The organism is Streptomyces sp. NPDC050161, from assembly GCF_044460025.1.
Classification (GTDB): Bacteria; Actinomycetota; Actinomycetes; order Streptomycetales; family Streptomycetaceae; genus Streptomyces.
The window spans coordinates 226,417-283,362 of record NZ_JBITJM010000001.1 but is presented as its reverse complement, the minus strand read 5'-3'; the positions used below and the strand labels follow the sequence as shown (position 1 = coordinate 283,362).

Annotated in this window: 47 protein-coding genes, 2 tRNA genes and 1 pseudogene (2 of these 50 cut by a window edge); 15 read left to right on the top strand and 35 right to left on the bottom strand. The window is 72.4% G+C overall.

The features are described from left to right. From ACIBK8_RS01260 to ACIBK8_RS01250, 3 genes and pseudogenes are all read right to left on the bottom strand, one after another. A pseudogene (locus ACIBK8_RS01260) lies at positions 1–927 on the bottom strand (HD-GYP domain-containing protein); its annotated part reaches 438 nt to the left of the window's first position; the annotation flags it as partial. 160 nt (positions 928–1,087) lie between these two features. Next, the gene (rsrA, locus tag ACIBK8_RS01255; RefSeq protein ID WP_399039431.1) at positions 1,088–1,528 is read right to left on the bottom strand and encodes a mycothiol system anti-sigma-R factor; all 441 of its coding nucleotides are present in this window, start codon (positions 1,526–1,528) and stop codon (positions 1,088–1,090) included. Beyond that, a complete protein-coding gene (locus ACIBK8_RS01250; RefSeq protein WP_227047275.1) occupies positions 1,525–2,217 on the bottom strand; it encodes a sigma-70 family RNA polymerase sigma factor in 693 nt (230 codons plus the stop codon). Before ACIBK8_RS01250 ends, rsrA begins: the two co-directional genes overlap by 4 nt. 413 nt (positions 2,218–2,630) lie before the next feature. On the opposite strand from ACIBK8_RS01250, the gene ACIBK8_RS01245 reads away from it, so the two are divergent. Continuing rightward, positions 2,631–3,218, top strand: coding sequence for a helix-turn-helix domain-containing protein (locus ACIBK8_RS01245; protein ID WP_399039430.1), 588 nt, complete (start codon positions 2,631–2,633; stop codon positions 3,216–3,218). A 13-nt stretch (positions 3,219–3,231) separates the two neighbouring features. Here ACIBK8_RS01245 and ACIBK8_RS01240 read toward each other — a convergent pair whose 3' ends face one another. Both ACIBK8_RS01240 and ACIBK8_RS01235 read right to left on the bottom strand, forming a co-directional pair. After that, positions 3,232–3,879 carry an alpha/beta family hydrolase gene (locus ACIBK8_RS01240; protein WP_399039429.1) on the bottom strand — a complete coding sequence of 216 codons (648 nt, stop codon included), beginning with the start codon at positions 3,877–3,879 and terminating at the stop codon, positions 3,232–3,234. Between the two features lie 45 nt (positions 3,880–3,924). Further along, positions 3,925–4,758, bottom strand: coding sequence for an SOS response-associated peptidase (locus ACIBK8_RS01235; RefSeq protein WP_399039428.1), 834 nt, complete (start codon positions 4,756–4,758; stop codon positions 3,925–3,927). 35 nt (positions 4,759–4,793) lie between these two features. Here ACIBK8_RS01235 and ACIBK8_RS01230 point away from each other — a divergent pair, with 35 nt between their 5' ends. The 4 genes from ACIBK8_RS01230 to ACIBK8_RS01215 all read left to right on the top strand — a co-directional run bounded on the left by ACIBK8_RS01230 (position 4,794) and on the right by ACIBK8_RS01215 (position 8,537). Continuing rightward, positions 4,794–5,552, top strand: coding sequence for a M50 family metallopeptidase (locus tag ACIBK8_RS01230; RefSeq protein WP_399039427.1), 759 nt, complete (start codon positions 4,794–4,796; stop codon positions 5,550–5,552). Positions 5,553–5,734: 182 nt separating this feature from the next. Beyond that, complete coding sequence (gene aroA / locus ACIBK8_RS01225; protein WP_399039426.1) at positions 5,735–7,102, top strand: 3-phosphoshikimate 1-carboxyvinyltransferase; 1,368 nt, start codon at positions 5,735–5,737, stop codon at positions 7,100–7,102. A 14-nt stretch (positions 7,103–7,116) separates the two neighbouring features. After that, positions 7,117–8,124, top strand: coding sequence for a ribosome small subunit-dependent GTPase A (rsgA, locus tag ACIBK8_RS01220; RefSeq protein ID WP_399039425.1), 1,008 nt, complete (start codon positions 7,117–7,119; stop codon positions 8,122–8,124). A gap of 89 nt (positions 8,125–8,213) precedes the next feature. Beyond that, the gene (locus ACIBK8_RS01215) at positions 8,214–8,537 is read left to right on the top strand and encodes a DMT family transporter (protein WP_393682631.1); all 324 of its coding nucleotides are present in this window, start codon (positions 8,214–8,216) and stop codon (positions 8,535–8,537) included. A gap of 78 nt (positions 8,538–8,615) precedes the next feature. Here ACIBK8_RS01215 and ACIBK8_RS01210 read toward each other — a convergent pair whose 3' ends face one another. Then, complete coding sequence (locus ACIBK8_RS01210; protein ID WP_399039424.1) at positions 8,616–9,377, bottom strand: TetR/AcrR family transcriptional regulator; 762 nt, start codon at positions 9,375–9,377, stop codon at positions 8,616–8,618. Positions 9,378–9,541: 164 nt separating this feature from the next. On the opposite strand from ACIBK8_RS01210, the gene hisN reads away from it, so the two are divergent. Both hisN and ACIBK8_RS01200 read left to right on the top strand, forming a co-directional pair. After that, positions 9,542–10,348: a histidinol-phosphatase gene (gene hisN, locus ACIBK8_RS01205; protein ID WP_399039423.1), complete on the top strand. Its 807-nt coding sequence runs from the start codon at positions 9,542–9,544 to the stop codon at positions 10,346–10,348. A 152-nt stretch (positions 10,349–10,500) separates the two neighbouring features. Beyond that, a complete protein-coding gene (locus ACIBK8_RS01200) occupies positions 10,501–10,902 on the top strand; it encodes a cyclic nucleotide-binding/CBS domain-containing protein (RefSeq protein ID WP_393683041.1) in 402 nt (133 codons plus the stop codon). Positions 10,903–11,041: 139 nt separating this feature from the next. Here ACIBK8_RS01200 and ACIBK8_RS01195 read toward each other — a convergent pair whose 3' ends face one another. Continuing rightward, on the bottom strand, positions 11,042–12,505 hold the full coding sequence (locus ACIBK8_RS01195) for a catalase (RefSeq protein ID WP_399039422.1): 1,464 nt from the start codon (positions 12,503–12,505) through the stop codon (positions 11,042–11,044). Between the two features lie 158 nt (positions 12,506–12,663). Here ACIBK8_RS01195 and ACIBK8_RS01190 point away from each other — a divergent pair, with 158 nt between their 5' ends. After that, on the top strand, positions 12,664–13,083 hold the full coding sequence (locus ACIBK8_RS01190; protein ID WP_399039420.1) for a Fur family transcriptional regulator: 420 nt from the start codon (positions 12,664–12,666) through the stop codon (positions 13,081–13,083). 263 nt (positions 13,084–13,346) lie between these two features. Here ACIBK8_RS01190 and ACIBK8_RS01185 read toward each other — a convergent pair. From ACIBK8_RS01185 to ACIBK8_RS01170, 4 genes are all read right to left on the bottom strand, one after another. Continuing rightward, positions 13,347–13,420 (bottom strand) — tRNA-Met (locus ACIBK8_RS01185). A 116-nt stretch (positions 13,421–13,536) separates the two neighbouring features. Further along, positions 13,537–15,390 carry a sel1 repeat family protein gene (locus tag ACIBK8_RS01180; protein WP_399039419.1) on the bottom strand — a complete coding sequence of 618 codons (1,854 nt, stop codon included), beginning with the start codon at positions 15,388–15,390 and terminating at the stop codon, positions 13,537–13,539. A gap of 223 nt (positions 15,391–15,613) precedes the next feature. After that, a tRNA-Met gene (locus ACIBK8_RS01175) sits at positions 15,614–15,687 on the bottom strand. Positions 15,688–15,793: 106 nt separating this feature from the next. Further along, positions 15,794–18,610: a UPF0182 family protein gene (locus ACIBK8_RS01170; RefSeq protein WP_399039418.1), complete on the bottom strand. Its 2,817-nt coding sequence runs from the start codon at positions 18,608–18,610 to the stop codon at positions 15,794–15,796. A 214-nt stretch (positions 18,611–18,824) separates the two neighbouring features. On the opposite strand from ACIBK8_RS01170, the gene ACIBK8_RS01165 reads away from it, so the two are divergent. Then, on the top strand, positions 18,825–19,379 hold the full coding sequence (locus tag ACIBK8_RS01165) for a PPA1309 family protein (protein WP_393682644.1): 555 nt from the start codon (positions 18,825–18,827) through the stop codon (positions 19,377–19,379). 98 nt (positions 19,380–19,477) lie between these two features. Here the strand turns inward: ACIBK8_RS01165 and ACIBK8_RS01160 are convergent, their stop codons facing one another. The 4 genes from ACIBK8_RS01160 to ACIBK8_RS01145 all read right to left on the bottom strand — a co-directional run bounded on the left by ACIBK8_RS01160 (position 19,478) and on the right by ACIBK8_RS01145 (position 22,755). Then, positions 19,478–20,563 carry a PDZ domain-containing protein gene (locus ACIBK8_RS01160; protein WP_399039417.1) on the bottom strand — a complete coding sequence of 362 codons (1,086 nt, stop codon included), beginning with the start codon at positions 20,561–20,563 and terminating at the stop codon, positions 19,478–19,480. A gap of 84 nt (positions 20,564–20,647) precedes the next feature. Beyond that, a complete protein-coding gene (locus tag ACIBK8_RS01155) occupies positions 20,648–20,818 on the bottom strand; it encodes a hypothetical protein (protein WP_393682647.1) in 171 nt (56 codons plus the stop codon). Positions 20,819–21,008: 190 nt separating this feature from the next. Continuing rightward, entirely contained in the window at positions 21,009–21,491 is a 483-nt protein-coding gene (locus tag ACIBK8_RS01150) for a molybdenum cofactor biosynthesis protein MoaE (protein WP_399039416.1), read from the bottom strand. Between the two features lie 112 nt (positions 21,492–21,603). Continuing rightward, a complete protein-coding gene (locus ACIBK8_RS01145) occupies positions 21,604–22,755 on the bottom strand; it encodes an SDR family oxidoreductase (RefSeq protein ID WP_399039415.1) in 1,152 nt (383 codons plus the stop codon). Between the two features lie 191 nt (positions 22,756–22,946). Here ACIBK8_RS01145 and ACIBK8_RS01140 point away from each other — a divergent pair, with 191 nt between their 5' ends. Together ACIBK8_RS01140 and ACIBK8_RS01135 are read left to right on the top strand one after the other, a co-directional pair. Continuing rightward, positions 22,947–24,449 carry a zinc-dependent metalloprotease gene (locus tag ACIBK8_RS01140; RefSeq protein WP_399039414.1) on the top strand — a complete coding sequence of 501 codons (1,503 nt, stop codon included), beginning with the start codon at positions 22,947–22,949 and terminating at the stop codon, positions 24,447–24,449. After that, positions 24,446–24,976, top strand: coding sequence for an NUDIX hydrolase (locus ACIBK8_RS01135; RefSeq protein WP_393682655.1), 531 nt, complete (start codon positions 24,446–24,448; stop codon positions 24,974–24,976). Before ACIBK8_RS01140 ends, ACIBK8_RS01135 begins: the two co-directional genes overlap by 4 nt. 42 nt (positions 24,977–25,018) lie before the next feature. Here the strand turns inward: ACIBK8_RS01135 and ACIBK8_RS01130 are convergent, their stop codons facing one another. The 4 genes from ACIBK8_RS01130 to ACIBK8_RS01115 form a co-directional block, all read right to left on the bottom strand. Then, on the bottom strand, positions 25,019–25,777 hold the full coding sequence (locus ACIBK8_RS01130) for an AIM24 family protein (protein ID WP_399039413.1): 759 nt from the start codon (positions 25,775–25,777) through the stop codon (positions 25,019–25,021). Between the two features lie 20 nt (positions 25,778–25,797). Next, positions 25,798–26,481, bottom strand: a complete 684-nt coding sequence (locus ACIBK8_RS01125; RefSeq protein ID WP_399039411.1) for an AIM24 family protein — start codon at positions 26,479–26,481, stop codon at positions 25,798–25,800. 13 nt (positions 26,482–26,494) lie between these two features. After that, a complete protein-coding gene (locus ACIBK8_RS01120; protein WP_399039410.1) occupies positions 26,495–28,171 on the bottom strand; it encodes a TerD family protein in 1,677 nt (558 codons plus the stop codon). A gap of 112 nt (positions 28,172–28,283) precedes the next feature. Beyond that, on the bottom strand, positions 28,284–28,910 hold the full coding sequence (locus ACIBK8_RS01115; RefSeq protein ID WP_399039408.1) for a M48 family metallopeptidase: 627 nt from the start codon (positions 28,908–28,910) through the stop codon (positions 28,284–28,286). 221 nt (positions 28,911–29,131) lie between these two features. Between ACIBK8_RS01115 and ACIBK8_RS01110 the strand changes: the two genes are divergently transcribed. After that, positions 29,132–30,268, top strand: coding sequence for a ThiF family adenylyltransferase (locus ACIBK8_RS01110; protein ID WP_399039407.1), 1,137 nt, complete (start codon positions 29,132–29,134; stop codon positions 30,266–30,268). Positions 30,269–30,302: 34 nt separating this feature from the next. Next, complete coding sequence (locus tag ACIBK8_RS01105; RefSeq protein ID WP_399039406.1) at positions 30,303–31,679, top strand: ABC1 kinase family protein; 1,377 nt, start codon at positions 30,303–30,305, stop codon at positions 31,677–31,679. An 80-nt stretch (positions 31,680–31,759) separates the two neighbouring features. Here the strand turns inward: ACIBK8_RS01105 and ACIBK8_RS01100 are convergent, their stop codons facing one another. The 5 genes from ACIBK8_RS01100 to ACIBK8_RS01080 all read right to left on the bottom strand — a co-directional run bounded on the left by ACIBK8_RS01100 (position 31,760) and on the right by ACIBK8_RS01080 (position 35,564). Beyond that, positions 31,760–31,969, bottom strand: a complete 210-nt coding sequence (locus ACIBK8_RS01100; RefSeq protein WP_393682668.1) for a hypothetical protein — start codon at positions 31,967–31,969, stop codon at positions 31,760–31,762. Between the two features lie 102 nt (positions 31,970–32,071). Beyond that, complete coding sequence (locus ACIBK8_RS01095; RefSeq protein WP_399039404.1) at positions 32,072–32,389, bottom strand: hypothetical protein; 318 nt, start codon at positions 32,387–32,389, stop codon at positions 32,072–32,074. Further along, on the bottom strand, positions 32,386–32,739 hold the full coding sequence (locus tag ACIBK8_RS01090) for a WhiB family transcriptional regulator (protein WP_399039403.1): 354 nt from the start codon (positions 32,737–32,739) through the stop codon (positions 32,386–32,388). Before ACIBK8_RS01090 ends, ACIBK8_RS01095 begins: the two co-directional genes overlap by 4 nt. Before the next feature lie 120 nt (positions 32,740–32,859). Then, positions 32,860–33,180, bottom strand: coding sequence for a hypothetical protein (locus ACIBK8_RS01085; protein ID WP_399039401.1), 321 nt, complete (start codon positions 33,178–33,180; stop codon positions 32,860–32,862). 143 nt (positions 33,181–33,323) lie between these two features. Next, positions 33,324–35,564: an ATP-dependent DNA helicase UvrD2 gene (locus tag ACIBK8_RS01080; protein WP_399039400.1), complete on the bottom strand. Its 2,241-nt coding sequence runs from the start codon at positions 35,562–35,564 to the stop codon at positions 33,324–33,326. A gap of 484 nt (positions 35,565–36,048) precedes the next feature. Between ACIBK8_RS01080 and ACIBK8_RS01075 the strand changes: the two genes are divergently transcribed. Further along, entirely contained in the window at positions 36,049–36,306 is a 258-nt protein-coding gene (locus ACIBK8_RS01075; RefSeq protein ID WP_399039399.1) for a glutaredoxin family protein, read from the top strand. A gap of 95 nt (positions 36,307–36,401) precedes the next feature. On the opposite strand, the gene nudC is transcribed toward ACIBK8_RS01075, so the two are convergent. The 5 genes from nudC to ACIBK8_RS01050 all read right to left on the bottom strand — a co-directional run bounded on the left by nudC (position 36,402) and on the right by ACIBK8_RS01050 (position 46,810). After that, a complete protein-coding gene (gene nudC, locus ACIBK8_RS01070) occupies positions 36,402–37,337 on the bottom strand; it encodes an NAD(+) diphosphatase (RefSeq protein ID WP_393682676.1) in 936 nt (311 codons plus the stop codon). 77 nt (positions 37,338–37,414) lie between these two features. Next, positions 37,415–38,815, bottom strand: coding sequence for a dipeptidase (locus tag ACIBK8_RS01065; protein ID WP_399039398.1), 1,401 nt, complete (start codon positions 38,813–38,815; stop codon positions 37,415–37,417). Positions 38,816–38,825: 10 nt separating this feature from the next. Next, on the bottom strand, positions 38,826–42,485 hold the full coding sequence (locus ACIBK8_RS01060; RefSeq protein WP_399039397.1) for a UvrD-helicase domain-containing protein: 3,660 nt from the start codon (positions 42,483–42,485) through the stop codon (positions 38,826–38,828). 99 nt (positions 42,486–42,584) lie between these two features. Continuing rightward, positions 42,585–45,977, bottom strand: a complete 3,393-nt coding sequence (locus ACIBK8_RS01055; RefSeq protein ID WP_399039396.1) for an ATP-dependent helicase — start codon at positions 45,975–45,977, stop codon at positions 42,585–42,587. 290 nt (positions 45,978–46,267) lie between these two features. Next, positions 46,268–46,810: an MGMT family protein gene (locus ACIBK8_RS01050; protein ID WP_399039395.1), complete on the bottom strand. Its 543-nt coding sequence runs from the start codon at positions 46,808–46,810 to the stop codon at positions 46,268–46,270. 407 nt (positions 46,811–47,217) lie between these two features. Between ACIBK8_RS01050 and ACIBK8_RS01045 the strand changes: the two genes are divergently transcribed. Then, on the top strand, positions 47,218–50,049 hold the full coding sequence (locus ACIBK8_RS01045) for a lysylphosphatidylglycerol synthase domain-containing protein (RefSeq protein ID WP_399039777.1): 2,832 nt from the start codon (positions 47,218–47,220) through the stop codon (positions 50,047–50,049). A 118-nt stretch (positions 50,050–50,167) separates the two neighbouring features. On the opposite strand, the gene moeZ is transcribed toward ACIBK8_RS01045, so the two are convergent. The 6 genes from moeZ to ACIBK8_RS01015 form a co-directional block, all read right to left on the bottom strand. After that, the gene (gene moeZ, locus ACIBK8_RS01040) at positions 50,168–51,346 is read right to left on the bottom strand and encodes an adenylyltransferase/sulfurtransferase MoeZ (RefSeq protein WP_399039394.1); all 1,179 of its coding nucleotides are present in this window, start codon (positions 51,344–51,346) and stop codon (positions 50,168–50,170) included. A 73-nt stretch (positions 51,347–51,419) separates the two neighbouring features. Beyond that, positions 51,420–52,214, bottom strand: coding sequence for a spherulation-specific family 4 protein (locus ACIBK8_RS01035; protein WP_399039393.1), 795 nt, complete (start codon positions 52,212–52,214; stop codon positions 51,420–51,422). Further along, positions 52,202–53,152, bottom strand: coding sequence for an NAD(P)-dependent oxidoreductase (locus ACIBK8_RS01030; protein ID WP_227050743.1), 951 nt, complete (start codon positions 53,150–53,152; stop codon positions 52,202–52,204). The genes ACIBK8_RS01035 and ACIBK8_RS01030 overlap by 13 nt, the downstream gene beginning before the upstream one ends. A gap of 445 nt (positions 53,153–53,597) precedes the next feature. Continuing rightward, positions 53,598–54,800, bottom strand: coding sequence for a hypothetical protein (locus ACIBK8_RS01025; RefSeq protein ID WP_399039392.1), 1,203 nt, complete (start codon positions 54,798–54,800; stop codon positions 53,598–53,600). Further along, on the bottom strand, positions 54,797–56,551 hold the full coding sequence (locus tag ACIBK8_RS01020; RefSeq protein WP_399039391.1) for a DUF3492 domain-containing protein: 1,755 nt from the start codon (positions 56,549–56,551) through the stop codon (positions 54,797–54,799). The genes ACIBK8_RS01025 and ACIBK8_RS01020 overlap by 4 nt, the downstream gene beginning before the upstream one ends. Before the next feature lie 241 nt (positions 56,552–56,792). Then, positions 56,793–56,946 carry the final stretch of a dipeptide ABC transporter ATP-binding protein gene (locus ACIBK8_RS01015; RefSeq protein WP_399039390.1) on the bottom strand. The gene runs 1,574 nt beyond the window's last position, so 154 of the gene's 1,728 nt are visible here — the last part of the coding sequence; the start codon falls outside the window, past its right edge; its stop codon occupies positions 56,793–56,795.

Genomic DNA, 56,946 nt, shown 5'->3' with positions numbered 1-56,946 from the left:
GCGCTCCTCCGGCGTCAGCGGCCCGTCCTTGCGCAACAGCCGGGTGGGCACGCCGAGTTTGCCGACGTCGTGGAGGATGCCGGCGAACCGCAGCACCTCGACCCGGTCCTCCGCCATGCCCAGTTCCCGCGCGATCATCACCGAGGCCCGGCCGACCCGTTCGCTGTGCCCGCGGGTGTAGCGGTCCTTGATGTCCACGGCCTGCACCAGCGCCCTGATCGTCGCCCGGTGGGCGGCCCGCTCCCGGTGGTACCGGGCGAGGACCCAGCAGGAGAGGTACATCGGCAGCAGCACCAGCAGCGCGGCGGGCGGCCCGTACGGGCTGCGCCACAGGACCGCCATCATCAGCCCGGCCAGGCCGTGCACCAGGTACGGCGGCAGGGAACGGGCCGGTCCGCCGCGCCAGGCGGTGCGCGGCGGGTGCCGTTCGGCGGCGACCAGCACCCCGCCGTCCAGCACGGCGATCACTCCGCAGAACGCGGCTGCGGTGGCCGCGGCGGGCAGCAGCAGGGCGGGGAACTGCGGTGCGGACAGCGGGTGATGGCCCGTCGCCTGGCAGATGTGTGCGGAAACCCAGCAGGCCAGGGCCAGTTCGGCGGCGTGCCAGAGCCTGCGGGCGGCGGCGGACCGCGCCTCGGCGGGGGCGGTCAGCCCGCCCGGTACGGCGGCCAGCGCGGCGAGCGGCGGCGGCAGCAGGAAGACCCCGGCCAGCAGCACGGGGAAGAACGCGGTGCCGCCGATCGGCTCGCGGCGGCCCTGCACCGGGCAGTGGCGCGCCCGCTCGCACACCGCGTAGAGGGTGGCGAGGGCGGCGGCGTCGCCCCAGGGCGCGTCGGCGCCGAGTCCTGCGGCGGGGGCCGCGCACAGCGCCGCGGCAAGCACGGCGCAGCCGATGAACCCCTGCGCGGCCACCGGAAGTTCCCGCATCGCGCCCTCCTCCCCGAAGCCACAGCGTGTCCCCGCACAGGGGTGTCCCGTGCACGGGGGTTCGGTGAGGATAAAGGGGCCGAGAGGCGCGCGACGGCGCATCGGCGGATCGGGCGGGACGAATCGCCCCGCCCCTCACCCCTTAGGGTGACGCGGCGCCTTATTCGGCGCGTGCGGCCTCGGTACGTGCTGCGGCGGACCCGTCCTGGCCGGCGGCGGCCGGTGCGTCCGCGTCGCCGCAGGCAGCCGGGGTGTCGCCGCTGTCCGCGCCCGGGGCGGCGGCGCGGTTCCGCTGTGCCTGTTCGTGCTTGGCCTGGTCGAGGACGCTGACCTCGGGGACGGTCTCGCCCGCCCTGATCAGGTCGATCCTGCCCATGACCTTCGAGCGCAGGTCGGTGGGCACGTCGTCGTGGCCGCAGCAGCGCTTGACCAGCTTCTTGACGGCCTGTTCGAGTCCGTACTTCTCCAGGCACGGCGAGCACTCGTCGATGTGCACCTGGAATTTCTCGCACTCGCCCGCGGGCATCTCACGGTCGAGATACTCGTAGAGGTGGTCGAGAACCTCGGAGCAGTCCTTGTCGTGCGGATCTCCGCAGCTCATGATCCCGAGCCTTTCCGGTCGTGCGGCTGCGGTGCCTCCGCCGCAGCCCCTGCCCCGGCCGGGACCAGCCCGCGCTCACGGGCGTAATCCTCCAGCATGCCGCGCAGTTGGCGTCGGCCTCGGTGCAGGCGGGACATCACCGTGCCGATGGGTGTCCCCATGATGTCGGCGATCTCCTTGTACGCAAACCCCTCGACGTCCGCGAGATACACCGCGATACGGAATTCCTCGGGAATGGCCTGGAGCGCGGCCTTCACATCCGAATCGGGCAGGTGGTCGAGCGCCTGCGACTCGGCGGAGCGCAGCCCCGTCGACATGTGCGACTCGGCGCGCGCGAGCTGCCAGTCCTCGATCTCCTCGGCGGCACTGCGCTGCGGCTCCCGCTGCTTCTTGCGGTAGGAGTTGATGAAGGTGTTGGTGAGGATGCGGTACAGCCACGCCTTGAGGTTGGTGCCCTCCCGGAACTGGTGGAAGGACGCATACGCCTTTGCGTACGTCTCCTGCACCAGGTCCTCCGCGTCGGCCGGATTGCGCGTCATGCGCAGCGCGGCGGAGTACATCTGGTCCAGGAAGGTGAGGGCGTCACGCTCGAAGCGGGCGTTGCGCTCGGCGTCGCTCTCCTTCCGGGCCCCGGCGTGCTCCTCAGCCGTGCCGTCGGTCCCTGCGTCGGTCCCAGTGACCGGACCCACCTCCTCCACCACCGTGACGGATCCGGATGCGGACCCACTCGATTCGGAGAATAGACGACGATCCGGTGCCACCGCCGCTCCAGCCAGAGCGGGCTGCGATACCTGCACCTGCGACCACTGTAGATCGGCGGCCGGACGGGCCGGGCAAGCGATTCCCATGCGGCGGGCTCCCATTCCTCACGATGCGCTGGATGTACTCGGGCGTCTTACGCCTTGGTCAACAGCCGGACCGACGCGGCCATTCCCGCACCGCCGCCCCCGTTCCGCCGGGGCCGGACAGTGGGCGCACCGGCCGTCGGAACCGCCGCGTACGCCCTCTCGACAACGGCCGCACCCGGCCCTTCATTCCCGCCCCGCCCTCCGCTCCGCCCCCAGGGCTTGACAAAACGCATTGCCGCTTCAGCAATGGAGGGGTGACGGACAACGCATACGAACAGGTGCTCTCCGAGGTCGGACCGCGGCTGCGCCGCCTGCGCCAGGAACGGTCGGTGACGCTGGCCTCGCTCTCGGAAGCCACCGGCATCTCGGTCAGCACCCTCTCCCGGCTGGAATCCGGCGGGCGCCGGGCCACCCTCGAACTGCTGCTGCCGCTGGCACAGGCCCATCAGGTGCCGCTGGACGAGCTGGTGGGCGCGCCGGAGGTCGGCGATCCGCGGGTGCGCGCGGTGCCGCAGCGGCGCGAGCACATGACGTTCGTGCCGCTGACCCGCCAGCCGGGTGCCCTCCAGGCGTTCAAACTCGTCATCGACCCGGTCAAGAGCCAGCCCGAGCAGCGCACCCACGAGGGCTACGAATGGCTCTACGTACTGTCCGGCCGGCTGCGGCTGCTGCTGGCCGACCGCGATGTCCTGCTGAAGGCCGGCGAGGCGGCGGAGTTCGACACCCGGCTGCCGCACTGGTTCGGCCCGGCGGACGACGAGCCGGTGGAGCTGCTCAGCCTCTTCGGCAGGCAGGGCGAGCGGATGCACGTACGCGCCCGGCCACGCGGCCGGACGGAGTGAGGCCCGCCGGGGATCAGCCGAAGAGCCCGTCCAGCCACTCCACCACCACGGCGGTGAGCCGGTCCATCGACTCCGCCTCCGTCACCCCCGCCTTCTTGGGCACCGCGAAACCGTGGTCCCCGTGTGCCACCTCGCGCAGTTCCGTGCCGCCAGGGAACTCGCCAGGCCCGCCGAACGGATCCCGGCCGCCCTGGACGACCAGCGTCGGCACCCCCGCACCGGCCAGTTCGCCGGCCCGTGACTTCTCGGGCCTGCCCGGCGGGTGCAGCGGGAAGCTGAGGGCGAGGACGGCGTGCGCGCCCAGTTCACGTGCGGTGCGGCAGGCCACCCTGGCGCCCGCGCTGCGGCCACCCGCGACGACCGGCAGCCCCGGCTTCTCCAGCGCGGGCCACAGCGCCGTCCATGCCACGTCCAGGGTCTTGGGCGCGGGCGCCACCTTCTTGCCCGCGACCCGCCACGGCTGCTCGACCAGTGCCACGGTGTAGCCGCGTCCCGGCAGCGCGGCGGCCAGGGCCCGCAGGTCGCGCGCCTCGATCCCGCCGCCTGCGCCGTGCCCGACGGCCACCACGGCCCGCGCCGGCACCGGCGCCCGGTACCAGCTGATCCGCGCGTCCCCTGCCGGTGTCGCCACCGTCTCGCTCTCGTTCGCCCCTGTGCTCATGCCCCCATCCTGCCGGGCGGGCCCGCGAGGGGCGGGCGCGCCGCTTCAGAAGAGGGTGGCGACCTCGGGCCCTTCGAGTTCGGTGAGCAGCTCGGGTCCGTTGTTGCGGACGTTGCTGACGTCCGTCGGGACGGGGTAGGCGCGCATCAGCCCCGGGGGCGGCGGCGTGAGGAGTCCGCGCAGCCGGTCGAGTCCTGCGGGCGCCGGGTCGAGCCAGGCGTCCCAGCGGTCCGGGGGCATGACCAGCGGCATCCGGGGGTGGATCTCGGACAGCGACTGCGGTCCTTCGCCGCCTTCGGCTCCGGCCAGCGGCGTGGTCTCGGCCTCGGTCGTGAGGACCGTGCAGGTCACCCACCACGCCTGCGGGTGGTCGCCGGGCAGGGTGGTGTCCCGCCAGAACTCGTAGAGCCCGGCCATCGCCATCACGGAGCCGTCGGCAGGCGTCACGAAGTACGGCTGCTTCCGCGCCCGCTTCTTCCTGCCGCGCTCCTCCAGCTCCCGCTCCTCCGGTGCGGTCACCCACTCGTAATAGCCGTCCCCGGGGAGCAGGCAGCGGCGGGTGGCGAACGCCTGCTTGAAGGACGGCTTCTCGTGCACCGTCTCGGACCGCGCGTTGATCATCTTCGCGGCGCCTTCGGGTGACTTCGACCACGACGGCACCAGGCCCCACTTCAGCGTCCGCAACTGGCGCACCGGCGCTCCCGGGGGGAACGCGGCAGCCGCCTCGCCCTTCAGGGGACGTTCGAGCACCGCGTGCACGTTGACCGTCGGGGCGATGTTGAAGTCGGGCGCCAGGGTCTCCTCCGGATCCCAGCGCCGGACCCCGAAAATCTCCACCAGTTCCTCGGGCCTGCGACTCGCTGCATACCTTCCGCACATGCGTGCCACACTGCCATGCCACACGAAGGGACGACATGGACACCGATCACCTCACGGACGTATGGAGCCGCGTCTTCGGGATCCAGCCCGATCCGCCGGCCTGGCTGGTGATCGTCACGGCGGTCGTCGCGCTGGCCGCGGTCGCCCCGCACCCCGCCTGGCGCCTGTCCCGCAACGCCGTCACCATCGCGCACGAGGGCGGCCACGGCCTGCTCGCGCTGGTCACCGGGCGCCGCCTGGAGGGCATCCGGCTGCACTCGGACACCTCCGGGCTGACCGTCTCGCGCGGCAAGCCGACCGGCATCGGCATGATCCTCACCGCGGCGGCCGGCTACATCACGCCGTCCCTGCTGGGGCTCGCGGGCGCCGCCCTGCTGGCGGCCGGGCACATCACGGCCCTGCTCTGGGGCGCGACGGTGCTGCTGATCGCGATGCTGGTGATGATCCGCAACGCCTACGGCGTGCTCACCGTCGTCCTGGCGGGCGCCGCGTTCGTCCTCGTCTCCTGGCTGACCACACCGGACGTCCAGGCCGCGTTCGCGTACGTGGTGGTGTGGTTCCTGCTGCTGGGCGGCGTACGGCCGCCGTTCGAGCTGCAGCGCAAACGGCGGCGGATGGCCCGCCCCGCCTTCGTGAGCCCCTCCGGGATGATGGCCGAGCGGCGGGATGGCGACTCCGACCCCGACCAGCTGGCGCGGCTGACGCACGTCCCCGCGGTCGTCTGGCTGGGCCTGTTCCACGTCGTGACGCTCTGCTCGCTGATCGGCGGCGGACGCTGGCTGCTGGGGATCTGAGGGGCGGGGCGGCCCGCCTCCGGGACGCCCGGAACACCGGCCCGCCCCTTGGCCCTGTCCCCCGAACGGGCAAGCCACGCACCGGATTCGGGCCCACACGCCCTATCAGCGTCATGTTTCGTGAGAGTTGCACCGTTTTTGATCAAGATCGGCACCCTTGCCCAGCGATTAAAGTGAGGGGCATGACCGAGCGCCCAGCACTTCCCGCCCTCTGGCCCGCCCCCGTCGCCTCCGGGGCGGTCGATGCGACCGTCACCGTGCCAGGCTCCAAATCGGTCACCAACCGCGGACTGGTGCTGGCCGCCCTCTCCTCCGAGCCCGGCTGGCTCCGCCGCCCGCTGCGCTCCCGGGACACCCTGCTGATGGCCGAGGCGCTGCGCACCCTGGGCGTCGGCATCGAGGAGACCGCGTCCTCCAGCTCCGCGGGCGGGCAGCCGCCGGCCGGCGGCGGCGAGGCATGGCGGATCATCCCGGCCGGACTGCGCGGCCCGGCCACCGTCGACGTCGGCAACGCCGGCACGGTCATGCGCTTCCTCCCCCCGGTCGCGGCCCTCGCCGACGGCCCGATCCGCTTCGACGGCGACCCGCGCTCCTACGAGCGTCCGCTGGGCGGCGTGATCGAGGGGCTGCGCGCCCTCGGCGCCCGGATCGAGGACGACGGCCGCGGCGCCCTCCCGATGACGGTGCACGGCAGCGGCGCCCTGGACGGCGGCCCGGTCGAGATCGACGCCTCCTCGTCCTCCCAGTTCGTCAGCGCCCTGCTGCTGTCGGCCCCGCGCTTCAACCAGGGTGTCGAGGTCCGGCACACCGGCTCGGCGCTGCCGTCCATGCCGCACATCCGGATGACCGTCGACATGCTGCGCAGCGCCGGTGCCCAGGTGGACACCCCCGAGTCGGGCGGCGAGCCGAACGTCTGGCGGGTCACCCCTGGCGCCCTGCTCGGCCGCGACCTGGTCGTCGAGCCCGACCTCTCCAACGCCCAGCCGTTCCTGGCCGCCGCCCTGGTGACCGGCGGCCGGGTCACCATCCCGGACTGGCCCGAGCACACCACCCAGCCCGGTGACGCGCTGCGCGAGATCTTCACCGCCATGGGCGGCTCCTGCGAGCTGACCGACAGCGGCCTGACCTTCACCGGCGGCGGCGCGGTGCACGGCATCGACGTCGACCTCAGCGAGGTCGGCGAGCTGACCCCCGGCATCGCCGCCGTCGCGGCGCTCGCCGACTCGCCTTCCACCCTGCGCGGCGTCGCCCACCTGCGGCTGCACGAAACGGACCGGCTGGCCGCGCTCACCAAGGAGCTGAACGGCCTGGGCGGCGACGTCACCGAGACCGCCGACGGCCTGCACATCCGGCCGCGCCCGCTGCACGGCGGCGTCTTCCACACGTACGAGGACCACCGCCTGGCGACCGCCGCCGCCCTCATCGGTCTGGCCGTCGAGGGCGTCGAGGTGGAGAACGTCGCCACCACCGCCAAGACGCTGCCCGACTTCCCCGCGCTGTGGACGGACATGCTCACCCCCGCGTCCGGCCCCGCCGCCCGGAGAGCCTGAGGGTTTCCGCCGCCATGCGCCGCTACGGCAAGAACCCCGACGAGGACGACATCCGTGTCCGCCCCAACCGCAAGGGCAACCGTCCCCGCACCAACATCCGCCCCAAGCACGAGGACGCGTCCGAGGGCCTGGTCCTGACCGTCGACCGGGGCCGCCTCACCGTCCTCATCGACGACCGCACGGTCACCGCGATGAAGGCCCGCGAACTGGGCCGCAAGAGCGCGGTCGTCGGCGACCGCGTCGCCGTGGTCGGCGATCTGAGCGGCGCCAAGGACACCCTGGCGCGCATCGTCCGGGTCGAGCCGCGCACCTCCACGCTGCGCCGTACGGCCGATGACGACGACCCGTACGAGCGGGTCGTCGTCGCCAACGCCGACCAGCTCGCCATCGTCACCGCGCTCGCCGACCCCGAGCCGCGCCCCCGGCTGATCGACCGCTGTCTGGTCGCCGCCTACGACGCGGGCCTCGACCCGCTGCTGGTGCTGACCAAGTCCGACCTGGCGTCGGCCGACAGCCTCCTGGAGTCCTACGGCGCGCTGGGCGTCCCCTATCTGGTCACCAACCGCGACGAACTCGCCGACGGCGCCGCCGCCGACCGGGTGCGCGAGCGGCTGACGGGACGCATGACGGCCTTCGTCGGCCACTCGGGCGTCGGCAAGACCACCCTGGTCAACTCCCTGGTGCCGGACCGCCGTCGGGCGACCGGACACGTCAACGCGCACACCGGCCGCGGCCGGCACACCACCACATCCGCGCTGGCCCTGCCGCTGCCCGGCGACTCGGGCTGGGTCATCGACACCCCTGGCGTACGGTCCTTCGGACTGCACCACGTCGATCCGTCGCGGGTCATCCTGGCCTTCCCCGACCTGGTGCCCGGCACCGCCGAGTGCCCGCGCGCGTGCAGCCACGACGAGCAGGACTGCGCGCTGGACGCCTGGGTCGCCGACGGCCACGCCGACCCGGCCCGGCTGTATTCGCTGCGGCGCCTCCTGTCGACCCGTGAGCGACGCGAGGGCGACTGATCACCGGAGTTCGCCCTCCGCCGCCCGAGGTAAAGGCATAATCACACCAAGGCAGGCGGAGCGGTCAGGATCTGACGGAGGCATGGGATATGGCGTGGCTGCTCGTCGTGGTGGCAGGTCTCCTGGAGACCGGCTTCGCGGTCTGCCTCAAGCTGTCGCACGGCTTCACCCGCCTGTTCCCGACCGTCGCCTTCGCCGCCTTCGCACTGGCCAGCTTCGGCCTGCTGACGCTGTCCCTGCGCAAGCTCGACGTCGGCCCCGCGTACGCGGTCTGGACCGGCATCGGCGCGGCCGGCACGGCGATCTACGGCATGGTCTTCCTCGGCGACGTGGTCTCCACGCTGAAGCTGGTGTCCATCACCCTCGTGATCATCGGTGTCGTCGGGCTGCAGCTGTCGGGATCGGCCCACTGACGGACCGGCCGCGGGAGACCGCGGGCACCCGCCGCCCCGCGGCGAACACGTCCCGCCGCACCCAGCGGTGACCGCCCTTCAGCCCGCGGCCCGGCCCCCGCCGGACACCGCGCTGCCGGACGCCCCACGGGCCTCGGGCAGGTGGGCGAACGCCCCGCGCACCAGCCGCGCCACCGCCTCGGTCTCCGCGTCCCGCCGCCCTCCGGCCCCGGAGGGTGCCGCGCCGGGTCTCTGCGCTCCCCGCCGCCCCGGGGCCCGTACGGGCGGACCGGCCTCGGGGGCGACGACGCAGGACAGGGTCAGCCGGGCGGCGGCCTCGCAGGCGGTGCCCAGGGCGGGCAGTTCCTCGACGGGCCAGTCCGGCTCCAGGGCGGCCACCGCGCGGTCGCAGAACCTGCCGACCCATTCGGCGGGCCCCGGCAGCGGTGCGTCACCGGCCGACCGACGCGGCGCGGGGACACCTGACCGCGCACCACGGACCGGCGGCGGGGCCGGCAGCCGGTCGCTCCAGCAGCCCGTCAACGCGGCCCGCACCAGGGGGTTGGCGCGGGCGGTGCGCAGCGTCCAGGCGGCAGCCGCGACGACCCGGCCCGCCGCGTCGTCCCCGGTGCGCGCGGGCCGGCCGTCGGCCAGGGCCCGTTCGACACCCGCGAGATAGCTGTCGGTCTCGCGGCGCACGAGCGCGCGGGCGAGCCCTTCCTTGCTGCCGAACTCGTTGTAGAGGGTCTGCCGCGAGACCCCGGCGCGGGCCGCCACGTCCACCATCCTGACCGCCGTCCAGGGGCGGCTCGCCAGCGCCGTGTACGCGGCATCGAGCAAGGAATCACGCGCTGCAGGCATCGTCGCCTCCCCGGCCCACCGGCCCAAATGACCGGCGTGCGGACAGAATTGACGCGGCGCCAGGGACTGTCAAGGGTCGCCGCACGGCGGGCCTGAACCGTCGTACACGCCCGGCGGACCATGGCCGTGTGGCTCCTGCGTATACCAGTCGATACTGTTCGCACATGCCCGACTATCACGATGATCTCCGTCTCGGCCACGTCCTGGCGGATGCCGCTGACGCCGCCACCATGGACCGGTTCAAGGCACTCGACCTGAAGGTCGAGACCAAACCGGACATGACCCCGGTGAGCGAGGCGGACAAGGCCGCCGAGGAGCTGATCCGCGGCCATCTCCAGCGGGCAAGGCCACGCGACTCGGTGCTCGGCGAGGAGTTCGGCAGCACCGAGGGCGCAGGACCGCGCCGCTGGATCATCGACCCGATCGACGGCACGAAGAACTACGTCCGCGGGGTGCCGGTCTGGGCCACCCTGATCGCGCTGATGGAGCGCGGCGAGGGCGGCGACCGCCCGGTGGTCGGCATCGTCTCGGCCCCGGCGCTCAACCGCAGGTGGTGGGCGGCCGAGGGTCTTGGCGCCTTCACGGGGCGGAGCCTGACCTCCGCCAGCCGGCTGCACGTCTCGGAGGTCGGCAGCATCCGGGACGCCTCGTTCGCGTACTCGTCGCTGGCCGGCTGGGAGGAGCGCGACAAGCTGTCCGGCTTCCTGGAGCTGGGCCGGGACTGCTGGCGCACCCGGGCCTACGGCGACTTCTGGCCGTACATGATGGTCGCCGAGGGCTCGGTGGACATCTGCGCGGAGCCGGAACTCTCCCTGTGGGACATGGCGGCCTGCGCCGTCGTGGTGCAGGAGGCCGGCGGCCGGTTCACCGGCCTGGACGGCAAGCCGGGCCCGCACAGCGGAAACGCCGCGGCCTCCAACGGCCTGCTCCACGACGACCTGCTGACGTACGTCGGGGACGCACGGCACTGACCTGCGTGGTGACGGGGGCCGGGCAGACGTCCGGCCCCTGACTCTTGTGACCCCGCCGGAGAGCATGTGAACATGAGAATCCCCACGTTTGTGAACTTGTGAATCCCTTCTCCAGTTCACATCCGCCAAGGAGGTGGCTCTCTTCCATGCCCCTGCTCGTCAAGGACGCCATGAGCACGCTGGTCCTCACCATCGGGCCCGCGCACACCCTCCGTCAGGCCGCCCAGCTGATGGCGGCCCGCCGCGTCGGCGCGGCGGTCGTACTCGACACCGACACCAGCGGCCTCGGGATCCTCACCGAGCGCGACATCCTCAACTCCCTGGGCGCGGGCGAGAATCCGGACCGGGAGACCGCCCAGACCCACACCACGTCCGATGTGGTCTTCGCCGCACCGGACTGGACCCTGGACGACGCCGCGGACGCCATGGTGCGCGGCGGCTTCCGGCATCTGATCGTCCTCGACGACCGCGAGCCGGTCGGCGTCGTATCGGTCCGCGACATCATCCGCTGCCGCTCGGCCGCCATCGTGAGGACCGACGCGGTACCCGCCTGAGGCCGCAGGCACGAAGAGGCCGGAGCCCCATGGCATCCGGCCTCTTCGGCTGGTACGGCAAGCAGCCGTCGCGCGCCGCCCCCGGCCGGGCCACCGCCGCCGCGCGGGCGGTGGCGGTCCGGCCGGGGGAAACCGCTCGTCAGCCGCGCAGGGCCTGGACCGCGGCTTCCAGCCGCTTGCCGTAGTCCGCGTCCGCCTTGCGGAAGTTCTCGATCGCCCGCTGGCGGATGTCCTCGCGGGACACCTCGGAGATGGTGCCCGCCAGGTTGTTGATCAGACGCTCCTTCGCGTCCTCCGGCATCAGCCGGTAGAGGTTCCCCGCCTGCACGAAGTCGTCGTCCTCGGCGTGCGAGGGCGCCGCGCTCTCGCCGCTGGCGCCGGACACCTCGACCGACTGCCACAGCGCCCGGCCGGTCTCGACCGGACCGCCGAAGCTGTTCGGCTCGTAGTTCTTCCGGCCCGCGTGCCGGCCGTCGTAGAGGAAGCCGTCCCGCCCGTAGGTGCGGGCCTCGGTGGCCCGGGGGCGGTTGACCGGCAGGTGGTCGGCGTTGATGCCGACGCGGTAGCGGTGCGCGTCCGCATAGGCGAAGAGCCGGCCCTGGAGCATCTTGTCGGGGGACGGGCCGATGCCCGGCACGAAGTGGTGCGGGGAGAAGGCCGACTGCTCGACCTCGGCGAAGATGTCCTGCGGGTTGCGGTTCAGCTCCAGCTTGCCGATCTCGATCGGCGGGTAGTCCTCGTGCGGCCAGACCTTGGTCAGGTCGAACGGGTTGAAGCGGTAGTTCGCCGCCTCGGCCGCGGGCATGATCTGCACCTGCACGGTCCAGCTGGGGAAGTCGCCCCGCTCGATGGCCGTCCGCAGGTCACGCTGGTGACTGTCGGCGTCCTCACCGGCGACCTTGTCCGCCTCGGCCTGGGTGAGGGTCTTGATGCCCTGGTCGGTCTTGAAGTGGTACTTGACCCAGAAGACCTCGCCGGCCTCGTTGTTCCACTGGAAGGTGTGCGAGCCGAAGCCGTCCATGTGGCGCCACGAGGCCGGGATGCCACGGTCGCCGAACAACCAGGTCACCTGGTGGGTGGTCTCCGGCGAAAGGCCGAAGAAGTCCCAGACGTTCTCCGCCTCCTGCGAGCCGGTGTACGGGTCGCGCTTCTGGGTGTGGATGAAGTCCGGGAACTTCATGGCGTCCTTGATGAAGAACACCGGGGTGTTGTTGCCGACGAGGTCGTAATTGCCCTCTTCGGTGTAGAACTTCAACGCGAAGCCCCGGGGGTCACGCACCGCGTCCGCCGAACCGAGGCTGCCCGCGACCGTCGAGAAGCGCAGGAACGTCTCGGTCTGCTTGCCGATCTCCGAGAGGAACTTCGCCCGCGTGTACTTGGTCACATCGGCGGTGACGGTGAAGGTGCCGTACGCACCGCCGCCCCGCGCGTGAACGATGCGCTCGGGAATGCGCTCGCGGTTGAAGTGAGCGAGCTTTTCGATCAGGAGCTGGTCCTGGATCAGACCCGGTCCGCCGACGCCGGCCGTCTCGCTGTTCTGGTTGTCCGCAACCGGAGCCCCGGACTCCGTGGTCAGCGGTCCCGTAGTGCTCTCTACCGACACGTGCGCCTCCTGATGTCTCTACACCTGCCCTTGGCTTGTGCCGTTGCCGATCCTACATTGGACATTGTCTAAGTCAAGAAGCACCCGAAAGCCATACCCGATCCGGTGATGGACCGGCCGCTGCTACCCTGGCTTTATCTGACTGATAGGTGAATGGCATGAGTGACCTGCTGGAACGACTCCGGGAACGCGGCTGGCGTCTGACCGCACAGCGGCGCGTGGTCGCCGAGGTGCTCGACGGCGACCACGTCCACTACACCGCCGACGAAGTGCACGCACGCGCGAGCGACCGGCTCCCCGAGATCTCCCGCGCCACGGTCTACAACACGCTCGGCGAGCTGGTCTCGCTCGGCGAGGTGCTGGAGGTCAGCACGGACGGCCGCGCCAAGCGCTACGACCCGAACGCCCACCACGACCACCAGCACCTGGTCTGCTCCCGCTGCGGCACGATCCGGGACGTCCACGTCCAGGGCGACCCGCTCACCGCGCTCCCCGAGCCCGAGCGGTACGGCTTCCAGGTCTCCGAGGTAACGGTCACCTACCGGGGCATCTGCCCCACCTGCAACTCAGCCACCTGACACCCCGGGCGCGCCCCCGTCCGGGCCGCCCGCATCCCCTTGCCGACCCGCGCCCCTGACGGACGCGGGTCCGTTCGCATGCCCGGACGCGACGACCCCACGCCCCACCAGAGGGCACGGCGGCACCGGGTGGAGGAAATCAGGGGAAGGGCGCGAACCGGCCCGAGGATCGCACCGACCCGAAGAACCCCCGAGGGACGAAGGCCGGCCGCACATACGACGAAGGCCCGGATCCTCAAGGAATCCGGGCCTTCGTCTTGCAGTAGCGGGGACAGGATTTGAACCTGCGACCTCTGGGTTATGAGCCCAGCGAGCTACCGAGCTGCTCCACCCCGCGTCGTTGTGTCTTTACTCTAACCCCAGGCCGACGACCAGCGCAAATCCCTTCCGCAGGCCCCGGGCCCCGCCTCGGGGACGAGCCCCGGGGACCGGGCCCCGAGGCCGCCCCGGGGCTCAGGCGCTGAGTTCCTCCTGGAGGGCCGCCCGCAGCCGCGCCGCCCGCTCGGCGACCTCCGGCGGCCCCAGCTCCACGGCCCGCGCGCACCAGGTCTGCGCCTCGGCCAGCGCGCCGCGGCGGGCGGCCAGCAGCGCCAGCCGCAGCGCCGCCCGTCCGTGCCCCTCCGCGGCGGCCCGCTGCCACCACAGGGCGGCCTCGGGCAGGCTGCCCTCGCGGGCCAGCAGCAGGCCGAGGTTGAAGGCGCCGTTGCGGCTGCCGGCTTCGGCGGCGGCCCGGTACCACTTCGCGGCCTCGACCACCTCGCCCCGAGCCGCCGCGAACATGCCAACCCGGACCTGAGCGCGGCGGTGCCCCTCGCGCGCGGCCTTCTCGTACCAGCGGGTGCTCTCGTCGTCCGGCGTCCGCGCCTCGTCGGGCAGCCGGCCGCGGCCCGATTCCACCGCCTTGCGGTCCAGCAGGTCGGCGAGCCGGAACGCCGCCTCGGCGCTGCCGCCCTCCGCGGCGCAGCGCAGGTTCCGCTCCGCGGCGGCGTCCTCGCCACTGCGCTGCTGCACGATCGCGACCTGGAGGGCCGCCTCGGTGTGCCCGGCAGCGGCGGCCCGCTCGTACCAGGTGTGCGCGGTGCGCTCCTCGCCGCGTCCGGCGAACAGGATGCCGAGGTTGAACGCCGCGTCCACGCTGCCGGCCTCGGCTGCCTTGGAGAACCACGGTTCGGCGCCCGACGCGTCGCCGCGCTGGAGCAGCAGGATGGCGAGCGCGTTGGCGGCCTCGCGGTGCCCGGCGTACGCGGCCCTGCGGTACCACTGCTCGCCGCGCCCGGCCCGCCCCTGCTCGGCGCAGAGCAGCCCGAGGTTGTAGGCGCCGTTGACGTCGCCCGCGTCCAGCGCGGCGCGGTACCAGCGCTCGGCGGTCTGCAGCTCGCCGCGGTCGGCGTGCAGCGCTCCCAGGGCGTTGGCGGCGTTGCCGTCGCCGTCCTGGGCGGCGCGCCGCCACCACTCGGCCGCGCTTTCCACGTCGCCCGCGTCACGCAGCAGGAAGCCCAGCGCGCAGGCGGCCTTCGCCTCGCCGTCCTTGGCCGCGGAGAGGTACCAGCGGCCCGCCTCCTGGATGTCGCCGCGCTCCTCCAGCAGCGTGCCCAACTGGAGGGCCGCACGCCGGTGTCCGCGCGCGGCGGCCTGGCGGTACCACTGCTCCGCCTCGGCTTCCTGGGTCAGTTCGCCGTAGGCAGGTGCCGTGCGGCGGTCCGCGCCGCGGCCCTCTTCGACGAGCCGGGCGATGCGGTACGCGGCCTCGCGGTGGCCGCGCTCGGCGGCGGCCCGGAACCAGCGCTCGGCGCCGACGTCACCACGGTGTTCGAGAAGGTCGGCGAGAGCGTAGGCGCCCAGGCAGTGGCCGGATTCGGCGGACTGCCGCAGCCAGTACTCGGCCGCCGGCTCGTCGCCGCGCTCGCGGTGGTAGCGGCCCAGCGCGTGCGCCGCCGCCGCGGAACCGGCGACGGCGGCGATCCGCCACCAGCCGGACGCCTCGTCCACGTATCCCCTCTGGTGCAGCAGCACACCGAGGTTGTTGGCCGCCGCGCGGTCGCCCGCCACGGTCGCGGAGCGCAGATACGGCTCGGCGCCGTCGAGGTCACCTCGGCGCAGCAGCAGTGCGCCGAGCACACTCATGGCCGCGGTGTTCCCCGCTTCGGCAGCCCGGCGATGACCGGTTTCGGTCATCGCGTCGGACGCTTCGGCGGCCTCCGCGGCCTCCATCTCGTCCATCGGCAACTCGGATTCGCGCCCGTCATCGGACGCATACGCAAACCGGTCCGTCTCCAACAACCTTGCCTTGTCCCCCATAAGAGCCATCGTCGCACCACCCGTAACCCTCGTACACCTGGTATACCGCAGCCAGTGAGGTCACTTCAGCGGTTTGTCGACTTCCCGACACAACGACTTGCCAAACTCAAGCACACAGGTTCCCCACATCGGCAGTCCGACGCGGCCGAACCCGCCGCGAGCCTTGCCCGGAGGGGCCGCACCCATGACGAAGGCCCGGATTCTCAAGGAATCCGGGCCCTGGTCTTTTCCGTAGCGGGGACAGGATTTGAACCTGCGACCTCTGGGTTATGAGCCCAGCGAGCTACCGAGCTGCTCCACCCCGCGTCGTTGTGAACTCAAGGTATCACGCTGCGGGGACGGCCCTTGACCACCTCCGCGCGTGCGGCCACCGGTGGCACCGGTGGCCGCACGCGCGTCGGCCGTGGTCTGCTCAGTCCCCCGAACCGCCGCCCTTCTTCGTGGACTTCTCCTCGGCCGCCGCGGCCCGGTCCAGCGCCTCCTTGAGCTTCTTCTGCGCCTGGCCGTAGCCGGCCCAGTCACCCGAGACGCGGGCCTTCTCGCCGGCTTCGTACGCCTTCTGGGCGTCGTTCAGCGCCTCCTGGACCGTCTGGTTCACGGGAGGCTGCGTCGTCTGGCCCTCGCCCGGTGGCGCCGTGCCGGTGCTGGGCGCCTTCTTGCCGAAGACCACGTCCAGCGCGTCCTCAAGGGAGTTCTCCAGGACCGGCTTGTTGTCGCCGTAGCTGACCAGGACCTTCTTCAGCAGCGGGTAGTTGGTGTTCGCGCCGCGCAGATAGACCGGCTCGACGTACAGCAGTCCGCCGTCCAGGGGCACGGTCAGCAGATTGCCGTACTCGATCTCGGAGTCGCCGAACTTCTTGAGGATGTTCAGCTCGTTGGCGATCTTCGGATCGGAGTTGAACTTCGACTGCACCAGTTGTGGGCCGGGGACCGGTGTCTCCGACGGCAGTTTCAGAATTCTGATCTTGCCGTAGTCATTGCTCTTCGCGTTGGCGTCGACGGCCATGAACGCCCCGAGGTTGTCTCTCTTGTTGGGCGTGAACGTCGTCGTCAGCGAGAAGGTCTGATCCTTCTGGTCCGGCATCTTCATGCTCAGGTAGTACGGCGGCACGGAGTTGCCCGACTTGTTCGTCGGATCGTTGGGGATCTGCCAGCGCTCGGAGCCGGTGTAGAACGTGCCCGGGTCCGTGACGTGGTACGTCGTCAGCAGCTGCCGCTGGACCTTGAACAGGTCCTGCGGATACCGCAGATGCTCCTCGAGCGACGAGCTGATGGCGTCCTTCTTCTCGACCGTGCCGGGGAACGCCTTCATCCAGGTCTTGAGGACCGGGTCCTTCTTGTCCCACTGGTAGAGCTTGACCGAGCCGTCGTACGCGTCGACCGTCGCCTTCACCGAGTTGCGGATGTAGTTGACCTGGTTCTGCTGGGCCATCACCGCCCGCTGCCCGGTGGTGAGCGAATCGGCCGTGGTGTCGCCGAGCGTGGTGCGCGAGGCGTACGGGTAGCCGTTGCTCGTGGTGTAGGCGTCCACGATCCACTGGATCCGGCCGTCGATGACCGCCGGATAGGCGTCACCGTCGATGGTCAGCCAGGGGGCCACCGCTTCGACGCGCTCCTTGGGCGTGCGGTTGTACAGGATCCGTGAGCCGTCGCCGATCGCCCCGGAGTAGAGGATCTGCGGCTCCCCGAACGCCACCGCGTACGCGGCGCGGTTGATCGGGTTGGAGAGGTTGACGCCGCTCTTGCCCTGGTACGTGTAGCTCTTCTCGCCGTTGTCGTCGGAGTAGTCCAACTCCTTCTGCGGACCGCCGACGATGGAGTACTGCGTGGTCTTCTCGCCGTAGTACACCCGCTGTTCGTACGGGCCGAACTGGCCCTTGGACGGCAGCTTCGACTCGGTGTACTTCGGGCCGCCGCCCTCCGTCGTCTCGGTGCCCTTCGCGGCCACCGCGCCGTATCCGTGGGTGTACTTGAAGTGGTCGTTGATCCAGTTGCGCTCGGGGATTCCCGCGATGTTCAGCTCACGCAGACCGATGACGGTGTCCTGTTCGGCGCCGTCCTTGTCCTTGTAGCGGTCGACGTCGAGGGTGGAGGGGAACTGGTAGTAGCCACGCGCCTGCTGCTGTTGCTGGAACGCCGGGGACACCACGTTCGGGTCGAGCAGTCGCATGCTGGCGGTGGTGTCCGCGTTGTCCCGCAGCTTCTGGCTCTCCTCCTTGCCGACGGGCTTGTAGTTGCCCTTGTAGCCGGTGATCTCGGAGTCCTGGATGTCGTACGCGTCCCGGGTCGCCTTGATGTTCTGCTTGATGTACGGCGCTTCCTTGGCCTGCTCGTTCGGCTGGACCTGGAACTTCTGCACGATCGCCGGGTACAGGCCGCCGATCAGCACGGCGGAGAGCACCATCAGGCCGAAGCCGATGACCGGCAGCTGCCACGTACGGCGCCAGAGGGTGGCGAAGAACAGCACCGCGCAGATCGCCGCGATGAAGAACAGGATCGTCTTCGCCGGGAGGTAGGCGTTGGCGTCGACGTACCGCAGGCCCGTCCAGCCGTCGGCCGACTTCAGGCCGCTGGACTTCACCGCCAGGCCGTACCGGTCGAGCCAGTACGCGATGGCCTTGAGCGACACGAAGATGCCCAGCAGCACGGACAGATGGCCGGTGGCCGCCGCCGTCGCGCGCGAGCCGGGGCTCGTCAGCCGCAGTCCGCCGTAGAGGTAGTGCGTCAGTGCGGCAGCCACCAGGCACAGCACCGCCGCGGCGAAGCCGAAGCTCAGCAGGAAGCGGTACCAGGGCAGGTCGAAGGCGTAGAACGCGATGTCCTTGCCGAACTGCGGGTCCTTCTGGCCGAAGGGCACGCCGTTGACCCACTGGAGCCACGTGCGCCACTCACCGGACGCGGAGGCACCGGCGATCAGGCCGACGACCGCGGCGATCGCGAGGAGCGCCCACTTCTTGAACGGCGCGAGGCCCATGCGGTAGCGGTCCAGGCTCTGCTGCTCCATGGACATCGCGCTGAGCGGCGGTCGCAGCCGGTGGGCCAGCCAGACGTTGACGCCGACGGCCACGGCCATCAGCACGCCGAAGAAGACGAAAAGACCGATCTTGGTCCACAGGGTTGTGGTGAAGACCGATGAGTACTTGACCGAGCGGTACCAGAGCCAGTCGGTCCAGAATCCCGAGAACATCACGAAGAGCATGGCCAGCACGGCCAGTACGCCCAATGTCATGAGCAGGGTCCGGGCCCGCCGCGACGGTCGGCCGACTCTGATCCGTGGCCCGGAGGGGCCTCCGCCGCGGTCCGGCATCTGGAAAGCCAAGGTGCGCACCTCGAAGTTCGCTGTCGTGTGGAACAGGCCCGGCGATAGTAGGACCCACTGATGCAACTTACGAAGGCTTTACTCGGTTCCCGATTTCGGGGGTGTACAAGGCACGATGTGAAACATGACCAACCTCCCCGTTGACGGCACCCCTCTCGCCTCCGATCCACTGACCCGCGCGGTACTCGAAATCGACGAGTACAGCGCCGGGCTCGGCTGGGACCAGCCCGCCCGCCTGTTCGCCCTCGTCGATTCCGCGAAGCTGCGTGACCAGGAGCCTTCGCTCGCCGAGCAGCTCGGTATCGATGACTCCACCACCGCGTCCCTCACCCCCGTCGAGCAGGACGAGATCCCCGCGGGGGCGCCGCTCGACGAATTCCTCGCCACCATCGCCTGGCCGGAGGCGGTCGTCGGCTGCGCGCTGACCGTGGAGCGGCTGATGCTGCCGCCGTCCGCCGAGGATTCCGTGCCCGACGGCATGGACGAGGCGCAGCTCGCCAAGTGGGTGGCCGGGCATCCGGACCGTCAGGAGGTCCGCATGACGGTGGCGGTCCTGCGGGACGGTTCGCGGGAGTCCGCGCTGCGGCTGCGCGAGAAGGACTCGACCTCCGAGGTCCTCACGGGCGCCTCGCTGGTGCCGGGCCTCGCGGACGCGCTGGCCACGACCTTCGAGTCCTGACCGGCCGACACCCGCCCGCCCCGGGCGGCCCGGTACTGCCGGTCCGCCCCGGGGCGCGGGCGGGTGTGGCGCCTGCCCGAGTGGCCGCGCCGCGGTCGCTACTTGGCGCAGCCGGGCAGGCCCGCCGTGTGCCCGCTGCTGATCTTCTTCAGTGCCTTCACCGCGTCACCGATGGTGTCGACCTTCACGAGGGTGAGGCCGTCCGGGATGTCCTTGGCCGCGGTGGCGCAGTTGTCCTTCGGCGTCAGGAAGTACTCGGCGCCCTTGGCCCGCGCGCCGACCGTCTTCATCGAGATGCCGCCGATCGGCCCGACTTTGCCTTCGTCGTCGATGGTGCCGGTGCCCGCCACGAACTTGCCGCCGGTCAGGTCCTGCGGTGTGAGCTTGTCGACGATGCCGAGCGCGAACATCAGGCCGGCGCTCGGACCGCCGACGTCGGCCAGCTTGACGTCGATGGGGAACGGGAAGGTGTGGTCGATGCCGGCCTGGATTCCGACGACGGCACGGCCGTCCTCCGCCTTCTCCGTCGTGAGCGTCACCTGCTTCTGGCCGGCCTCGGGGCGCTTGCCCTTCTTCTCGTCCGCAGCGGCGGCCTTGGCGGGGATGACCGTGAAGACGACCTTCTCGCCCGCCTTGTGCCGGGTCACCAGCTTGGCGACGTCTCCCGTCGCCTTGACCGGCGTGCCGTCCACGGCCTTGATCACGTCCCCGGCGTGCAGCCGCCCGTCGGCCGGCTTGTCCTTGACGACGGAGCCGACGACGGTCTGGGAGGCGACGGGGATGTTCAGCTGCTTGAGCGCCGCGACCTTGGCGCTCTCCTGGGACTGGCTGAACTCCTCGGCGTTCACCTGGTCCGCCTGCTCGGCCGTCTGCCCTTCGGGGTAGAGCGTCTTGTGCGGGACCACGGCGTTGTCGTGGTCGAGCCAGCCGTAGACCGCCTCAAGGAGGTTCATGGTGTAGTCGGGGCCGGTGACGCGGACCGTGGTCATGTTGAGGTGACCGGTCGTCGGATACGTCTTCCGGGCGCCGATCTGGAGCACCGGCTTGCCGTCGTGATCGCCCAGGGTGTTCACCGTCGGTCCCGGTGACATCTCGGAATACGGCACGGGGATGAGCACCCCGGCGCAGAGCAGCGCGATCAGCATCAGTGTCGAGGCGAGCAGCGTCGCGGTGCGGCGTGGCATGGAACGACAGTACGGGACGGGTATGACAACCGGCCCGCGGGGCCGTCCGTACGAGGCTGTCGGTGACGGCGGCGCGAAGCGCGGTCAGGCCGCGTCGGGCCCGGAGTGTTCCTTCTCCATCGCGGCGCGGAACCGGGCGTATCCGGCCAGCTCGGCGACGTCCCCGCTCTTGCGGTTCCGCAGGGTCCAGGTGCTCCAGAGAGCGGCGGCGAGCGCGGCGAGGAGCGGAATCAACAACCAGAGGAGCGCACCCACAGCGGCCTCCCGACCCTTAGCACAACCACATTCGACGAATAAGCAGATTAACCATCTGATGGGTCAACGCTCACGCCAGGGGGCAGGTTACGCAACCGGAACGCAAGGCACCGGATCAGCCGAGCGTCCGGGAACCGTACAGAGGTGTGGCGGGCCGTCAGGCGCGGCCCGCGGGGCCCCTCCCCCGGAACTACTGGGCACCCACCCACTCCTCGGTGCCGTCCGAGAAGGTCTGGTGCTTCCAGATCGGCACCTCGTGCTTGAGGTCGTCGATCAGTTTGCGGCAGGCGTCGAACGCCTCGCCCCGGTGCGGGCAGGAGACCGCGACGACGACGGCGAGGTCCCCGATGGCGAGGTCCCCCACCCGGTGGACGGCGGCCAGCGCGCGGACGGGGAAGTCGGCCACGACCTTCTCGGCGACCCGGCGCAGCTCGGCCTCGGCCGTCGGGTGCGCGGAGTAGCCGAGACCGTCGACGTCGGCGCCGCCGTCGTGGGAGCGGACCGTGCCGACGAACAGGGCCGTGCCGCCCGCCGCGGCGTCACCGACCGCCGCGTGGACCTCGTCCACGGACAGCGGGGTGTCGCGGATCGCCAGGAGACGGATCGGATCCGCCGCGGCCTGCTCACCGGGGTGGTCGGGGCGCGGGGACGGAGGAAGGGGCGTGCCAGACATGCTGCCATCGTGCCGTACTCGGCGGGCGAACGGGAATGGCCGGATCTGCCGGGTGCCGGGACCGCCGTATGGAGGGTCCTCCAGGCCGGCCGCCCCGCCCGCCATCCCCGGGTCAGATGCGGCGGCGTGCCTTGCGGGCGCGCCGGACCAGGGCCGCCGTGCCCAGGAGGGCGACGGTGGCACCGGCGGCGCCGGCCGCGGTGGCGTCCTTGCGGCCGAGCCTGCGTCCGGCGAGGGTGTGCCGGCCCGCGACCTCTTCCAGGAGTTCGGCGAGGACGTCCTCGTTCGTCCACCGGGGCCGCCAGCCCGCTTCGTGGAGCCGGCTGCCGCTGACCACCCAGGGGTGCATCGTGTACGCGAGGTCGCCTGCGGGCGACGGGGTCAGGCCGATGCGGTGCAGGCGGGCGGCGGCGCCCAGGGCCACCGATGACGGCAGTTCCATCCGCCGGATCCCGGACAGCTCCTCGACCTCCTCCTGTTCCAGCCAGCCGTCGCAGCCCACGGCGAGTTCGCCGTCGACCTTCTCCAGGGCGGCGTATTCCAGGGCGCTGACCAGGTCGTCCACGTGGCAGAACTGCCAGGCGGGGCGGGATCCCGCGACGACCAGGAGGCGCGGCGATTCGAAGTAGCGGGTCAGGGCGGTGTCGGTGCCGCCCACCAGGACGGTGGGCCGCAGCACGGTGACGTTCAGGCCGGGGTGTGCGCGGGGCGCGCGGCGGGCGAGGTGCTCGATCTCCAGGAGGTCGCCGACTCCCGTGGCGTCGGCGGTGGCGCGCAGCTCGGCGTCCTCGGCGAGCGGCACGTCGTTGTCGGGGAGCGCGCCGTAGACCATGGCGGAGGTGCACAGCACGACGCGGTGGACGCCGGCCGCAGCGGCGGCGGTGAGCACGGTCTGGGTGCCGCGGACGTTGTAGGCGGTGCGGGCCGCGGCGTCGGTCTCCAGGTCGAGGTCGAGCGCCAGGTGGACGACGACGTCGGCGCCGCGCAGCTTCTCGGCGATGGCGGGGTCGCGTACGTCCAGCAGGTGCCAGTGCGCCTCGGGGACGTCGCCGCGCCTCTCGTCGATGGCCACGACCTGTTTGACCTCGTCGGATGCCACGAGGGCGCGGGTCAGCAGCTCGCCGACCCCGGAGGCTGCTCCGGTGACGGCGACGACGGGGCGGCGGCCCGGCCGCGGGGCCGTGCGGTCTTCGGTGTGGCCTGCTTTCTCGGTCGGGGCGGCAGCGTTTCGCGCTGCGCGAACGGTCGGATCTGGGGAACTCACCGGGCGTCTCCAGCGGTTGTCTTCAGTACGCACGCGTACTGGCGCGTACGTACAGGTGGCGTCCATCCTGCCGCAGGCATCACGACAGCGAAGCACCGAGGCCCGAAGCTCTCGGGGTGTCTACGCTGGAGGGTGATGTCGGGCAGTCGCCGTCGGCCCCGGGCCGGCGGCCCTACGAGCCGAGGAAACCCGTGAGTGACACCCCATTTGGATTCGGCCTTCCGCCGGAGGAGCCGGAGGACGGCGACAACGGCGAGAAGAAGGGCGGCCAGGGAGGTGGCCAGGGCCCTGCGGACCCGTTCGGGTTCGGCGGCGGGAGCGGCGGCGCGGACAATCCGTTCGCGGCGCTCTTCGGCGGCATGGGCGGTCCCGGCGGCCAGATGAACCCTGGCGACCTTGGCGCCGCCTTCCAGAAGCTCGGCCAGATGCTCTCGTACGAGGGCGGGCCGGTGAACTGGGACATGGCCAAGGACATCGCGCGGCAGACCGTCGCGCAGGGCGCCGAGGACGGCAGCAAGGACGCGAGCCTGTCTCCCGGTGAGCGCGTCGCGGTCGAGGAGGCCGTGCGCCTGGCGGACCTGTGGCTGGACGGCGTGACGTCGCTGCCGTCGGGGTCGGGCTCGGTGGTGGCGTGGAGCCGTGCGGAGTGGGTCGAGGAGACCCTGCCGGTCTGGAAGGACCTGGTGAATCCGCTGGCGGAGCGGGTCGGGTCGGCGATGGGCGATGTGCTGCCCGGGGAGATGCAGGCCATGGCAGGCCCGCTCCTGGGCATGATGCGTTCCATGGGCGGCGCGATGTTCGGCACCCAGATCGGCCAGGCGCTGGGCGTCCTGGCGGGCGAGGTCGTCGGCTCGACGGACGTCGGGCTGCCTCTGGGTCCGGCGGGCAAGGCCGCGCTGCTGCCGGGGAACATCGCGCACTTCGGTGCGGGCCTCGGCGTGCCGGAGGAGGAGGTGCGGCTGTACCTCGCTCTGCGGGAGGCCGCCCACCAGCGGCTCTTCGCGCATGTGCCGTGGCTGCGGTCGCATCTGTTCGGTGCCGTGGAGGGCTACGCCCGCGGCATCAAGGTGGACACGTCCAAGCTGGAGGACGTGGTCGGCCAGATCGACCCGCAGCATCCCGAGGAGCTGCAGAACGCCCTCCAGCAGGGCATGTTCCAGCCCGAGGACACTCCGGAGCAGAAGGCCGCGCTGGCCCGTCTGGAGACCGCGCTGGCGCTGGTGGAGGGCTGGGTGGACGCGGTGGTGCACGCCGCGGCCGCGCCGCACCTGCCGTCGGCCGACGCGCTCCGGGAGACGCTGCGGCGGCGCCGGGCGACCGGTGGTCCGGCGGAGCAGACCTTCGCGACGCTGATCGGTCTCCAGCTGCGTCCGCGGCGTCTGCGGGACGCTTCGCGGCTGTGGGCGTCGCTGACGGACGCCCGGGGTCTGGAGGGCCGCGACGGCCTGTGGGAGCACCCGGACATGCTGCCGACCGCGGCCGACCTGGACGATCCGGACGGCTTCGTGCACCACGAGCAGATGGACTTCTCCGAGCTGGACAAGATGCTGGGTGACGCGGCGAGCGGCACGACGGACCTGCGCAAGCCGGACGCCCCGCAGGCGCCGGACGCCGCTCCGGAGACGCCCGGTGAGGGTCACGGGCCCGGCGGCGGCAAGGACGAGAGCGGCGCCAAGGGCGAAGGTGACCGGTGAGTCTGCGTGACGAGGCGGCGCGGGCGCTCAAGGAGTGGCCCGCGCCGTCGCCCGCCCAGGAGGAGCTGCGGCTCGCCTACCTGGAGCACCTGGCGGCACACCAGGACGGCATGTGGAAGCCCTGCAAGGAGGGGCACCTCACGGCGAGCGCGCTGGTGATCGATCCGGCCGAGGGCCGGGTGCTGCTCACACTGCACCGCAAGCTGGGGATGTGGCTCCAGATGGGCGGTCACTGCGAGCCGGAGGACGCCACGCTCGCGCAGGCGGCGCTGCGGGAGGCGCGGGAGGAGTCCGGGATCGCGCAGGGCCTGACGCTGCTTCCGGGCGGCCCGGTGCGCCTTGACCGTCATCACACGCCGTGTGCCTGGCATCTGGACGTGCAGTTCGCGGCTCTGGCGCCCGCGGGCGCGGTCGCGGAGATCAGCGACGAGTCGCTGGATCTGCGGTGGTTCGGTTACGACGAGGTGGCATCCGTCGCGGACGACTCGGTGGTGCGTCTGGTGGACCGCACCCGCGCGCTTCTCTAGGGGCGCGCGGGCGGGTCCGCCCCGGCGGTCGGCGGGCCGCCGTCAGTTGGTGAAGATGTTGCCCTGGTTGTGGCCTCGGGCGCCCTGTTGGCCCATGCCGAACTGGGCGGCCAGGCCGGAGCCGATCTCGGCGTTCTGCGGCGGCAGCAGCTCGCTGGGCTGGACCAGCGCGTAGCCCTGGCCGAGGAAGCTGAGTTCCCAGCCCTCGCCGGTGCCTCCGCGGCGCCGCCACACGCCGGACGAGTGTGTCTGTGCCTGCATCTGGACGCGCAGCGAGGCGGACCAGGCGACGACCGCGTCGGCGTCGGCGTTGACGTACTTGTCGGGCGTGACCTGCATCATCAGCGGCTGGCCCGAGGTCATCAGGGCGACCTTGCCCTGTCCCGAGATGTTGATCTGGTACTTGCCGGTGCCGGAGATGCCGTACTGGCTGTCGACAGACACGACCTCCCAGTGGAGGCCCGAGTCGAGCGCCAGGACGTAGCTGCTGTCGACGGTCAGGCCATCGTGGTCGACGTCGACGACGTGGACGTACTGGCCGAGGTTGGCGAGGTAGACGGTGCCCTGCCCGGAGACCCGCATCAGCTCCAGGCCCTCGCCGGTCATCGCGCGGGCGCGGTGCTGGCCCTGGGTCTGGTAGTTGCCGTCGAATTCGAGGAGCCCCTGGTAGGCGACCATCGTGCCCTTGCGGGCGAGGATGTCCTCGTGGCCCTGGAGTGCGACGCGCAGCAGTTGTGCGTTCTGCAGCGCGTAGCGGTCCTGGGTCTGTGCCTCGGTGAAGGCGAAAAGCGGACTCTGCATGGTGTGTTCGGTCCTCCCCCTCAGCCCCGGGCCCGGAGCCGGTCGGTACTGTCCTCGCTGGGCTGGACGACGACGAACCCCTCGCCGGAGAAGCCGAGTTGGTACGCCTCGCCGCTGCCGCGGCCGATCATCGAGGACGCCTTGAAGCTGCGCTTGCCCTTCATCTTCAGGTTGCTGGACCAGGCCACCAGGGCGTCGGGGTCCACGTACGTCTCGTCGTCGCCTCGGCCGCAGTCGACGACGATCGGTGTGCCGCGGGAGGTGAGGGCGACCCAACCGGTGCCGGAGATACCGACGTTGAAGAGTCCCTGGCCGGCGAATTTCGCCATGCCCTTGACCCGCTGGACGCTCCACTGGAGGTGCGCGTCGAGGGCGAGGAGGTTGGTGCCGTTGACGGAGAGCGAGTCGCCGTTGAGGTTGATGCAGACGACGTCGGCGCCGTAGTCGGCGAGGTAGAGGATGCCGTCGCCGCTGCACTTCATCAGCGGGGCGCCCTCGCCGGTGATCCACTGGGAGGCCATCTGGCGGACGGCGGGTGGGTTGGGCTCGTACTGGATGAAGCCTTCGTAGGCGACCATCGATCCGGTGCGGGCGAAGACGTCCTGGCCGCTCTGCATGGCGATCTTGGCCATGGCGCTGCCGTGGTTCTCCATGCGGGCGGCGGGCGGGGTCGGGGCGTAGCCCGACAGCTGCTGCTGGCTCATGTTCCGGGCTCCCTCAGACCTCGTAGGGCTGGACGATGATGAAGTTGCCCGGCGCGCCGCGGAACTGGAGGTTCACGGTCTCGCCGGAGTGGCCGGGGTAGGCGTGCCGTCGCAGGCTGACCTGGCTGGAGATGATCACCTGCGAGGCGGCGGACCAGGCGACGATGGCGTTGGCGTCGGCGAACGTGGTCGGCGTGACCGGCAGCACGACGGGGCTGCCCTGGGTGGTGACGATGACCGTGCCGGTGCCCTGGAACTGCATGGTGAACAGGGCGCCGCCGGGGATGCCGTGGCCTTCGATGCGGCGCACTTCGTGCTGGAGCGACTCGTCGAAGGCGAGGACGCTCTCGGCGGACACGCAGATGGCGTCGCCCTGGAGCTCGATGGGGTGGACGTGCGCGCTGTTCTCGGCGAAGAACACCTGGCCCTGGCCCGAGCAGCGCATCAGCTGCATTTCCTGGCCGGTGGCGTTGCCCACGATGCGACCGCGGAAGCCGGCGCCCTTGTAGCTGAAGTCGACCTTGCCCTGGTAGAGCACCATGCTGCCCTGGCGGGCGAGCACCGGCTGGCCGTCGACACCGAGGTCGACGCGGACCAGCTTGCTGTTCTGCGGTGTCCACCGCTGGCCGGTGGGCGCTTCCTTGTACTTCTCCAGGACGACGCCGAGCCCGGGGCCGCCCTGCGCGGGCACGGCCGGGGTCTGCCCCGGGTAGGGCGCTCCCGGCTGTCCGTACGGGGCGGGCTGCCCGGGGAACTGTCCCGGCTGTCCCTGGGGCGCGCCGAATCCGCCGGGCGGCGGGGCGGGTTGCCCGTACGGGGCGGGCGGCGGGGGCTGCTGCCCGGGGAAGCCGCCGGGGGCGGGCTGTCCGTAGGGCGCGGGAGGCTGCTGACCGGGGATTCCGGGGGCTGCCGGGGGCGGGACCGGCGCGGCGGGCGGGGCCATCGGCGCGGCGATGGTGGGCGCGTTGTGGACCTGCGGGGCGGCCGGCTGCGGCGTGGGAGCGGCGGGCGGAGCGCCCTGGGGCGGGCCGAAGTCGGGGGCGGGCTGCTGCGGTGCGGCGGGGGCGCCGAAGGACGGTGCGGGGGCCGCCCCGGAGGGCGGGGCGAAGCCGGGCACGGCCTGCGCGGCGGCGGGCGGGGCGGGCTCGGGGGCGGCTTCCTCTTCGGCGACCTCGCCGCCGAAGTTCTTCAGCAGCGCTTCGAGGCCCCCGTCGAATCCCTGGCCCACGGCGGCGAACCGCCAGACGTCCTTCAGGTAGAAGTCGCCGAGCATGACGGCGCGTTCGGTGCTGAACTCGGAGCCGTTGAAGGAATAGCGGGCGACTTCCTCGCCGCCTGCCACGATCCGGATGTACCCGGGGCCGATCTGGGAGACCTGGCCCGCGCCGTCCAGAGCCGCGGTGAAGGACAGCTTCCTGATCTGCGGCGGGATGCGGTCGAGGGTGACCCGGAAGGACTGGGTGTCGCCTGCCTGCTCGCCGAGCTGCTGGATCGACTCCTCGGGCGATGCCGGCTGGTTGAAGAAGATGAAGTACCGGTCGTCGGAGAGCCGTTCGTCCGCGTCGAGACCGAAGCAGCTGATGTCGAAGGTGAGGCCCGGTCCGCCGATCTGCACGCCGACGTACAGGTCCGTCCCTGCCGTCAGGTCACCGATCCTGGCTTTGTGGCCCCGCTGGAATTCCCTGGCCATAGGTAATGCCCGTCCCCCGCTCCGGCTGTGAGTTGGTAGTGCGCGCCAGGCTAACCGCTGGCGCTGACAGTGGGTGATGCCGGGGCTGTACAGGGGGCTTGCGGCACGGCCGCTATTCGCTGCGGGCGGCGGGCAGATGGGGCAGCCGGTCGGCGGCGACCACCCCTTCGAGGTATCCGCGGGCCCGTTCGGTGCGCGGATAGGACTCCAGCAGCTTCCAGAACCGGGGGCCGTGGCCGGGGACCAGGAGGTGCGCCAGTTCGTGCAGCAGGACGTAGTCGATGACGTATTCCGGCATGCCCTGGAGGCGGTGTGAGAGGCGGATGCTGCCCTCGGCGGGGGTGCACGATCCCCAGCGGGTGTTCTGGTTGGTGACCCAGCGCACGGACGCGGGGCGGGCGCGGGCCTGCAGGAACTGTTCCGAGAGCCGTTCGGCGCGCTCGGCCAGCTCGCCGTCGCCGAGCATCCGCTTGCTCTCCTGGGCGGCGAGCTTGTCCAGCATGACGGTGATCCAGCGCTGTTCCTCGGCCTCGGACATGCGGGCCGGGATGAGAACGATGGTGCGGTCGCCCTCGCGGTAGGCGGAGACCGTCCGGCGCCTGCGTGAGCTGCGGCGCACCTCCACCGCGCTGGTGGCCGGTCCCCGAGGCGAGGGGCCCGAGGCAGCCCTGCGGGACGTGTCTGCGGCGCGACGCAGGGGAGTCTCCCCAGCGACACGTGGGGAAGGGTCGGCGGGCACGCGCCCGACGTTACCTGCTGGCCCTGCGGGAAGTCCCGACCCGCGAACGGTCGGACCCGAAACACCCCCTGCGGGAACCGTTTGTATGACTGATTCGGGTGCCTGTGGATAACTCGGCGCACGAAATCCGCGTTCGGCGCATGCTGGTCCCGCACGACGCCGAAGGCAGGCGCAGAGGGCAAGCGGACGGACGGAAGACGGGGGCGGATGTCATGCATCCGATGGTGAAGCCCGCGCTGCGGCGCGGCTGGCGGGACAGGTCCACGGTGCGATTCGGGGTGACGCCGGCGCATGCGGTGGTGGTCGGGCCCGTGGACATGGCGACGGGCTATTTCCTGGACATGATCGACGGCAGCCGCACCATGGATCAGCTCGTCGCGGACGCCGCGGCGCTGGATCTGTCACCCGGCCATGTGCGGGGTGTGGTGGACCGGCTCGGCGCCGCCGGGCTGCTGGACGCCCCGGCGGCGGGCGGGCCCGCGGCGGACGCGGTCCGCGCGGACGGCCCGGCCTTCGAGCGGCTCCGGCCCGACCTGGCGTCCCTGTCGGTCCAGCACCCGGAAGCCACCGGCGCGTTGGGGCGAATGGGGGCGCGCCGGGCGGTACGCGCGCGGGTGCGGGGCGCGGGACGGGTGGGAGCGGCCATCGCGGCGCTGCTGTCCTCCGGGGGCATCGGCCGGGTGGAGGTGCTGGACGGCGGGAAGGTCGAGCCGTGGGACGTGCTGCCCGGCGGGCACCCCGCGGAGCGCGTCGGCGAGCGGCGGGACGCCTCCGCGCGGCGGCTTGTGCACGACACGTCGCCGTGGGCACGCAGGCCACGGCCGGTCGGTCCGGTGAGCGAGACGGGAGAGCCGGGCCTGTCCCTGGTGGTGCTCGCGCCGCGCGACGGCCTCGGGGCGTACGCGCCCGACCCGGTGCTGTCCGAACCACTGCTGACGGCCGGCATTCCGCACCTGTACGCGGGGGTGCTGGAGGGCACGGGTGTGGTGGGGCCGCTGGTGCTGCCCGGCGGCTCCGCGTGCGCCCGCTGCGACGAGTTACGGCGTACGGAAGCGGAGCCGGCCTGGCCGCGGCTGCTGGCGCAGTGGCGTTCGGGGCGCATCTCCCCCGCGGTGCCCGCCTGCGACGCGTCCCTGGCGACGATGGTCGCGGGGCAGGCCGCAGCGCAGGCGCTGGCGTTCCTCGACGGTGCGCTGCCACCGTGTACGGGCGCGCGGCTGGAGTTCGCCCTGCCCTGTGCGGAGCTGCGCACGGTGCGGATCGCGCCGCATCCGGAGTGCGGCTGCGGCGCGGCGGATTCCTCCGCTGCGGCGGACGCCTCGGATCCGTCGCCGCAACACGCCACAATGACGGAGTAACCCCGGTTGGGGACAGTGTGAGTTGGAGGGGCGCATGTCTGATCTTCCCCGCAAGGCGGTCACCCGTACCGCCAAGCTGGCCGCGCTGCCACTGGGGTTCGCCGGCCGCGCCACCTGGGGCCTGGGCAAGCGGATCGGCGGCAGATCCGCCGAGATCGTCGGCCGGGAGCTCCAACAGCGCACCGCGGAACAGCTCTTCAAGGTGCTGGGCGAGTTGAAGGGCGGCGCGATGAAGTTCGGGCAGGCGCTGTCCGTCTTCGAGTCGGCGCTGCCCGAGGACGTCGCCGGGCCGTACCGCGCGGCGCTGACCAAGCTCCAGGAAGCGGCCCCGCCGATGCCGACGCGCACGGTCCACACGGTGCTCGCCGAGCGTCTCGGCGAGGACTGGCGGGAGCTGTTCGATGAGTTCGACGACAAGCCGTCGGCGGCGGCCTCGATCGGCCAGGTGCACCACGCGGTGTGGCACGACGGCCGTGAGGTGGCGGTGAAGGTGCAGTATCCGGGGGCGGGCAAGGCCCTGCTGTCGGACCTGGCGCAGCTGAGCCGGTTCGCGCGGCTGCTGGGCCCGCTGATCCCCGGCATGGACGTCAAACCGCTGATAGCCGAGTTGCGCGACCGGGTGGCGGAGGAGCTGGACTACGCCCTGGAGGCCCAGGCGCAGCAGGCGCACGCGGAGGAGTTCGCCGGCGATCCGGACGTCCTGGTGCCGGCCGTGGTGCACCAGGGCGAACAGGTGCTGGTCACCGAGTGGTTGGAGGGGCGGCCTCTGTCCGAGGTCATCGCGGATGGCAGCCAGGAGGAGCGTGACCGGGCCGGGCAGTTGCTGGCCCGCTTCCTGTTCTCCGGCCCGGCGCGGACGGGCCTGCTGCACGCCGACCCCCATCCGGGCAACTTCCGGCTGCTCGGCAACGACGGCCCGGTGCACGAGTGGCAGTTGGGCGTACTGGACTTCGGCACCGTCGACCGGCTGCCCGAGGGACTGCCGCCGACGATCGGCACGTCGCTGCGGATGACGCTGGACGGCGAGGCGGAGGCGGTCTACCGGCAACTGTGCGAGGAGGGCTTCGTCAAGGACTCCATCGAGCTGGACCCCGGCGCGGTGCTCGACTACCTGCTGCCGATCATCGAACCGGCGCAGGTGGAGGAGTTCACCTTCACACGGAGCTGGATGCGGCAGCAGGCCGCCAGGATCGGTGATCCCCGCTCCCCCGCGCACCAGTTGGGCAAGCAGCTCAACCTGCCGCCGTCGTATCTGCTGATACACCGGGTGACGCTGAGCACGATCGGGGTGCTGTGCCAACTGGGCGCGACGGTACGGCTGCGCGACGAACTGGCGGCGTGGCTGCCCGGCTTCACGGCGGAGCCCGTCGAGGCTCCCGACACCCTGGAGGTCGAGGAGTCCACGGCGTGAACCTCCCGCCGCGCATGCGTCAGGAGGCCGGGCCCCGGCGCCCGTAGCGGTCGTGCGGGCACGGCTCTACGGGCGCGCGCTCACCACCCGCTGGAGTCCAGGCGTCCTTCGATGGCGCGGAGGTTCTCCCGCGCACAGCTGACGCAGAAGTAGCGACGGGTGCCGTTCTCGACGGAGCAGGTCCAGGTCGGCGGGGTGCCCTCGGCGATCGTGCCGCAGCGGGCGCAGAGCGTGTTCTCGGCGGCGGATTCCGGCTGTTCATACGCCTTGTCATACGTGTTGCGTTCCACCGTCCGACGATAGCCCCGTCGGCCGCCCGAAAGCGGATACCACGCACCACGGGGCCCGCCCTGTCGGACGGACCCCCGTGTGGGCGGCACCGGTGTGCCGCTTTACTGCATCACTGCCATGGCCAGTGCCCGGCGGGCACGGAGCGACGCGCGTTCGGCGCGCCGCTGCATACGCCGCGCGGCGGCGAGCCGATGAGCCCTCCGTTCGGACTCGGCCTCATGCAGGCGTTCGTGCATATGAGCACGCGCCAGGGCTTCTGGGATGAGTTGCATTTCGAGGTTCCTGTTCTGGCGCGACTCGATCGCACCGGAGTTCATGGGGACGGGCATGTCGGTGACTGTGGGGTTCATCGCTGGGTCCTGCTTCTGGGGATCCCGGGTGACGGGACGGTCGATCGTTCCTGTGCCGAAGGTGTTCATGCCGCAACCGGGTTCTTGCGCGGACGGCCACGCGGGCGCTTCCGCGCCACGACGACGCCCTGGACGAAGAGTTCCCCGCCCCAGACGCCCCACGGCTCGCGGCGGTCCTTGGCGCCGGCCAGGCACGCCTCACGCACCGGGCAGGTCTGGCACAGGGACTTGGCGTACTCGACGTCGGCCGGGGACTCGGCGAAGAAGACCTCGGGGTCGTAGGTCCGGCACGGTACGGCGGCGCCGAGACGGTCGATTTCGTTGTCGAGCTCGGTGAGGGGCAGCAAGGAGTTCTCCTGGGGGGCGGGCGGAGGGATCAGGTCGGTCGCTACGGACGGGGTGTGCGTCTGGAGTTGCACGGTGGTGTGTTCCTCGTCTGTGTGGCCCGGCTGGTGGCTGGGCTCTTGGGCAAAACAAAAGGGCCGCGGATCCCGGTGTGGGTTCCGCGGCCCTGGAAGGTGCCGACCTGATCATGCCGATCAGGCTGGATCTCTCCAGGGTTCGAGGCCGCGGTAGGCCCACGTTTCATGCTGCTGCTGGTACTGCTTCGGGAATCCGGCACCATTGGCCGCCGCGTGGGCAAAGGAATTCGCCGCTGCCGCCGCTACCGCAGGTGCCTCGGTCGGTCGCGCGCTGCTCTCCTCGGTCGACAGGACCAGGAGGGACTCGGGACGCGCGACCTCGACGCCGGACAGGCGGCCGAAGCCGGACATACCGGTGCCAAGGAGCGAAGCGCCGAGAGCGCAGGGGGCGACGACCGAACGATCGGTCATTTTGTTCGTCTCGATAATGCTGATCACTGGGCTCGCCTCCTCTCGGCGTCTCGGTGGACCGGGAATCCCGTTCCAAGCTCGTTCAAGTACAGCACGGATTCTACGGATCTCGGAAGGCCCGTTGTCACCGTGCTCCCGCAGGCTATGGGGATGCCGTCCGCGCGCGCAAACTATTTTTCCGACGAGTTTTCCGCGGCCTCCCCCGAACCCTCCCCAAGGTCGTCCGCACAGCCGTCCGCCGGCTCCTCACCGGCGCACAGCGCCAGCACATCCGCGCCGAAACGGTCCAGCTTGCGCCGGCCCACACCCGAGATGCCCGCCAGCTCCCCCGCGGTCCCCGGCACGGCCTCCGCGATGGCCATCAGCGTCTTGTCCGTGAATACACAGAACGCCGGCTGGCCCAGCCGCCCCGCCTGCTCTGCCCGCCAGTCCCGCAGCCGCTCGTACAGCGCCTCGTCGAGGTCCGAAGGGCAGTCCTCGCAGCGCATCAGCTTCATCTCGCCCGCGTCGGTCAGCGTCCTGCCACACACCCGGCAGCGAGCCGGAGAACGGTCCCTACGGCGGACGGAGCCCGCCACACCGCCCGCACCGCGCTCCACGCCCCCCGCTGCCGCGCCCGCCGCACGGCGGGCCGTGCCGCCGCCCGCACCGGGACGCAGGCCGTTGAGGAACCGGCTGGCCCGGCGGTTCGCCCGGCCGCCCGGAGAGCGGGCCAGGGACCACGACAGCCCCAGATGCCGGCGCGCACGGGTGACGCCGACATACAGCAGCCGGCGCTCCTCCTCGACCTGCTCATCCGTCTTCGCGTACGTGATCGGCATCATGCCTTCGGTGAGCCCCACCAGGAAGACGGCGTCCCACTCCAGGCCCTTCGCCGCGTGCAGCGAGGCGAGCGTCACACCCTCCACCGTCGGCGCGTGCTGGGCGTGGGCCCGCTCGTCGAGCTCCGCGACGAGATCGGCGAGAGAGGACCCCGGCCGCGCCCCGGCGAAGTCCTCCGCGAGCCGCACCAGCGCCGCCAGCGACTCCCAGCGGTCCCGCACCGCCCCCGATCCGGCCGGCGGCTCACCCGTCCACCCTTTGGTGCTCAGCACCGCCCTGACCTGCGACGGCAGATCCACGGCGTCGTCCAGCAACGCGTCATTGCCGCCGAACCTGGCGGCGCTGCGCAGCGCGACACCCGCCTCGCGCACCTCGGGCCGCTCGAAGAACCGCTCGGCGCCGCGCAGCTGATACGGCACCCCGACATCCGCCAGCGCCTGCTCGTACACCTCGGACTGCGCATTGATGCGGAACAGCACCGCGATCTCGCCCGCCGAGACACCCGACGCGATGAGGTCACGGATCCGGCGGGCGGTGCCCTCGGCCTCGGCGGGCTCGTCGGCGTACTCGACATACGCGGGCTCCGGGCCCGCCTCGCGCTGCGACACCAGCTCCAGACGGTGCTCGGCTGCCCGGCCGCTCGCCTGGGTGAGCAGACCGTTGGCGAGATGCACCACCTGCGGCGTGGAACGGTAGTCGCGGACCAGCTTGACGACCGTCGCGCGGGGATGGCGGGTACGGAAGTTCAGCAGGTGGTCCGGGGTGGCCCCGGTGAAGCTGTAAATCGTCTGGCTGGCGTCGCCCACCACACACAGCGCATCGCGCTCCCCCAGCCACAAGTCCAGCAGCCGCTGCTGGAGCGGGCTGACGTCCTGATACTCGTCGACGACGAAATGCTGGTACTGGGCGCGGATCTGCTCCGCGATGTCGTGCCGGTCCTGGAGCACCCCCACCGTCAGCAGCAGCACATCCTCGAAGTCGATCACACCGCGATCGCGCTTGAGCTGCTCGTACATGGTGTATACCTGCCCGACCTCGGCCGGATCGCGGGGCGCCTCCCGGCCCGCCTTGGCGACCGCCGCGGGATAGTCCGCCGGCACCGTCTGAGTGACCTTCGACCACTCGATCTCCGCCGTGACGTCGCGCAACTCATTGCGGTCCAACCGAATCCGGCAACGCGCCGCCGCCTCCGCCACCAACTGGATCTTGCGCTCCAGCAGCCGCGGCACCTCGCCACCCACCGCCTTCGGCCAGAAGAACTGCAACTGCCGCAACGCGGCGGAATGGAACGTCCTCGCCTGCACACCGCCCGCGCCCAGCTGCCGCAGCCGGCCGCGCATCTCACCCGCCGCACGCGCGGTGAAAGTGACGGCCAGCACACTCGCCGGCTGCAGGATCCCCGCCCGCACGCCGTACGCGATCCGATGGGTGATCGCACGGGTCTTGCCCGTGCCCGCGCCGGCCAGCACACACACCGGACCGTGCAGAGCCGTCGCCACCTCGCGCTGCTCCGGGTCGAGCCCGTCGAGCACCGCGTCGGCCGAATCCGGGACCTGCGGGAAAAGAGAGGAGTCCGATGCTGCTGTCACCCCGCCATGCTGCCAGGTCCACCGGGACACCCGGGAAAACCGTCCACAGCCGCCGCCTCCGGTCGTACCGGGGAGGGCTTCTGGGGACGGCCGGACACACAGATCGCCGGGTTCTGCTTTCGTGGGGTGAGGCGGGGGCGTGGGAGGCGGTGGTGGGGTGATGGTGGGGGCGCTGGAGGGCTGGGGTGTGGGGCGGCGAGGGGGCGCCGTGGGGGCGTTGAGGGCTTGAGGGGGGCTGGGGTGGGGTGGGGCGGGGGTGGGCCCCCGGGGGGGGGAGGGCGGGGGGAAAGGGAGAGCGAGGGAAGGGGGAAAGCCCAAGCCCCTCCCCCGGGAATGGTCCAGGCACCACGGACGTTCTTTTGGTTGCCGCCTTCCCGGGGCGGGGCATGGGCCCCGGGCCGGTGGGGTCGGGTCCGGGCTGTAGGGGCCCGGCTCGGTTGTCGGGCGGCTTCTGTTCGAGACTTACCGAAGGAGCGCAGGACGCATGGCGGGCACTGTGACGATGTACAGCACGACCTGGTGCGGTTACTGCCGTCGGCTGAAGGGCCAGATGGACCGCGAGGGCATCGCGTACAACGAGATCAACATCGAGCTTGACCCGGAGTCCGCGGCGTTCGTGGAGAAGGCGAACGGCGGCAATCAGACGGTGCCGACCGTGCTGGTCGTCCCGCCCTCCGGCGGCGAGGACATCGTCATGACGAACCCGAGCCTGAATCAGGTGAAGCAGGCCCTGGCCGTCTGATTCCCACGGCGCTGCGCCCCCTCCGGCCGATGGTCGGAGGGGGCGCAGTCGTGTGTGCGGGGGGCCGCGGCAGGGCCGCGGACCAGGGGTTCACCTCACGGCTTGGGCAGCGGCTTGCCGTACCAGGTCTCGATGAGGCGGGCGGCGATGGAGATGCCGTAGGGGGGCAGTACCTCGCCGGATTCGAAGGCGGCGCGGAGGTCCTCACGGGAGAACCAGCGGGCCTCTTCGATTTCCTCGCCGTCGACCTGGATGTCGGATGAGGTGGCGCGGGCCATGAAGCCGAGCATCAGGCTGGAGGGGAAGGGCCAGGGCTGGCTGGCGATGTATTCGACGTCGCCGACGACGACTCCGGCCTCTTCGAAGACCTCGCGGGCCACCGACTGTTCGATGGGTTCGCCGGGTTCGACGAAGCCGGCGAGGGTGGAGAAGCGGCCTTCGGGCCAGTGGACCTGGCGGCCGAGGAGGGCACGGTCCTCCTCGTCGGTGACGAGCATGATGACGGCCGGGTCGGTGCGCGGGTAGTGCTCGGCGCCGCAGGCGGGGCAGCGGCGGATGTGTCCTGCGGCGGCGATGACGGTGCGTTCGCCGCAGCGGGAGCAGAAGCGGTGCAGTCGCTGCCAGTTCTCCAGGGCCACGGCGTGGACGAGGAGGCCGGCGTCGCGCGGGGAGAGCAGCAGGCCGGCTTCGCGGAGTCCTGCGGGGCGCGCGGACTGGTCCATGCGGCCGGGCAGGGAGTCCTTCTGGAGGGCGAAGTAGCTGACGCCTTCGTCGTCGGTGCCGAGGTAGTAGCGGTGCGCTTCGGTCATGGGCGCCTCAAAGGAGGGCGTCATGATGAGTTCGGTGCGGCCGTCGGGGGTGTCGTCGATGAGGGCCTGGCCGCCGGAGACCACGAAGACGCGCGTCGACGGGTGACTCCAGGCCGCCGCGAGCCATGCCTCGTCGAGGCGGTGGTGTGCGGAGCGGTCGATTCCGCTCGGTGCGCTGAAGGTGAGCGGCCGGTCGGCGCTGTGGTCGGTCCAGGTGGTCACTGCTGTTTCCAACTCCCCCTATGACGTGGGTGATTGCTGCGTACGGGCACGGTGCGGCACGGCGGTACGCGTGCGGGTCAAGCGGTGCGCCAGTTCTCCGCCAGGTCGCCCCACAGGTGGGCGGCGGTCTCGACGCCCTTCATCAGCAGGTCCAGTTCGACCTTTTCGTTCGGTGCGTGCCAGCCGTCGGAGGGGACGGATATACCGAGGAAGAGGACCGGGACGCCGAGGACGTCCTGGAGGTCGGCGGCGGGCCCTGAGCCGCCTTCGCGGGTGAAGCGGATCTTCTGGCCGAAGGCGCGGCCCATGGCGCGGGCGACGGATTGCAGGGCCGGGTGGTCGAGCGGGGTGAGGCAGGGGCGGGTGGCGCCCCAGAAGGTGAGGTCGTGGCGGATGCCGGCGGGGAGGCGGGCTGCGACCCAGTCGCGTACGGACTGCTGGACGGCGTCCGCGTCCTGGCCTGCGACGAGGCGGAAGGAGAGCTTGAGCTGGGCGGTGGCCGGGACGATGGTTTTGCCGCCGGGGCCCTGGTAGCCGCCGGAGATGCCGTTGACCTCGGCGGTGGGGCGGGCCCAGATGCGTTCGAGTGTGGTGCTGCCGGCTTCGCCGAGTGCGGCGTGGGAGTGGGCGGTGCGCAGCCATTCCGCTTCGTCGAACGGCAGCTCGGCGAAGAGTTCCCGTTCGCGGTCGGTGAGTTCGATCACACCGTCGTAGAAGCCGGGGATGGCGACACGGCGGTCGTCGTCGTGCAGGGCGGCGGCGAGGCGGGCGGCTTCGGTGGCGGGGTTGGGTACGGCGCCGCCGAAGGAGCCGGAGTGGATGTCCTGGTCGGGGCCGTGGAGGTCGATCTGGCAGTCGGTGAGGCCGCGCATGCCGGTGCAGACGGTGGGGGTGTCCTTGGACCACATGCCGGTGTCGGAGACGATCACCGTGTCGCAGGCGAGGCGGTCGGCGTGCCGGGTGATGAGCGCCGGGAAGTTCGGGGAGCCGGATTCCTCTTCGCCCTCGATGAGGAGTTTGAGGTGGACGGCGGGGGTGCTGCGGCCGGTGGCGGCGAGGTGGGCGCGGACGCCGAGGGTGTGGAAGAACACCTGGCCCTTGTCGTCGGCGGCGCCGCGTGCGTAGAGCTTGCCGTCGAGGGTCTGCGGCTCGAAGGGGTCGGTGTGCCAGCCGTCATCGGGCGCTGCGGGCTGTACGTCGTGGTGGCCGTAGACGAGCACCGTCGGGGCGTCGGGGTCGTCGGAAGGCCAGTGGGCGTAGACGGCGGGGAGGCCGTCGGTTTCCCAGATCTCGGTGGTCGGGAAGCCGGTGTCGGCGAGCTTCGCGGCGAGCCATTCGGCGCTGCGGCGCACATCGCCGGCGCGGCCGGGGTCGGCCGATACGGAGGGGATGCGCAGCCAGTCGGCGAGGTCGTCGAGGAAGGTCTCGCGGTGGCTGGTGATGTACGCGCGGACGGCGCTGTCCGGGGTGGTGCTCATGTGCCCGAGCCTATCGGCCTTCTGGGGGAACGCGGTCGGCGGTCTCGCCGATGAGGATGCGTTCCAGACCTGCGCGGCCGGGGAGGTCGGCGGGTCTGATGAGGTCGCCGGTGCGGACGTGGAGGAAGGCGGCGTCGACCTCGGAGGGGTCGAGTCCGTGGCGCTCGGCCCAGGCGAGGCGGTAGACGGCGAGTTGGAGGGGGTCGGCGTTGCGGTCGTGGCCGGTTTTCCAGTCGATGATCTCGAAGCGGTCGCCGTGGGGGCCCGGGTTCTTGTAGACGGCGTCGATGCGACCGCTGATCACGCGGCCGGCGAGGGTCATCCGGAAGGGTGTCTCGACGCGGTACGGGGTGCGGTGGGCGTACGGGGTGCGGGCGAAGGCTTCCTTGAGGGCTTCGAGGTCCGCTTCGTCGGCGATGTCGGCTTCTTCGTCGGGGTCGGTGCCGGGGAGTTCGTCGGGGCCGATGAGGGGGAGGGTGAGTTCTTCGAAGCGGGATTCGACCCAGGCGTGGAAGCGGGTGCCGCGGCGGGCCGCGGGCTGGGGCGGGCGGGGCATGGGGCGGGCCAGTTCGCGGGCGAGGCCGTCGGGGTCGGCGGCGAGGCGGAGGAGCTGGGTGGCGCTGAGGGCGTGCGGGAGGGGCACGTCGCGGACGGTGGCGCGGGAGCGGCGCAGTTCGGCGGCGAGTGCGTCGAGGTCGCGGTCCCAGGAGCCGATGGTGCGGCGTTCTTCGGGGAGGAGGGTGTGGGGCGCGGTGTCGGGGTCGGCTTCGGAACCGGCTTCGGCGGCGGGACGGGTGCCGGTGGTGGCGGGGTCGGCGGGATGGCGGGGCCCGGGGATGGCCGGGTGCGGGGGGCGTCCCGGGGCGTGGTCGGGGGCCGCTGCGGGGTCGGCGGCGTGCTCGGGCTCGTCGGGCTCCGGGAAGTCGCCCTCCGGGCCGTGTTCGGGGGCGTACGCGCCCGCCGTGCCGTCGTCCCCCGGGCCGTACGCGTCGTCGTACGCGTCGTCGTACGCGTCGTCGTACGCGTCGAACGCCGGGTCGTCCTCCGGAGGCGGGGGCCAGTCGGGGTCGTCGGCGAACAGGGAGGCGGCGGGCGGGGCGGCGGGGGGTGTGTCCGGTGTCGCCTGTGGGGCGGGGGGTGACTGGCGGCGGTGGAGGTGGGCGCGGACCGTGGCGGCGGCGGTGCGGCGGCGGGCGGTGGCGGCGGGGTCCAGGGGCAGCGGCCATTCCTGTTCGGTGGTGGCCTCGGCGAGTGCGGGGTTTTCCGCGCCGTCCTCGGGGGCGTCGGCCCACGCCTCGATGTCGCCGTGGCCTGCTTCGCAGTGGGTGCGCAGGGCTTCCAGGAAGGCGGACGGGCCGCGGGGGCGCTTCTGCTGCGGGCCCCACCAGTGGCCGGAGCCGAGCAGGAGGGAGCGGGGGCGGGTGAAGGTGACGTAGCCCAGGCGGAGTTCTTCGGTCTCCTGGTGGTGCTTCATCGCCTCCTTGAAATTCTTGAGGCCGCGGGCGTCCCATTCCTCGACGTCGGGGAGGGTGGCGGCGTCGCCGCGGAGGGTGTGCGGCAGGACCTTGGGCTGGGTGATCCAGGACTCGCGGGCCTGTTCGCTGGGGAACTGCTTGGTGACCAGGCCGGGGACGGCGACGACGTCCCATTCGAGGCCCTTGGATTTGTGGGCGGTGAGCACCTTGACGGTGTTCTCGCCGCCGGGGAGTGAGCTGTCGAGGCCCTTTTCGTGCTGGACGGCGGTGCGCAGGAAGGCGAGGAAGGCGGGGAGGGTGGCCTCGCCGTCGAGGGTGCCGCCTTGTTGGGCGGCGAATCCCGCGGCGGTGTCGAGGAAGGTGCCGAGGGTTTCGCGGCGGCGGGCGGCGAGGGCGTGTGGTGAGGCGGAGAGTTCGACTTCCAGGCCGGTGGTGGCGAGGACGCGGTGCAGGACGTCCATCAGCGGGTCGCCGAGGGAGCGGCGCAGGTCGCGGAGTTCGGTGGCGAGGTAGGCGAAGCGGATCCTGGCCTCGGGTGAGAAGGGCAGGCCGTCGTCGGGGCCTTCGGCTTCGAGGAAGGTGTCGAGGGCGTCGGCGAGGGAGAGGGTTTCGGCGGGGTCGGTGCCTTCGACGGCTTCGGCGAGGCGCTGTTCGGGGTCGTCGGACGGGGTGCCGTGGTGGACGAGGGTGCGGGCGCGGCGGCCGAGGAGGGCGAGGTCGCGGGGGCCGATGCGCCAGCGGGGGCCGGTGAGGAGGCGGACGAGGGAGGCGTTGGCCGTGGGGTCCTGGAGGACGTCGCAGACGGCGACGAGGTCGGCGATTTCGGGGAGGTGGAGGAGTCCGGAGAGGCCGACGACCTCGACGGGGATGTCCCGGGCGACCAGTTCGCCCTGGATGCGGGCGAAGTCGCCCGCGGTGCGGCAGAGTACGGCGATCTCGCCGGGTGGGGTGCCGGTGCGGACGAGGTGGGCGAGGGAGTCGGCGAGCCAGGCCAGTTCTTCGGCGTGGGTGGGCAGCAGGGCGCAGCGGACCGTGCCGTCGCGTTCGGCGCCGGGGGCGGGGCGGAGCGCTTCGACTCCTGCGTGCAGGTGGCGGAGGGGGGCGGCGAGGCTGTTGGCGAGGTCGAGGAGCCGGCCGCCGCTGCGGCGGTTTTCGCTGAGTGCGTGGCGGTGGGCGGGGGTGCCGTCCTGGAGGGGGAAGTGGTCGGGGAAGTCGTCGAGGTTGGCGACGGAGGCGCCGCGCCAGCCGTAGATGGCCTGGCAGGGGTCTCCGACGGCGGTGACGGCGTGCCCGGTGGCGGTGCCGTTGGCGGCGCCGAAGAGGCCGGAGAGCAGGAGTCGCTGGGCGACGGAGGTGTCCTGGTATTCGTCGAGGAGGACGACGCGGTAGGTGTCGCGGAGGATGCGGCCGACTTCGGGGCGGGTGGTGGCGAGGGTGGCGGAGAGGGCGATCTGGTCGCCGAAGTCGAGGAGGTCGCGGCTGCGTTTGGCGGTGCGGTAGGCGCGGACGAGGCTGAGGAGTTCGATGCGTCCGCGGCTGGTTTCGGGGACTTTGCGCAGGTCGGCGTTGGTGAGGGGGGCGGTGTCGAGGGTGGTCAGCAGGTCGGTGTCGTGGGTGTGGAGCCGGTCGGGGTCGACGAGGTGTTCGGCGAGTTCGGCGTCGAGGGCGAGGAGGTCTTCGACGAGGGCGGGGAGGGATTTGGTGAGCGCCGGGTAGGGGCCGGGGGCGGCGCGCAGGACGCGGGCGGCGAGCTGGAAGCGGGTGGCGTCGGCGAGGAGCCGGGCGCTGGGTTCCAGGCCGATGCGCAGGCCGTGGTCCTTGAGGAGTTGTCCGGCGAAGGCGTGGTAGGTGGAGATGCGGGGCTCTCCGGGGGGCGTCTCGCCGCCGGGTGGGGTGTCGGGGCCTGGGGCGGGGTCGGTGACGCCGGCGGCGTGGAGTGCGGTGCGGACGCGTTCGGCGAGTTCACCTGCGGCTTTGTTGGTGAAGGTGAGTCCGAGTACTTCTTCGGGTGCGACCTGGCCGGTGCCGACGAGCCAGACGACGCGGGCGGCCATGACGGTGGTCTTGCCGGATCCGGCTCCGGCCACGATGACCTGCGGGGCGGGCGGTGCGGTGATGCAGGCCGTCTGCTCCGGTGTGAACGGGATGCCGAGGAGTTCTTTGAGCTGCTCGGGGTCGGTGAGTCGCGCTGGCACATCGAAAACCGTAACGGGCGGCACTGACATTCCCGCCCTGTCGGCTCTTGGCACGGCTCTCACCTGGGGCGATGCGGGTGGGATGGAGGTGGGCGGGGGTCATTCCACGACGTGTTTGCCTTCGGGTCTGGCGCTGCACGAGGCGCGGAAGGCGCAGTGGGTGCAGTGGGTGCCGGTGGTGGGGGTGAAGCGTTCTTCGAGGACGCGTCCGGCGGCGGTGGCGAGGAGTTCGCCGATCCATGCGCCGTCCAGGGGTGGCTGGGCCTGGACGGCGGGCAGGGCGTCGCCGCCTTCCTTTTTGGGTGCGCCGAGCCGCAGGTGGACGAGTTGGGCGCCCGCGGTGTCGGGGGTCTGTCCGGCGAAGGCGTCGTCGGCGGCACCTTCGCGCAGGGCGAGCTGGTAGACGGCGAGCTGGGGGTGGCGTTCGACTTCGGGGCCTGTGGGTTTCTGTTTGCCGGTCTTGAAGTCGACGACGTAGGCGCGGCCCTGTGCGTCGCGGGCGACGCGGTCCATGCTGCCGCGGATCCGGACGGCGTAGGCGCCGGCTTCGAGGGTGACGTCGAAGCCGTGCTCGGTGGCGACGGTTTCGCTGCCGTGGGTGTCGCGTTCGTGGACGTGCCAGCGCAGGAAGCGTTCGAGTGCGGCGCGGGCGTGGTCCTTTTCCTGGCGTGATTTCCAGGGGGCGTCGAAGGCGAGGGCGTCCCAGACGGAGTCCAGGCGTTCCATGAGGACGGCCAGGTCGGCGGGGGTGCGGCCGGAGGCGACCTCGTCGGCGAGTACGTGGACGACGTTGCCGAAGCCCTGGGCTGCGGTGGCGGGGGCGTCGGCCTTGACCTCGCGGCCGAGGAACCACTGGAGGGCGCAGGTGTTGGCGAGCTGGTCGAGTGCGCTGCCGGAGAGGACGACGGGGCGGTCGCGGTCGCGGAGCGGTGTGCTGCTGTGGGTGGGTTCGTGCAGGCCCCACCAGTTGTCGGGGTGGGCGGCGGGGACGAGGGGGCGGTCTTCGTCGTCGTGCAGGGCGGCGAGTTTCGCGAGCCGTTCGGCGGCGGCCTCGCGCAGGGCGGGGGTGGCGGACGGGTCGACGGTGGTGGCGCGGAGTTCGGCGACGAGGGCGGCGACGGCCAGGGGGCGGCGGGGTCTGCCGGTGACGTCCTGGGGGGTGACGCCGAGTTCGGTGAGGAAGCGGGAGGGCTGGTCGCCGTCGTCGGCCGCGGCTTTGACGGCGGTGACGACGAGGCGTTCGCGGGCGCGGGTCGCGGCGACGTAGAAGAGCCGGCGTTCCTCGGCGAGCAGGGCGCCGGGGGTGAGGGGTTCGGCGAGTCCGTCGCGGCCGATCCGGTCGGCTTCCAGGAGGGAGCCGCGGCGGCGCAGGTCGGGCCAGAGTCCTTCCTGGACGCCGGCGATCACGACGAGGCGCCATTCCAGGCCCTTGGAGCGGTGTGCGGTCATCAGCCGTACGGCGTCCTGGCGGAGGGTGCGGCGGGTGAGGGTGTCGGCGGCGATGTCCTGGGCGTCGAGTTCTTCGATGAAGTTGAGTGCGCCGCGGCCACCGGTGCGTTCCTCGGCGCGGGCGGCGGTCTCGAAGAGTGCGACGACGGCGTCGAGGTCGCGGTCGGCGTTGCGGCCTGCGGCGCCGCCGCGGAGGGCGGCGCGTTCCAGGCGCTGCGGCCAGGGGGTGCCGTTCCAGAGTTCCCACAGGGCGGCCTCGGCGGTGCCGCCCGCGGCGAGGAGGTCGCGGGCGGTGCGCAGCAGCAGTCCGAGGCGTTGGGCGCCGCGGGCGTAGGCGGGGTCGTGGGCGACCAGGCGCTGGGGTGCGGCGAGGGCGCGGGCGATGAGGGTGTCGGACGGTGGGGGCAGGGGGTGTCCGGCGGCGCGTTCCTCCTCGCGCAGGGCGCGTCCCAGGCGGCGCAGGTCGGCGGAGTCCATGCCGCCGAGGGGTGAGGTGAGCAGGTCGATGGCGGTCTCGGGGTCGAGGGGGGCGGCGGTTTGCGGTGCCTGGCCCGGCTCGTCGGGTACGTCGTCGGGGTCCGGCTCCCCGTCGGCGTCCGGCTCTCTCCGTAGTGCTGCCTGCGCGGCGGTGCGCAGGGCGGACAGGAGGGGGGCGACGGCCGGTTCGTGGCGCAGTGGCAGGTCGTCGCCGTCGATGTCGAGGGGGACTCCGGCGGAGGTGAGGGCGCGGCGGACGGCGGGTATCGAGCGGCCTCCGGCGCGGACGAGTACGGCCATCTCGTGCCAGGGCACCCCGTCTTCGAGGTGGGCGCGGCGGAGGATGTCGGCGATGTTGTCGAGTTCGGCGCCGGGTGTCGGGTACGTGTGGACGTCGATGCGACCGCCGTCCCGTACGGGGGTGGGGTCGCGGTGGGCGCGGACCTTCCGGGCGGGCAGGCGGGTGAGCGGCATCCGGTGGGCGAGCAGCCGGGTGGCGGCCAGGAGGTCGGTGCCGGAGCGGCGGTTGGTGGTGAGGACGGCGACCGGGGCGGGTGTGCCGTCGCCTGCCGGGAAGGTGTCGGGGAAGTCGAGGATGCCGTTCACGTCGGAGCCGCGGAAGGCGTAGATCGACTGGTCGGGGTCGCCGAAGGCGACGAGGGTGCGGCCGGGTGCGGTGTCGTGGCGGGGGCCGTGGTCGTGTCCCGCGAGTGCGTGCAGCAGCCGGATCTGGGCGGCGTCGGTGTCCTGGTACTCGTCGACGTAGACGGCGTCGTAGGTGCCGGCGAGTGCGGTGGCGACGTCGGGTTGTCCGGCGAGCAGTACCGCGCGGTGTACCAGTTCGGCGTAGTCGAGGACGCCTTGTGCGTCGAGTACGTCGAGGTATTCGGCGAGGAAGCCGGCCGCGGCGCTCCAGTCGGGGCGGCCGGTGCGGCGGGCGAAGTCGGCGAGTGCGTCGGGGCCGAGGCCCAGTTCGCGGCTGCGGGCCAGGACCGCGCGGACCTCGTCGGCGAAGCCGCGGGTGGTCAGGCAGGCGCGGAGTTCGTCGGGCCAGCCGACCTGGGAGCGGTCGGCGCCCGCCAGTTCCGCCTGGCCTTCGAGGAGTTCGCGGACGACGAGGTCCTGTTCGGGTCCGGAGAGCAGTCGTAGCGGGTCGGCGAAGAGGTCGGCGTCCTGGTGGGCGCGGACCAGTGCGTAGCAGAAGGAGTGGAAGGTGGTGGCCTGCGGCAGGGTGGTGCCGCCGATGCGGGCGGCGAGGCGGTCGCGGAGGGCGACGGCGGCCTTGCGGCTGAAGGTGAGGACGAGGATCCGCTCGGGGTCGGTGCCCTGGTGTACGCGGTGGGCGACGGATTCGACGAGGGTGGTGGTCTTGCCCGTGCCGGGGCCGGCCAGGACGAGCAGCGGTCCTTCGCGGTGCTGAACCACGGCGCGTTGGGCTGCGTCCAAGGCAGGGGGATCCACCGGCCCCGGGTCGGTGCGTACCAGGCGGTACGTACCGGGGGCGTCCCGCCGTGCCGCGCGCGGGTGTGGCCGCGTCGGCGGGATGTCCGAGAAGGAGGAGCTCACGTGGATCGCCGGTTCTGGTGGAGGTGCTGTTCGTGCTGCGGTCGGTGACGCCGTGCCGGGCGTCTTCGGGGGCGGTACGGGCCGGGCCCGCGCGTCGGGGGTGCGGCGGCGGGGCGGCGGTTTCCGCGCTGTCCGACGCTACGCCAGGTGGCGCACGGGCCGCAGCGCGTCCCGCGGCCGGATCCGCGATGCTGGCAGGTGTGCTGCCGGCCGGGGTCTTCGGCGTCCCGCAGGGCGAGGTGCCCGGTGCGCGGGACGGTGCGTGGTGGGCGCCGCCGGGGCGGGTGGGGTCAGGGGTGCGCCTCCGGGCCGTGGCCGTCTGCGGGCGGTACGCCGTCCCACGCGTCCCCGGGCGGTACGCCGTCCCCCTCGCCGCCGACCGGCCGGCCGTCCCACCGTGCCCGTCGCATGTCGAGTCGCGGTATGTGTCCTGCCGTGGCTCCGCGGCCCTTCGCCGCGCCGCTGCGGGCGGTCGACGTGCCGCCGCGGGCGGTGTCGCGCAGTGGTGTGCCCTCGTCGCGGTAGTGCGCCAGGGCGCGCAGTTCGCTGCCCGGCAGCAGGGCGCCGTCCGCGCGGACGACGCGCCACCAGGGCACCGCGCCGCCGTAGAGGGCCATCACCCGGCCGACCTGGCGTGGTCCGCCGGTGCCCGCGGCGCCGGGCGGTGCCTCGCCCGCCAGCCATTCGGCGATGTCGCCGTAGGTCATCACCCGGCCCGGCGGGATCAGCTCGGCGACGCCGAGTACCTGCTCCGCGAAGGCGGGCAGCTCGGCCGCCGCGGGCGGGGTGGTGTCGTCCGCGGGTGGCCGTGCGGTGTTTCCGGTCCCACTCATTCGGCCCATACTGCCGCACCCCGCCGACAACGGCACACGGCGCAGGCGGGGGCGGGGTGCGGCGCTCCCGGAGTGCGCGCGGTGCGGTGCGCCCGGCCTGTTGCGGCGGCCTTCGTTCCGTTTCCCGCGTCCCCGAAATGCACCCTGATGCCCCCCTCCCCCGCACGGCCGTGCCACCATCTTCCCGGCGGTGACCGGTGAGACGAGATCGAGGAGAGCCAGCCGGGCAGCAGGGAGCGGGACCTCCGACGGGGGCCGGCGGCCCTGCCGCACCGGAGCCGGAAGCCGCCGCCACCGCACCGGAGGTGGCCGCGTCCCGCACGCGGCGCGGCCGGCGGCGGGTGGCCCAACAGGGGAAGCAGCAACGGAGGCCGGCGACGGCGTCCGCGACCGAAAAGGCGAGCACGATCGAGAAGGCCGAACGACCCGAGGCGTCCGAGAGGCCGGAAGGGCCCGCAGAGCCCGCGCACCGCGAGGGGCACGACGAGGACGAGCAGGAGCAGCGAAGGCAGCGGGAGCAGGGCACCGGGCCGCAGCCGGACGTGGAGCACGCGGGGCCCGAGCGTCCCGCCGGTGCGTCCGGGTGCGGCGTCGGTGCGCATGTGCCCGGGTCCGGGTCGCACCGTGCCGCGCCGGACGGCGGCGGCTGCGGTGAGATCCACGTCGACCGGGTATCGGGCGACGAGCCGTTGCTGCCCGCGCGGGTCCACCGGCCGTCCGATCTGCTGCGGCTGCTGCTCGGCATCGCGGGGATCGCGCTGGTCCTGGCGCTCGCGACGTTCGCGCACGCCACCACGCAGGGGCTGGCGGACGACATCGGCAAGGGCGCGGGTGCCGCCCCGCGGCTGCTGATCAACTTCGCCGGGCTCGCGTCGAGCGTCGCCGTGCTGATCGTGCCGGTGGCGTTCGCCGTGGAGCGGCTCATCAAACGCGACGGGCTGCGGATCGCCGACGGTGTGCTGGCCGCCGTGCTGGCCCACGGGGTGTCGCTGGCCACGGACCTGTGGGTGGCCGAGGCGGCGCCCGACTCGATCCGGGCGGCGTTGACGCAGCGGATGCAGGACGGCTCGCTGACCACCCCGGTGCACAGTTATCTCGCGCCGGTCATCGCGTACATGACGGCGGTGGGGATGTCCCGCCGGCCGCGCTGGCGGGTCGCGATGTGGTTCGTGCTGCTGCTGGACGCGTTCGCGGTGCTGGTGGGCCGCTACACCACGCCCTTCGCGATCGCCACGACCGTGCTGATCGGCTGGACGGTGGCGTACGGCACCCTCTACGCCGTGGGCTCCCCCAATGTGCGGCCCACCGGCCAGCATCTTCTGGCGGGTCTTCGCCGGGTCGGTTTCCGTCCGGTGTCGGCGCTGCGCGCGGAGGACGCCGGCAGTCCCGAGCACACCGACCGTGGCCGCCGCTATCTGGTGACGCTGGAGGAAGGACCGCCGATCGATGTGACGGTCGTCGACCGTGAGCAGCAGGCGCAGGGCTTCTTCTACCGGGTCTGGCGCCGGCTGTCGCTGCGCGGCATCAATCAGCGGCGCAGCCTCCAGTCGCTGCGGCAGGCCCTGGAGCAGGAGGCGCTGCTGGCGTACGCGGCCATCGCCGCCGGCGCCAATGCGCCGAAGCTGATCGCCACGTCGGAGCTGGGTCCTGACGCGGTGATGCTGGTGTACGAGCACATCGGCGGGCGCGGTCTCGACTCGCTGGCGGACGAGGAGATCACCGACGCGCTGATGCACAGTGCCTGGCGGCAGGTCGAGGCGTTGCAGTCGCGGCGGATCGCGCACCGGCGGCTGGTCGGGGACGCGCTGCTGGTGGATCGTTCCGGCGATGTCGTGCTGACGGAGCTGCGCGGCGGTGAGATCGCCGCGGGTGACCTGGTGCTGCGGATGGACATCGCGCAATTGCTGGCGACGCTGGGGCTGCGGGTGGGTGCCGAGCGGTCGGTGGCCGCGGCCGTCGAGGTGCTCGGCCCGGACACGGTCGCCGACAGTCTGCCGCTGCTCCAGCCGATCGCGCTGAGCCGGACGACGCGGGCGACGCTGCGGCATTTGGCGCGGGAGCGCTCGGCGCGGGAGCGGGACGCGGTGCTGGAGGCGTCGCGGGCGGCGAAGGAGGCGCGTGAGGCGCGGACCGCGGAGGTGGCGCACGACCGCAAGGCGCTGCGGGCCGAGCGCAACGCCCTGAAGAACGCCGAGAAGCGGGCGCTGGACGAGGCGTCCCAGGAGGCGCGGCAGGAGGATCTGCTGGCCCAGATCCGGCAGCAGGTGCTGCTGATCCGGCCGACGGCGACGATCGAGCCGGCGAAGCTGGAGCGGCTCAGCCCGCGGAAGCTGATCACCTGGATCGCCGGTGCGTTCGCCGTCTATCTGCTGCTGTCGCAGGTCAGCGACTTCAATCTGACGGATGTGGTGACCCGGGCCGAGTGGCCGTGGGTGCTGGTCGCGATGTTCTTCTCGGCGACGACCTATCTGGCGGCGACGATGAGCCTGCTGGGCTTCGTCACGGAGAAGGTGTCCTTCGTCAGGACGATGATCGCGCAGATCGCCGGCAACTTCGTGAAGCTGGTGGCGCCGGCCGCGATCGGCGGTGTGGCGCTCAACGCCAGGTTCCTGCAACGGGCCGGGGTGCGGCCGGGGTTGGCGGTGGCGAGCGTCAGCGCGTCCCAGCTGTTCGGTCTCGGCTGTCACATCCTGCTGCTGCTGACCTTCGGCTATCTGACGGGCACGGAGCACGCGCCGCAGCTGTCCCCGTCGCGTACGGTCATCGCCGGTCTGCTGACCGCTGCCGTGCTGGCGCTGATCGTCACGGCGGTGCCCGCGCTGCGCAAGTTCGTGTCCACCCGGGTGCGTTCGCTGTTCGCGGGGGTGGTCCCGCGGATGCTGGACATTCTCCAGCGGCCCCGGAAGCTGATCACGGGTATCGGCGGGACGCTGCTGCTGACGGCGGCGAACGTGATGTGTCTGGACGCGTCGATCCGGGCGTTCGGCGGTGGCGACAAGCTGAGTTACGCGAGCATCGCGGTCGCCTTCCTCGCCGGGAACGCGCTGGGTTCGGCGGCGCCGACCCCCGGCGGAGTCGGCGCGGTCGAGGGCGCGTTGATGGGTGCGCTGACCTTGTCGGGGCTCACCTACGACACGGCGTTCCCCGCGGTGCTGCTGTTCCGGCTGATGGTCTTCTGGCTGCCGGTGCTGCCCGGCTGGGTGGCGTTCAACTACCTGACGAAGAAGGGCGAGATCTGACCCGCCCGCGTCCGCCGCTTCCTCGTCGGCGACGCCCCGCGTACCGAAGAAGCCGGGATCTCCGCGCACCGTACGGCGTGCGGAGATCCCGGCTTCTGCCGCGTTGCGGCGGGGGCCGTCAGTAGACCGGCTTCTCCGGCTCGACGGTGTTGACCCAGCCGATGACGCCGCCGCCGACGTGCACCGCGTCGGCGAAGCCCGCGGACTTGAGGACGGCGAGTACCTCGGCGGAGCGGACGCCGGTCTTGCAGTGCAGGACGATCTTCTTGTCCTGCGGCAGGTCCTGGAGTGCGGTGCCCATCAGGAACTCGTTCTTCGGGATCAGCTTGGCGCCGGGGATCGAGACGATCTCGTATTCGTTCGGCTCGCGGACGTCGATGATCTCGATCTTCTCGTCGGCGTCGATCCACTCCTTGAGCTGCTTGGGGGTGATCGTGGCGCCCATCGCCGCTTCCTGGGCCTCTTCGGACACGACGCCGCAGAAGGCTTCGTAGTCGATCAGCTCGGTGACGGTGGGGTTCTCGCCGCAGACCGCACAGTCGGGGTCCTTGCGGACCTTGACCTGGCGGTAGGTCATCTCCAGCGCGTCGTAGATCATCAGGCGGCCGACGAGCGGGTCGCCGATGCCGGCCAGGACCTTGATCGCTTCGTTGACCTGGATGGAGCCGATGGAGGCGCACAGCACACCGAGGACGCCGCCCTCGGCGCAGGAGGGCACCATGCCGGGGGGCGGGGGCTCCGGGTAGAGGCAGCGGTAGCAGGGGCCGTGCTCGCTCCAGAACACCGACGCCTGGCCGTCGAAGCGGTAGATCGAACCCCAGACGTACGGCTTGTTCAGCAGCACGCAGGCGTCGTTGACGAGATAGCGGGTGGCGAAGTTGTCCGTGCCGTCCACGATCAGGTCGTACTGCGCGAAGATCTCCATGACGTTCGTGGAGTCCAGGCGCTCTTCGTGCAGGTTGACGGTGACGTACGGGTTGATGCCCAGGACCGAGTCCTTGGCGGACGCGGCCTTGGAGCGGCCGATGTCCGCCTGGCTGTGGATGATCTGGCGCTGGAGGTTCGACTCGTCGACCTCGTCGAACTCCACGATGCCGAGGGTGCCCACGCCGGCCGCGGCGAGGTACATCAGCGCGGGCGAACCCAGGCCGCCGGCTCCGACACAGAGCACCTTGGCGTTCTTCAGCCGCTTCTGCCCGTCCATCCCGACGTCGGGAATGATCAGGTGGCGGGAGTACCTGCGGACCTCGTCGACGGTGAGCTCCGAAGCGGGCTCGACCAGGGGTGGCAGCGACACGGAAGACCTCAACAAGGGGGTTGGTCGATGATTCAGTACGGTTGTTCTGCCAGTAACACTGCCACGCCCGTCTTCATTCCAAGACACCCGGTCCGATGCGCGAGACGAAATCGTCCCAGTAACCGGGCAGCGTTTCCCAGGCGTCGCCGCCCCGGTCCCTGCGGTCGGTGAAATACACCGTGCCGGCGCCCTGCCAACGGGCGATCCGCAGCGCCTCGTCGAGGTGGCTGCGCGGCACGCCGTGCACGAGGTGGCAGAACCTCTCGGGCGGGTGGTCGGCGGTCCACTCGGCCGCCTGTGACCAGCGGTATTCGGCCCACGGCCCGGCGAAGGTGACGAGCTGGTCGGCGGATTCGGCGTAGCCGGGGAAGGGCTGCGCGCCGTGCCCGAAGACCACATAGGAGTGGTCGACGAGGGTGCGCAGGGCGGTGGTGACCCTCCGGGATTCGGGCAGCATCGTCCGGTCCGTGGGACAGCGGTCGAGCCAGAAGCCGTCGGTCTTGTACCACTCCAGGTAGCGGTGCGCGTCGGCCAGCAGTTCCCCGAGGGGCCTGGCCCCGTCCCGCATGTCGAGGTGTCCCAGCAGCCGGACACCCGTCTCACGCAGCCGGGCCGCGACGGGCAGGCAGTGCGGGTCGGGGCGGGCGCCCGGCCCGTTCGAGACGTTGAGCACCGCCCAGTGCAGCGGCGCCACACCCGCGTGCCCGAACCGGGTGTCACGGGACGGGACGAATCCCCGGGAGATCCGCAGCAGTCCGGCCCATTCGGTGGGCGCGATCAGCGGGTGGGCGATGCCCGGGACGCCGACCCCCAGCGGCGCCGCGCCGGTCGGGGCGCGGGCGGTGTCCACGGTGGTCAGATGCGGCACGCGGCCTCCATCCAGATGTCGGCGAGCGATTCCTCCAGTCCGATCCGTGGCCGCCAGCCGAGCCGGTCGCGCGCGGTGCGCACATCGGCCTGCTGCCAGGTGCCGCAGCCGTCCGGGTAGGGGTAGGTGGGCGCCGCGCCGCCGTGCTCGGGGGAAGGGCCGGGGATGACCAACCGGGTGGGCGGCGAGTCGAGTTCGTGCAGCGCGCCGCCGAATCCGGCGACCCTGGCGAGGACGGATGCGGCCTCGCGCAGCCGCACGGCGCGGCCGGTGCCGATGTTGACGACGCCCTGCGCGGCGGACAGCGAGGCGGCGTGCACGGCGCGGGCCACGTCGCGTACGTCGACGAAGTCCCGCTGGACGCCGAGGCCGCCGAGCTTGAGTTCGCTGTCGCCCGACTGCATGGCGCGGCGCATCGCCTCGGCGAGCCTGCCGAGCGGGGATCCGGCCGGGGTGCCGGGCCCGACGGGCGAGAAGACGCGCAGCACGACGGCGTCCAGGCCGGATCCCAGGACGAGTTCGGTGGCGGCGAGCTTGCTGACGCCGTAGGGGCCGCCGGGGCGGGGCACGGCGTCCTCAGCGGTGGAGGATCCTGGCTGGGAGGGGCCGTATTCGGAGGCGCAGCCGAGGTGGACGAGGCGGGCGCCGCAGCCGCTGCGGCGCAGCGATTCGCAGATCGTGGCGACGGCGACGGTGTTGTGCCGGGTCAGGTCGCGGGCGCCGCCGCGGGTGGCGCCCGCGCAGTTGACGACGACGCCGGGGTGCACGGCGTCGAGGAAGCGGGTGAGCGCGCCGGGGCTGCCGGTGGCGAGGTCGAAGCGGACGTCGGCGTCGTCGCCCCGGCCCAGGACGGTGAGCTGGACGGCGGGGTCGGCGAGCAGGCGGTCGGCGACGTAGCGGCCGAGGTATCCGTTGGCGCCGATGAGCAGGACCCTCATCGTGTGACCCCCCGGTCCCCGAGGCGTGTGGTCGGGTGGACGTTCATGTGTGGTGCTCCTCAGGCAGGTTGGCGGGAATGCGTCGGGTTCGGCCGCGGACGGGCGGCCGTCCTGGGGACGGCGGCCCGGTGGGGGTCGGGGTCCGCGTCGAAAGGGGTGGCGCCGGCCGTACGTGGGGCGGCGGCGGGGTGTACCGGGGGCGCGGGGCCCGGCGGCGCGATGGGGGTGCGTGCCGGATGCCGGGCGCCTGGCGGGTGGGGGCGGCTGTGCCCCGGGCCCAGGCCGGCCGGTCCTGTCGGACCCGGGGCACCCGGCGCGGCGCCGCGCGGCGGTGTCCCCGTACGTGCGGTGGGCGGCCGGTGCGCCGTCGCCCCCGGCCGGTCCGGCGCTGACGGGGCACGGGGTGCGGGCCGCGGTGGGCGGGCGGGGGTGGATATCCGGAGGGTCACGGGCGGCCCGCCTCGGCCGGGAGGGAGGGGACGGGCGGGTGCGCGCAGGCGCCTGCCAGGGCGCGCAGGGCGTGGCCGAGCATGCCGAGCGCGGCGGCGGCGCAGGCCACGGCAGGGACGGCGGACGGCCCTGCGAGCGCGGTGAGTTCGGCGACGGGGCGGTCGGCGAAACCGAGGCCGGGGAGCCTGGCGATGAGGGCCAGGGCCGGGGCCGCCGCTTCCAGGACGGCGGCGACCGCAGGTCCCACGGCCGCCGCCACGGGGAAGCCGTGGACGGCGAGCAGCCGGGAGAGGAAGAGCAGGACGCCGAGGGCCGCGGCGGCCGGTACGGCGCCGCCGTCCGCGCCGGTGAGCCGTCCGGCGCCGAGCAGCAGCGCGCACTGCGCGGCGAGGAAGAGCAGGGTGGCGGCGAGCAGCAACGGGCGTACCCGGGCGGCGAGTTCGCCGAGCCCGCGGCTGGCGGCGAGCCCGCGCCTGCCGCGTACCGCGAACCAGCGGGCGCACCAGGCGGCGGGCGCGACGGCGCAGGCCAGGGCCAGCGCGGTGGCGGTGGCCTGCGGCGACGGCCCGAGCGTCAAGTCCGTTGTGCCGGAGAGGAGTTGGGTCAGCAGCCGGTCGCCGAAGAGGGCGTAGCCGGTGAGCCAGGCGGCGGACAGTACGGCGACCGGTGAGCCGCCGCCCGGCTGCCGTGCGCGCAGCGGACCGGTACGGATGCACAGCCGTACGGCGAGGACGACGAGTACGGCGCCCGCGGTGGCCGTCGCGGGGCGGACGAGGGGGGAGACGGGCCGGGCGGCGGCGGTGGCGGCGAGGGTGGCCGCGCAGAGCGCGCCGGGCAGCAGGTGGAGCGCCGCGCGGACGGTCAGGGACCGCTGGGCGGGCTCGGTCTGCGGTACCGGGGGGCCGGCCGCGGCGCGCGGCACCCGGGCGTACAGCTCTTCGGCGAGGGAGAAGACGTCGCGGTGCCGGAAGCGGGCGGCGGTGCGGTCGGTGACGCCGTGCGCCTCCAGGCGGGCCGCGATCTCCAGGGCGTCGACGGCGCGTTCGCACAGCGCGCGGTGACGGTACATCAGGATCCGTACGGGGTCGGCGGGGCCGCGCCGCGGCGGGCGCGCGGCGCCGTCGGGGGCCGTGGCGTCCGGGGTGCGGGGGTTTCCGGTGTGCGGCGATGCGGTGGGTTCCGTGTGCGGGGCGGTCATGTCCGGTCTCCTCTCGCCGCTGCCGCCGGGCGGTGCGGTCCCGGTGCGGCCCAGCTCGGCGTGCGGGCCGCGGGGCGGGCGGCGGTGCCGGGGGCGGCCCAGTGGCCGGGTACGTGGGCCTCGGCGGGCCGGGCGAAGGGCCGCGGCGCGGCGGGGGTTCGGGCGGCGTGGGGTGCGGCGGGGCGGGCGGGCGCGCGGGAGATCAGTTCGAGGTAGATGCCGCGGAACGCCGCGGTGTTCCGCTCGGTGGTGAACAGTTCGAGCGCCCGCGCGCGGGCCGCGGCGCCGAGCCTGGCCCGGCGGGCGGGGTCGCGGAGCAGGGCGCAGCAGGCGTCGGCGAGGGCGCGGGGGTCGCGGGCGGGGACGACGAGGCCGGTGCCGCCGATGACTTCGCAGACGGCGCCGACGTCGGTGGAGACCGTGGCGCGTCCGCAGAACATCGCCTCCACCAGGGGGCGCGGGAAGTCCTCGGCGCGGCTGGGGAGGACGAGGACGGTGCCGGACGCGTAGGCGTCGGCCGGGGTCGGTGCCGCGGGCCCGCCGGTCTCCTCGAAGCTGACCGGACTCCGGGCGGCGGTGCCGGTACCCGCGGCGCCGCCGGGGAAGAGCTGCCCGGCCAGCGCCCGGCAGTGCGCGAGGTAGCCGGGCGCTTCCGGGTCGTCGGACGGCCCGCCGATGAGGCGCAGGGTGGCGTGCGGTACGGCCGTGCGGACGGCGGCGAAGGCGTGCAGGAGTCCGACGAGGTCCTTGGCGGGTTCGACGGCGCCGACCCACATCAGGGTCGCGGAGTCGTCGGCCGCGGCGTCGGGGACCGCGGCGAACGGCGCGGCGTCCAGGCCGGGGTGGACGGTGCGCAGCCGGGCCGGGTCGGCGCCGCAGCGTTCCTGCCAGCGGCGGGTGCGGGTGTGGCCCGGGGTGATCAGCGCCGCCTGGGCGTAGGTCTCGGCGGCGAGCGCCTTGCGGAAGGCGGCGAGCAGGGCGCGTACGGGGGCGCTGAGGGGGGTGGTGGCGCGGGCGAGGTAGTGCTCGCGCAGCCGTGCGCCGTACTCGGTGACCAGGAGCGGGGTGCCGAAGAAGCGTTTGGCCAGCAGGCCCGGGAGGGCGGCGGGTCCGGTGGACGTGGTGTGGCAGAGGTCGGCGGCGGCGAGCCCGGGGGTGCCGTCGCCGCCGTACCAGTCGAGGGAGAGGGGGCGCAGCGCGCGGGAGACGTGGTCGGTGACGGCCAGCAGGTCGGGGACCTGGGCGGCGTGCGCGGCGGGGAGTGCGCCCGGCGCGCGGCAGGCGCGTTCCAGGATGCGGAGGGTGTCGTCGGAGCGGAGCAGGGCGGCCAGGTGGGTGTCGCGGGCGAGGTCGGCGAGCCCGTAGAGACCTGCGGCGAAACGGTCCGCCTCGCCGGTGGCGGGGTCCGTCGCGGCGGCACCGGTCTGCGTGCCGGGGGCGGTGAAGGCGGCGGCGAGGTCGCCGAAGTGCTGGGCGAAGCGGCGGCGTTCGCGGCGGGCGGGGTGCCGGTGGCGGTCGTCGTGGCGGCGGTCCTGTCCGGTGGGCGCCGGGCCGTCCAGCGCGGCGCGGCGTACCCGGCGGACCTGCGGCGGCGGTGCGGGGCAGTGCCCTGCCGCCCGGTGGGTGCCGTCGGTGAGGGCGTAGATGTCGAACTCGTGGCCCGTGAGCCCCCGTACGAGCCGGTCGCACCACAGGTACGACTCACCCGGCGCGTAGGGATCACCACCCTCGGTGAGCAGTCCGATGCGCACGAGTGCACCCCCCGTCCTCGATTTCGTCGTTTGCGGCCCGACGGCCCGGCCGTCAGCTCCAGGGAGACGCTATGCAAAAGGGCCGGTGGCGCGATGGACGGTTGTCCGTCGCACCACCGGAAGGGGTGAACGCTCGTGACTTTCCGCCCCACGAGGCGTTTCGGCGCGATAAAGCGGATCCGTACCGTCTGCCCGGCGCCGTGCGGGCGACCGCCGGACGGCACGGAGTCCGCCCCGCCGCTCAGGCGGCCACGCGGCGCGCCCTCCGGTCGGCGGCGATCCGCGGATCGAGGACCGGCACTGCCGCCAACAGCCCTTGTGTGTAGGGGTGTTGAGGGTTGTCGTACACGGCGTCGACCGGTCCTTCCTCCACGACGTGACCGGCCCGCATCACC

Excerpts from the sequence above, each read along its gene's own strand:
- ACIBK8_RS01130 (WP_399039413.1), bottom strand. The coding sequence starts at position 25,777 with ATGCAGAGTCCGCTTTTCGCCTTCACCGAGGCACAGACCCAGGACCGC.
- ACIBK8_RS01160 (WP_399039417.1), bottom strand. The coding sequence starts at position 20,563 with ATGCCACGCCGCACCGCGACGCTGCTCGCCTCGACACTGATGCTGATC.
- ACIBK8_RS01025 (WP_399039392.1), bottom strand. The coding sequence starts at position 54,800 with ATGACCGCCCCGCACACGGAACCCACCGCATCGCCGCACACCGGAAAC.
- ACIBK8_RS01240 (WP_399039429.1), bottom strand. The coding sequence starts at position 3,879 with ATGAGCACAGGGGCGAACGAGAGCGAGACGGTGGCGACACCGGCAGGG.
- ACIBK8_RS01150 (WP_399039416.1), bottom strand. The coding sequence starts at position 21,491 with ATGTCTGGCACGCCCCTTCCTCCGTCCCCGCGCCCCGACCACCCCGGT.
- ACIBK8_RS01110 (WP_399039407.1), top strand. The coding sequence starts at position 29,132 with ATGGTGAAGCCCGCGCTGCGGCGCGGCTGGCGGGACAGGTCCACGGTG.
- ACIBK8_RS01050 (WP_399039395.1), bottom strand. The coding sequence starts at position 46,810 with ATGAGTGGGACCGGAAACACCGCACGGCCACCCGCGGACGACACCACC.
- ACIBK8_RS01125 (WP_399039411.1), bottom strand. The coding sequence starts at position 26,481 with ATGAGCCAGCAGCAGCTGTCGGGCTACGCCCCGACCCCGCCCGCCGCC.
- ACIBK8_RS01120 (WP_399039410.1), bottom strand. The coding sequence starts at position 28,171 with ATGGCCAGGGAATTCCAGCGGGGCCACAAAGCCAGGATCGGTGACCTG.
- ACIBK8_RS01170 (WP_399039418.1), bottom strand. The coding sequence starts at position 18,610 with ATGACATTGGGCGTACTGGCCGTGCTGGCCATGCTCTTCGTGATGTTC.
- hisN (WP_399039423.1), top strand. The coding sequence starts at position 9,542 with ATGCCCGACTATCACGATGATCTCCGTCTCGGCCACGTCCTGGCGGAT.
- ACIBK8_RS01065 (WP_399039398.1), bottom strand. The coding sequence starts at position 38,815 with ATGAGCACCACCCCGGACAGCGCCGTCCGCGCGTACATCACCAGCCAC.
- ACIBK8_RS01030 (WP_227050743.1), bottom strand. The coding sequence starts at position 53,152 with ATGAGGGTCCTGCTCATCGGCGCCAACGGATACCTCGGCCGCTACGTC.
- rsrA (WP_399039431.1), bottom strand. The coding sequence starts at position 1,528 with ATGAGCTGCGGAGATCCGCACGACAAGGACTGCTCCGAGGTTCTCGAC.
- ACIBK8_RS01105 (WP_399039406.1), top strand. The coding sequence starts at position 30,303 with ATGTCTGATCTTCCCCGCAAGGCGGTCACCCGTACCGCCAAGCTGGCC.
- ACIBK8_RS01075 (WP_399039399.1), top strand. The coding sequence starts at position 36,049 with ATGGCGGGCACTGTGACGATGTACAGCACGACCTGGTGCGGTTACTGC.
- ACIBK8_RS01190 (WP_399039420.1), top strand. The coding sequence starts at position 12,664 with ATGAGTGACCTGCTGGAACGACTCCGGGAACGCGGCTGGCGTCTGACC.
- ACIBK8_RS01235 (WP_399039428.1), bottom strand. The coding sequence starts at position 4,758 with ATGTGCGGAAGGTATGCAGCGAGTCGCAGGCCCGAGGAACTGGTGGAG.
- ACIBK8_RS01180 (WP_399039419.1), bottom strand. The coding sequence starts at position 15,390 with ATGGCTCTTATGGGGGACAAGGCAAGGTTGTTGGAGACGGACCGGTTT.
- ACIBK8_RS01210 (WP_399039424.1), bottom strand. The coding sequence starts at position 9,377 with ATGCCTGCAGCGCGTGATTCCTTGCTCGATGCCGCGTACACGGCGCTG.
- rsgA (WP_399039425.1), top strand. The coding sequence starts at position 7,117 with ATGCGCCGCTACGGCAAGAACCCCGACGAGGACGACATCCGTGTCCGC.
- ACIBK8_RS01215 (WP_393682631.1), top strand. The coding sequence starts at position 8,214 with ATGGCGTGGCTGCTCGTCGTGGTGGCAGGTCTCCTGGAGACCGGCTTC.
- ACIBK8_RS01165 (WP_393682644.1), top strand. The coding sequence starts at position 18,825 with ATGACCAACCTCCCCGTTGACGGCACCCCTCTCGCCTCCGATCCACTG.
- ACIBK8_RS01095 (WP_399039404.1), bottom strand. The coding sequence starts at position 32,389 with ATGAACACCTTCGGCACAGGAACGATCGACCGTCCCGTCACCCGGGAT.
- ACIBK8_RS01230 (WP_399039427.1), top strand. The coding sequence starts at position 4,794 with ATGGACACCGATCACCTCACGGACGTATGGAGCCGCGTCTTCGGGATC.
- aroA (WP_399039426.1), top strand. The coding sequence starts at position 5,735 with ATGACCGAGCGCCCAGCACTTCCCGCCCTCTGGCCCGCCCCCGTCGCC.